The sequence below is a fragment of the Actinomadura litoris genome (genome assembly GCF_009733595.1).
Lineage (GTDB): Bacteria > Actinomycetota > Actinomycetes > Streptosporangiales > Streptosporangiaceae > Spirillospora > Spirillospora litoris.
The window spans coordinates 229,122-284,492 of record NZ_WOFH01000007.1; the positions used below are offsets into that span (position 1 = coordinate 229,122).

The window sequence follows — 55,371 nt, forward strand, 5'->3', positions numbered from 1 at the left end:
TGGGCGAGGCGGGGGCGCGGCTCTACGAGATCGTCCTGGACGAGTGCTGCGACTGCCTAGCACGCATTCTCATCCACCTGCCGCAGTTCGGGGCCCGCGCGTCGGTCGAGACCCTCGATCGCCTTACCGGGTTGTCCGACCAGATCAGTGCGGTGTTGTCGCGGCTGCCCGCCCGCTCCCTCACCGCCCCCGAGGGCGAGACGCACGACGAGGAGTTCACCCGCCGCTACCTCGCCTCCATCAGTGAGAACCTCGACACCCTGGAACTGTTCGGCGTCCGGTTCGAGCGGTTCACCCGTCCGCAGACCACGCTCAGCGTCGCCTACATCAGCCTGAACGTCTCCGACGACAGCGCCCCGCGCCGTCCGCACCGTCCGCACGCGGTGCCCGTCAGCGACTGGCGCGAGGACGACGACGTGGGCGGCGTCCGGGTCGAGCAGGCGCTCGGCAAGAACCGGCTGATGCTCGTGCGCGGCGAGGCGGGCGGGGGCAAGAGCACGCTGCTGCGCTGGCTCGCGATCACGGCCGCGCGCGGCGCGTTCACCGGGCCCCTCACCGGCTGGAACGGCTCGGTCCCGTTCGTCATCAAGCTCCGCAGCCACGCGGGCGGCCCGCTTCCCCGCCCCGAGGAGTTCCTCGACGACGTCGCGGGCAACCTCGTCGGGATCATGCCGCGCGGTTGGGCACACCGCCGCCTGCTGTCGGGCCGCGCCCTCCTCTTCGTGGACGGTGTGGACGAAGTCGCGGAAGCGCAGCGGCAGGCCGTCCGAGCGTGGCTCAGACAACTCATCGCGGAGTTCCCTCGCATCCAGGTCGTCGTAACGTCCCGTCCCGCCGCCGCCGGCTCCGACTGGCTGCGCGCGGAGGGCTTCGCGACCGCCTTCCTGGAGCAGCTCGGCCCGTCCGACGTGCGAGCCCTCGTCCACCACTGGCACAGCGCCGTCCGTGACTGCTCGGAACTTCCCTGCGCCCCTGACCGGCTCCCCGGCTATGAAGCCCGGTTGCTGGGACGGCTGGAGGCGGCCCCTCATCTGCGGACACTCGCGTCCAACCCGCTCCTCGCCGCGATGCTGTGCGCGCTGAACCTCGACCGCGACAGCCTCCCCCGCAACCGCATGGCCCTGTATGCCGCGACGCTCAACATGTTGCTGGACATCCGCGATGCGAAACGCGGAATTCCGAGCCCGCTTGAACGCGAGGAGAAGATCCGCGTACTTCAGGGCCTGGCCTGGCACCTGTCGACCAGCGGACGTGTGGAACTGCCCAAGACGACGGTCGAGGGTCTCGTCGCCGATCGGCTGGCGCAGATACCCCGGCTCCGCCTCCCGGCCCATGACGTCCTCGACTCACTGCTCCAGCGCAGCGGCGTGATCCGGGAACCGGTGCCGGGACGCATCGACTTCGTCCACCGGACCGTTCAGGAATACCTCGCCGCCAAACAGGCCGCCGACCTCGGCGACATGGACCTGCTCATCCGCAACGCCCATCTCGACGCCTGGCGGGAAACGGTCGTCATGGCCGCCGGCCACGCCAACGAGCCCCTCCGCCGCGAGTTGATCAGCGGCATCCTGGACCGTGCCGCGTCAGAACCTCGCCGGGCCCGTACTCTCCGGCTGGTGGCAGCGTCCTGCCTGGAGACCCTCCCGTCCGTGCCGGACGATCTGCGTGCCGACCTCGATCGCTGCCTGGACTCCCTGACGCCTCCCCGCAGCATCGCGGCGGCCCGCTCCCTCGCCGCCATCGGCGAACCCGCTCTGACCCGTCTCCCCCAAACCCTGGCCGGGGTATCCGAACCCGCCGCGAGGGCCGCTATTCATCTGGCACGCCTGGTGAACGGCCCTGCCGCGCTCGACGTCCTCTCGCGCTACGGCAGCGATCCACGATCTATGGTGCAGTACGAACTGGATCAGGCGTGGAAGTACTTCGACCCCGAGGAGTATGCCGTCAGGGTTCTGGCCGCCGCTCCCCCGAATGCGGCCCGCTGGGTCGATCTTTCACCTGCCATGGCCAAGGCCCTTCAACTACTCCCACCCCTCACATATTTGACCGTTCAAACGCATGAGCAAGCCGATTTCTCCTATCTCGGCCATCACGCGCAATCGGTCGAACATCTGACCCACTACGCCGGTGGCGTGGCGCCGACGCCGTTCCGCCTCGCCTATCTTCCCCGACTACGCGCGCTTACCCTCGAACAGCCCGGTCTTCCCACCCTTCGCTTCTTGGACGACCTTCCAGAGCTCGAACAGATCTGGATAACGGAATGTACCGACATCACCGATTTCAAGTCCCTGAAGCGTCATCAAAATCTGCACACCCTCATGCTCTTCGGAAGTCAGCACCTAACCGACGTAACGATGTTGCCCACTCTGGAGCGGCTGACCGCCCTGGCCCTGAGCGGATCCCGTCTCAGGTGCGACCTCGCCGACGTCGTGCCCCAGGCACCGGACTTGGAACACCTAATTCTGGAAGACTGTGAATGGGTGCGCGATCTGAGCCCGCTGGCACCCCTTCCCCTCGCACACCTCCGCCTCGCACTGGTGGAGCCGGTGTCGAACATCGACACCCTTGCCACCCTCTCCGCTCTAAGAACACTGCACCTCTCCGGTAATGCCGTTCGCGACCTCAGCCTTCTCACCGGCCTCAGACATTTGCGGACGCTCTACCTGAGAGAGTGCCCGAATGTGACAGACATAGCCTGCCTCAGCGAACTGCCGAGGCTAGAGAGGCTGCACATCGAGAAAATCGGTCCTGGTGTCGACCTGGAACCGCTCGCGACGAATCGGAAACTAGTCGTGACGATCTCCCCTAGGCAGAGCATGCGCGGTGGAGCGGCACTCGGGCGGCGGTTGAAGGTCCTCTCAGAATGAGGCCGCTACGTCAGCGTCTTCGTGAGGCGCTTGGGGGCTGAGAGGCGCCAGGCTTCGGTGACGAGTTCTTGCAGTTCATCCGGGTCCACTGTCGCCAGGTCGACCTCTAGCCAGGCGAAGCGGCCGCTTGCCCAGGACGGCGTGAAGGTCTCGGGGTCTTCGGCGACGAGGGCGGCCTGTTCTTCGCGGGTCGCCTTGAGGAGGACGGTCCCGTCGGGCTCGTTGAGGTAGCAGAAGCCCTTGCCCCGCACTCGGAAGCCCGTCATCCCTCCGAACGCGTCACGCTCGGTCACTTCCGGTAGCGCGAGCACGGCCTTCAGGAACTCCTCAACGTTCATGTGGGGAGGTCTACCAGGCAGGTCGGACGGTTTCGGGGGCTAGCCTGCCGAGTGTGGACGACGAGTACGCGAGAACGTGGGTCGAGTCGTTGGGCGGCCCGCTGGTGGTGTTGCCCCGATCCGTTCTGCCGCTGTGGCATACGGACCCGGCGGGGCAGGAGGTCAACGATCCGGCGGAGTGGGGCGACTACGGGCGGGCGTGCAAGATCGACGACTCCCTCGGCGTCCTGGAGGTCGGAGACGCGCAGGCGCTCGTCCTGGGCGACGTGCCGGATTCGACCACCTTCCTGCCGGAGCTGTCGGCGTTCGTCCGGTGGGAATGGGCGCCGTCCGAGGAGGCCCTGCTGGACGGCGTGGAGGCCGTGCTCGACACGGCGGAGTGGGAGACCGAGGTCCGCTGGACGGTGCCCGGCCCGGTCGTCCTGTTCGACTCGGTCTGGCCCGGTACCACACTGCTGGATCAGCAACCGGAGAACCACCTGCTCATCGATCTTGCTCCGGGCACATTTCGGGTCAGCTTCGCATCAATTGCGACAGGACCGGAAACCCGGGTCGGCATCGTCCGGCTACTCTCCGACAAGCCATGAAACCTGACTTGGCTCAAATTAGTGCGCGCCGCGGTCGTGGATGCGGGTGAGGGCATCGCGGAGGTCGTCGGGTAGCGGGTCGACGGCGGTGAGGGTGTGCTCGCCGGCCTGGATGTCAATGGTGCGGTCGCGGCGGGTGGTGCGCACGAACTTCTTGATCGACCAGCCGGTGCGTCGGGTATCCGCGCGCCGAGGATGAACGACAACCCCGCGGCCCCGATGGCCTGCTGGTTGGCCGCAGAGATCATGCCGGCGTCGGCCACGACCGTGACATCGGCCAGCTGGTGGGCATCCATGAACGCACGGATGGTCGGCAGCATCGTAGTGGTCTCGCCCCGGTTGCCCTCGAACGCGTTAGCCATCAACGGAAACCCGCTTGCGTCGGTGAGCAGCCGATCGTGGTCTGCGGCTCTAGGCGGCGGTCTTTGGAGAACCCGGGCTCACGGAACCCGTCCCCGGTATCGGTCTCGAAGTACAAGGTGGACACATCGTAGAGAACCAGTGACGCCGGCCCCAGATCAGCGGTGCGGGCGCACGCCGCGGCCAACTTCTGCCGCCAGGACTCTTTCGCGAAGGCGGGCAGACGCCGCTTGAGGGTCGCGTAGGCCGGCGGGTCGAAACCTGCCTCCTCGACCACCCGCAGACTGTCCAGCTTGCTGGTCGGCTCGACGATCCGTGCCAGCACCAGTAATCGGAACACCTCGTCACCACCAGCGGCCTCCTCGAACCCCAACAGCTGGTAGGCGTGGCCGAGCGCGTCCCACAGGTACCCCATCCGCGACGACGTGATCGCAAGCGGCCCACCACCAGCACCACTGCCGGCCTGCAACGCCGCGAAGTCCGGGCCAAAGTCGAGCTCGGGCTGCCCCACAGCCAGACGCCGCCTCGCCACCGCCTTGAGCGCCTCCAACGCCGCATCGTCATGCGCCGAGCCGATGTGCTCGATGTCCCGCGACCCGCGACCCGCGACCCGCGAGGAGTGCACGATCTGCACCGCCCTGGCCCCCGACGCCGTCTTCTCCGTGCGCACATACGCCACGAGAGACAGCCTAGAACCGGCCGCTTAGTGCGCAGATTTTCGCCGTTCACACGACGAAACCGCAGCTCAACAGCCAGTACCCTACCCAAGATCAGCGATCTTGAGCCGAAAGTCAGGTAAGGTGACGCAATGGTCATGCGGGTGGCGGTTCCCGTGCTGCCGTGCCGAGATGTGCAGGCAGCGCGGTCGTACTTCACGGACGTGCTCGGATTCGACACCATATTCACCTGGGAGACCCCACCTAGCTACGCGGCCGTGATCCGCGACACCGCCGAGTTCCACCTGTACGCCGAAAGCAGCGCCGGCCCGGCCAGGGTGACGGTTGTCGTCGACGACGTCGATTCCTGCCACGACGAGCTGCGCGCCCGCGGCGCCGACATCGTCGAGCCGCTGGCCGACCGGCCCTACGGGATGCGCGACTTCAACGTACGGACACCCGATGGGCACTTGTTGATCTTTAGCCAGCCGCTTACCGAGTACGGGTGACCATCAGCGGACCGGCCGGAAGAATGACCGGACCTCGTCGACGAACAACGCCGGCTGCTCGAACGCCGCGAAGTGGCCGCCCTTGCCGGGCTCGTTCCAGTACCGGATGTTCGGGAACCGGCGCTCCGCCCACCGCCGAGACGGGCGCTGCAGCTCCTTGGGGAAGACCGAACAGCCGGTGGGTACGGTCACCGGCGCGCCGGCCGACCCGGAGATCTGTTCGTTGACCTGCCGGAGGCTTTCCCAGTACAGCCGGGCGGATGAGGCACCGGTGCCGGGCAGCCAGTAGAGCATCAGGTTGTCGAGCAGCTCATCCCGGGTAATAACCCGATGCAGGTCGCCACCGGAGTCGGTCCACGACCAGAACTTCTCGACGATCCAGGCGCGGAGGGCGGCCGGCGAGTCGACCAGCCCGTAGCCGACCGTCTGCGGCCGGGTCGACTGCTGCGCCGAGTATCCGGAGCCCCATTCGTCCGCCTCCCGCAGTGTCGCGAGCGCCGCCCGCTCGGCACCGGTGAGGTCGTCCAACGTGGCCGGATCGGGCGGTGCGAGCGGCGGCATGAGATGGATGCCGGCGACCCGATCGGGTTGCCGTTGACCGATGCTCGTGGCGATGCTGGTGCCCCAGTCGCTGCCCTGGGCGCCGAACCGCCGGTAGCCGAGCCGGGCCATCAGCTCGCACCACGTGTCGGATATCCGCTCGATCCCCCACCCCGGCGCGGCCGGCTTGTCGCTGAAGCCGTAACCGGGAAGCGATGGGCAGACCCCTAGAACCGGCCGCTTAGTGCGCAGATTTTCGCCGTTCACACGACGAAACCGCAGCTCAACAGCCAGCACCCTACCCAAGATCAGCGATCTTGAGCCAAGTCAGGTCCGAGGAGGCCCTGCTGGACGGCGTGGAGGCCCTGCTCGACGCGGCGGAGTGGGAGACCGAGGTCCACTGGACGGTGCCCGGCCCGGTCGTCCTGTTCGACTCGGTCTGGCCCGGTACCACACTGCTGGATCAGCAGCCGGAGAACCACCTACTCATCGATCTCGCTCCGGGCACATTTCGGGTCAGCTTCGCATCAATTGCGACAGGACCGGAAACCCGGGTCGGTATCGTCCGGCTACTCTCCGACAAGCCATGAAAGCCCGGATGCGGCCAGTTCGGCTTGCAGATCACCGCGCGCGGACGTTGACCGTAAGATGGCGAGTCTCACTACTGTGTGACGCGTACCACCGCGAAGACTTATGGGAGTTGCCGTGCCGGATAGTCCAGACGACGGCCCGTCCTCGGTCGACCTCAGGACCGATGTGGCGCACTCGGCCCGGGTCTATGACTATCTGCTAGGCGGCAAGGACAACTACAAAGCCGACCGCAAGGCCGCCGAGGACGTCGTCAAGGTCGCCCCCTACATGCGCACCTCCGTTCGGGCGAACCGCAATTTCATGGTGCGGGTGGCTCGCTATCTGGCGGCCGAGCGGGGTATCCGGCAGTTCCTCGACATCGGGACGGGGCTTCCGACCTCGCCGAACCTCCACGAGGTCGTGCAGAAGGTCGATCCGTCCTGCCGGGTGGTCTACGTCGACAACGATCCCATCGTGCTCGTGCACGCCCGCGCGCTGCTCACCAGCACGCCCGAGGGGCGGTCCCGCTACATCGACGCCGACGTGAGCGACCCGGAGAGCATCCTCGCCGCCCCGGAAGTGCGGGAGACGCTCGACCTGAGCCGGCCGGTGGGGCTGTGCCTCATCGCCGTCCTGCATTTCCTCCACGACGAGGCGAAGGCGCACGGCATCGTCGAGAGCCTGCTGGAGCCGCTGGCGTCCGGCAGTTTCCTCGCGCTCTCCACGATCGCCATCGACAGCGCCCCCAAGCAGGTCGGCACCGCCATCAAGGAGTACAACGCGCGCGGCATCCACTCCAAGGCGCGCACGAAGGCCGATATCGAAGGCTTCTTCAAGGGCCTGGAACTGATCGAGCCCGGCGTCACGCCCGTCCACCACTGGCGTCCGGACGACGAGGCCCGCAAGATCGACGACTCCCAGGTCTCCATGTACGGCGGCCTCGCCATCAAACGCTGACACGCGTCCGAGGCGAGGGGCCGCCGTCACTTCGTCCGCTCAGCCGGCGGCGCCTAGGTCGTGCACGCCGCCCTTGATGTCGGCCAGGAGGGACGTCCACGCGCCCGGCGCGATGGACAGCATCGGCCCGTCCGGATCCTTGGAGTCCCGCATCGCCACCAGCCGATCGACCAGCGGCGCCACCTCGACACACTGGCCCTCGCCGCCGCTGCTGTGGCTGCTCGTCCGCCATGCGGCGGCCACTTCAACGCACTCTTGCCCTTCGCCGCCGCTGCGACGACTCTTGCGCCATGGGGAGAAGATGAGCTGCTGAGGGGTCATGACTCTGAGATTAGCCGTTCGATGAATGAACGGGAATCGTCTGGCGAGAGCGCAGCGCTTCTCAGATGATCGAAGACGACATCGTGTCGGCGGATGTCGTCCGGGTTCTCCAAATACCAGCCGCTGGTCAGGTTCTCAACCAGGACGACCGACAGCTCGTCGGACCTCAGGGTGGTGAAGGAGCCGTTGTGACCAGGATGGGCCCCTGCGGAGTATGGAAGCACCTGGAGGGTGACGTTCGGCAGCTTCGAGAGCTCTACCAGGTTCCTGAGCTGCCCCTTCAACACTCCGGGTCCGCCGAACTCCTGGCGGAGGGCAGCTTCGCATACGATCGCCCAGAGGCCGGGGCCGCCTTCTTTGAAAAGAATTTTCTGTCGCCGCATGCGGATCTCAGTGAGGCCGTCTATGTCGGGCTCCATGCCTTGGGAGATGCCGGAGGCGATGACCGCACGCGCGTAGTTGACTGTCTGGAGGAGGCCGGGGATCAAGTGGAGCTGGAAACTCCTGATCGACCTGGCCTCAGCTTCCAGGGAGATGTAATCCAGCATCGAGGGAGAGAGTTTCCCTTCATAGCGGTACCACCAGCCTTTGGCGGTGGTATGACGGGCGAGGTCGAATAGGGCCGCGCGCTGAACCGGGTCGGCGTACCCGTAGCGGTCGAGCATGTTCTCCAGGGCGGGGCGGCGGATGCCGCGTTTGCCGGTTTCGAGCTTGCTCAGGGAGGACGGGGTGCGGTTCAGCACCCGGGCGGCCTGCTGGAGGGTGAGGCCGCGCTCCTCGCGGATGGCGCGAAGGCGCTGGCCGAGCTTGCGGCTTCGCATGGTCGGGCGCTGCGCGTTCTCCATGGAGTAATCATGCACGGACAATACGTGACCGGTGGCGATATCGGCCAGGTCGGCAAAAGTGCCTCAGTCAAAAGTGCCTCGGGCAAGCGGGCCGAAGGATCTGGGGCCGAGGGCGGCGAACCTCTCCCGTGGCATTGCGGGGTCGGCTCATTCTTTCGGCGACGGCGACTGGAAGGAGTGAGGCGATGACGCTGCCGGCTCTGAGGTTCGACACGCTCATCCTGCCCGGCGCGGATCGGGCGGCGGGGCGCGCGCGACAGTGGCTGAGGGGGCTGCTGGGAGAGCATCCCGCACTCGGCGACGCGGCGCTGTGCATGAGCGAGTTGGTGACGAACGCCGTGCGCTATACCGAGTCCGGTCGCAAGGGGCATGTCCGGGTGGAGGTGAGCCATTCCGAGCGGATCGTGTGCATGGAGGTCGTCGACGACGGCGGTTCGGAGACCGTCCCCCACCTGGCGGTCGTGGACGGGATGGGGACGTGCGGGCGCGGTCTGATCATCGTCGCCTACATGGCCGACCGGTGGGGGGTCGGGCGGCGGGGAGGGGGCCACGCGGTGTGGTTCGAGATGTCCCGGGATGGTTGACAGGAAATGACGTCCGGTCCCGGCCAGCAGGAACGTCCGAGCGTCAAACGCCGCCGTCAATGCAGGGATAACCCCCTATTCGCGGCCGAATGTGGTAAATCCACTTCTGTCGGGATGAGCGCGGAAAAGCTAGGCTTCAACTGCTTCCCGCCATTACCTTCGGGACGGTCCATGCGCACTTCCTCGCGACTGCTGGCGGTTTCGGCCACGTCCGGCCAAACGGCGCCCGTGCCGGACGAGGCGGTGACAGAACTGGATCCGTCTGGAGCCACTGTCCTCGTCCTGCGGCCACACGACCACGCGTTCGCCGTCCAGGACGCATCGACGCTGCGCAAGCGCATCCTCAGCGGACAGGGATTGGCGGACCTGGCCGCGCCTTTCGCCGGTGCCGCCGCGGAGAACGGCACGGTGCGGGTGGCGTCCGACTGGCTCGGTATGCGGCAGCTCTACGGAGTCCGGGGCGACAGGTGGGCCGCCACGGGGACGTCCGCGCGGGAACTGGCCAGGCTCGCGGGGCGCGGCCCGGATCTTGAGGCCCTCGGCGTCTACCGCCTCGTCGGCCATTTCCTCGACGAGGACACCGCGTTCGACGGCGTGCACACGCTCCGCGCCGGGCACGGCTGGACGCTCGCGAAGGGGCGGCTGATCGAGAGCGAGATCGACCCGGGTGACTTCCGTACCGGACACGCGCCGCGTGTCGAGGAGGCGGTGCGGGAGTTGGCGGCGCTGTTGCGCACGACCATGCAGCAGTGCCTGGACGAGCACCCGGACGCGATCCTGCAACTGTCCGGCGGATTGGACACGCGTCTCGTCCTGGCGGCGATTCCGCCGTCCCGCCGCGCCGGGCTGGAGACGCTCACGCTGAGCGCCGACGACAGCGGCGACGCCGCCACGGCCGCGATGCTCGCGGAGCGGTACCGCATGCGGTACAAGGTGATCGACCTGGCGGGGCTCCAGCGGCTGGAGCCGGCCGAGGTGCACCGCCTGGTGCTGGACGCCTCGCGCCGTCGCGAGCAGGTCCTCAACCCGCTGCACCTGAGCCTGCTGGAGTGGGTCGAGGAGCAGACGGGGGAGGCGCCGCGCATCAGCGGCCTCGGCGGCGAGCTGGCGCGCGGCATGTACTACGCGATGCAGCGCGGGCGCCCCAGCGTCACGCCCAAGCTGGTCGACCGGCTGGCGAGGTGGCGCATCTTCAGCCTGGACCCGGTCGACTCCGCGTGCCTGGACCCGGACTTCGCGCGCGAATCCGAGGCCGCCGCCAAGGCCCGCCTGCGCGAGATCTTCACCGGCATAGGCGGGGACTGGCTCTCCGCCACGGACGCCTACTACTACCGGCAGCGGTACCACCGCTCGGTCGGCGCGGTCATCACCAGCTCGTGCACGGAGCACACCTGCCTCAACCCGCTGCTGCACCCGCGTTTCGTCGCGCTCGCCGAGGCGCTGCCGCCGGAGGTGAAGCGCGGCTCGCGGTTCAACGCGCGGCTGGTGGCGGCGCTCGACCCCGAGCTGGCCGCGCTCCCGATGGACACGGGGGTCCGCCCGGCCGCGCTCATGGCGCCGCGCCCGCTGACGCTGGTGCGGACGGCCCGGGACCAGGGGACGAAGGTCGTCCACAAGACACGTCAGAGGTTGTCGCGGCGCGGCGACTCCGCCACGGCCACCTCCGCGCTGGCGCGCGCGCTCGTGACGCACTGGCGGGCCGAGCCGAGCCTGCTGGAGCCGGTCGCCGCGACCGGCCTGGTCGACCGCCGATGGCTCGACCGGCTCCTCTCGGGCACCGAGGTCCCGGCCCCGGCGACGACCGGCTTCCTCGCCCTCCTGGAAGCCGCGTTCACCCCCTGACCTGCGGCGGCGTTGTCAGGCGCGTCACATCCGGTTGACCTCGACCTTGGTTGAGGATTGATCCTGGTGGCCGGGGCGAGGACAAAATGTCAGACCCCGACGGAATACTCCGGCAGACGGCACGGTTTAATCGTTCGCGAAAGTGTCAGTCTCTGCAGTATTTTGCTGCGGCATCCCCCGACAACGACCCCCGGCCCCGGCATGCCCTGCCCGGGACCTCGACGATTGGAAGTGAGTTGACCGCTCCCGCGTCCCCCAAGGCGGCGGACGGCCAGGTGGAGGCCCCGGCCTCCGGCGGAGGTCTCGACCGCGGCGTCCTCGCGGCGGCCATGGTCGTCGTCCTCGGCGCGATCATGTCCATCCTCGACGTGACCGTCGTCAACGTCGCCATCAACGATCTCGCCCGGGAGTTCGAGACTCCCCTGTCCACGATCCAGTGGGTCGCGACCGGCTACACCCTCGCGCTGGCGACCGTGATCCCGATCACCGGCTGGGCGTCCGCCCGGTTCGGCACCAAGCGCCTCTACATGATCTCGATCGCGCTGTTCGTCGTCGGCTCGATGCTGGCGGGCTCGGCGTGGTCGGCGGAGTCGCTGATCGCCTTCCGCGTCCTGCAGGGCCTCGGCGGCGGCATGATCATGCCCGCGGGCATGACGATCCTCGCCCAGGCGGCCGGGCCGCAGCGCATCGGCCAGGTGATGAGCGTCGTCGGCATCCCGATGCTGCTCGGCCCGATCCTCGGCCCGATCCTCGGCGGCTATCTCGTCGACGACGTGTCCTGGCGCTGGATCTTCTTCATCAACCTGCCGATCGGCATCGTGGCGCTGCTGATGGCCGCCAAGATCCTCAAGCGTGACAAGCCGCAGCGGACCGAGCGGCTGGACGTCATCGGACTCGTCCTGCTCTCCCCCGGCCTCGCCTCGCTGATCTACGGCCTGGCCAAGGGCGCCGAGCTGAAGGACTTCCTGAAGCCCGAGTCGGCGATCTACACCGCGGTCGGCGCGGCGCTGGTCCTCGGGTTCGTCGCCCGCGCGCTGACCGCCCGCAGCCCGCTGATCGACCTGCGGCTGCTCAAGCGCCCCTCGGTCGCCGCCGCGTCCGGCACGATGGTGCTGTTCATGGCCGCGTTCATGGGCGCGATGCTGCTGCTGCCGCTGTACTACCAGACCGTCCGCCAGCAGGGCGCGCTGCACTCGGGCCTGCTGATGGCCCCGCAGGGCCTCGGCGCGATGATCACGATGCCGATCGGCGGCAAGCTGACCGACCGCATCGGCCCCGGACGCGTCGTGCTCGTCGGCATGGTCGTCGTGGTGGCGTCGATGGCGGGCTTCGCCTCCGTCCTGGAGGCCGACACGTCCTACTGGGTGCTCGGCTCGGTCCTGTTCGTCACCGGCCTCGGCATGGGCATGACGATGATGCCCACCATGGCCGCCGCGATCCAGACCCTCGCCCACGACGAGGTCCCGCGGGCCAGCACGATGCTGAACATCATCCAGCAGGTGTCGGCCTCGCTCGGCACCGCGATGATCTCGGTGCTGCTGGCCAACCGCCTCGCCTCCAACCTCGGCGGCTCCGGCGGGGGCGAGATCGGCTCCGCGGAGAAGATCCCGGACGCGGTCATGGACAAGATCGCCAAGCCGATGGCGGACGCGTTCCAGCACACCTACTGGTACGCGGCGGGCCTGCTGATCTTCGCCTTCCTGCCGGCCCTGCTGCTGCCGCGCAAGAAGCCGGAGACCCCGGCCGCCGACGCGCCCATGCCCATGCACTGACCGAAACCCAGCCGCGCAAGAACCGGATCACGACGGCCCTGTGACTCCCCGGAGTCGCAGGGCCGTGGCGTTCCCCCAGCCCACCGAATCGCCACGAGGGCGCCGTCCCCCTGCGACCGCCCGGCGCGAACCGCGGCACCGCGCCGGCCAAGCCCACGACGCACATCGAAGCGGCAGGACGCGGAACGCTCCGCGATGCCGGCTCGCCCGCGCTACGCGGCCCGGCGCGAGACGTCTCCCACCCCGCCTCGGCAACGCCAGGTCCACGCGGCATGGGACGGCACCGTCCGGGCCCGCCGCCAGATCACCGCCGACCCCGTCAGTGGCGACCGGTGTCGATGACGCAGAAGCGATTGCCTTCCGGATCGGCGAGCACGACGAAGTCGGCGTCGTCCGGATAGTCGTCCCAGTCGACGCGCCGGGCGCCCAGGGACACCAGCCGCTCGACCTCGGCGGCCTGATCGGCCGCGTCCCCCGCGTACAGGTCCAGGTGGACCCGCGGGTGCTCCTGGACCGGCGTCTCACTGAGACCGAGCGACACCTGCACCCCGGTCCCCTCCGCCGGGACCAGAACCACCCAGTCGTCTTCCATCTCCTCACGTGGAACGTACCCGAGGGCCTGGGTCCAGAAGGCGGCCGCACGCGGCACATCCGAGACGCCCAGTACGACGGAACCGATACTCAGCATCCGCCGATTCTCGCGGACGGCGGCGGGCCCGCCCCCACGGGGCGGACCCCGGAGGTCGGGGCACCGGATGATCGTGCGCATTGCGGTGAGTCGATCCGATACGTTCCTGGCCGTGGACGGGATCGTGGGCACCATCGCGACGGCGGCGGGCATGTTCGCCGGGACGAACGTGGACGACATCATCGTGCTGACCGTGCTGTTCCTGTCCTCGCGCGCCACCGGCCGCCCCCGCCCGTGGCAGATCTGGGGCGGTCAGTACGCGGGGATCGCGGCCCTCGTGCTCGTCTCCGTCGTCGCCGCGCTCGGTCTGACGATCGTGCCCGACGACCGGGTGGGCCTGCTCGGCCTCGTCCCGCTCGCGCTCGGCGTCAAGGGGCTGGTCGCCGCCGTCCGCACGCGCGACGGCGAAGACGGCACGTCGCCCGCCGTCGCGACCGGCCTGCTGCCGGTCGCCGGTGTGACCATCGCCAACGGGGCCGACAACATCTCGGTCTACACACCCGTCTTCCGGACCACCGGCACGGCCCCGACGCTCGTCACCATCGGCGTCTTCGCCGTCGGAGTCGCCCTGTGGTGCCTCGCCGCCTCCTGGCTCGGCTCGCACAAGAAGGTCATCGAGATCGTCGAGCGCTACGGCCGGTGGCTCGTCCCCGCCGTCTTCGTCGCCATCGGCGGCCTCATCATCATCGAGTCCGGCGTACTCGCCGAAATAGCCTGAGCCGCGAACTTCTTCTCAACCGGTCGCAGAGGGGCACGAGGTGACTCAGCGCCACTTTCCCACTACTCCGGCGGCATAGATTTGTCACGGTGTGGTGCCGTCCGGGCATGGCGTGGAGGCTGCGGTGTCGTGACGCCGCGCACCGGTGTTGTGGCGCGGAGGTCGGTGGCGGCGTGGCCGGATCCGGCAGCTTCAGCGAGGCGCTGGCGCGTTCCAAAACCCGGCTCGGGACCCGCGTGGGTCCCGAGCCGGGTTGCGCCGTCCTGGGCTCGGTGAGGCCCGCCGAGGCTCATACCACGCCCCGAGGGCGCCCGCGACGCACCCGTCGCGTCCCCGGCGCCAGGTGTCGGAGCCCGTCCGGTTCATGCGCCCGGGATGAACGTCCCAGGTGTTCCCCAGAGCGACCCGGCCCTCCGCGCAAGCGCACTACCAGGCACCATGCGGCGCCGCCGGAAGCGACCCCACCAGCGAAGCGGTACCCCGCACTGCCCGCTGGAGCACGCCCAGACGCGGCAAGGCGCGCCTGGAAGCACACCGCGGTGCTCGCGAAGCCACGACCACGGCCCGAATCACCAGGCGAGGGCGCGGGTCGAGACTTCGAGTCCACCACCTGACCCACGAGGGCACCGCCCGAACCGGAGGGCGGAACCCGCAGGCCAACACCATCGCGCTCGCCAAGACCTCGCGATCCGCGCCGGAAGGCGAAGGCCGCGGGCCAGGGCCTAGGGAGCACCAGCGCACCCGCCAAGGCTCGGACCAGGACCCGAACCGCCAGGCGAAGGCCGTGGCGCGGGGCTTCGAGAACGCCGACACGCTCACGAGGGCGCCGCCACGGGCCGTACCGTCGAGTGAGAGCCGCGGGCCGGGACTTCGGGAGCACCGCGGCGCCCACCAGGCGACCGCCACGGCCGGATGGCCAGGTCAGGGCTGTCGGGTGATGCTCTGAAGGCCCGTCCTAGACGAGCATGTGGTCGAAGTCGCCGTCCTTGGCTCCGCCCACGAAGGCCTCCACCTCCTCGCGCGTGTAGACGAGGATCGCACCCTCGGGGTCACGGGAGTTGCGCACGGCGATCTCCCCTGTGGGGAGTTCGGCCATCTCGACGCAGTTACCGCTCGGGTTGCTCCGCCGGCTCTTCTGCCAGACGAGCGCGCTGCGTCGGACGTCCGGCAACTGGTGGCCGTCCATCTTTGCCCCCTCAAAGGCGTCTCGGCCTCCCGCCGGGAGGCCGCGCTCTCGCCCCACCCCACACAATGGTACGAGATGCACGTGCATTCGTTCTTGCATACGTTCATGCAGACGGTCTTGCATCTGCACGACTTGGGGAGCAAGATAGCGAACCATCGCCGGTGACCCATCCGCTCGCCTCTGAGGTTTGACAATGACCGTTGACCAGGCAGACGACGTCGCAGCTCCCGCCGCCATGGGAGGCAGGCGGGCGCGGCACGCCGCGGCCGTCCACACGCCCTGGCCGGACGTTCCCGCGCACGCGCCCACGCGCCAGCACACGGTCCCGGCCGCGACGGCCAGACCCGTGCCCGCGCCGGGGCTCGCGGGGCTCTGGCCCACACCCCACTCGGGCGCGCCGCGCACGGCGCGCCGCGTCCTGCCCGCGGAGATGAGCGCGCCCAAGGCGGCGCGCGACTTCGCCCAGGCCACGCTGCGCGAATGGGACGTCGCCGGAAACCGCGAGGACGTCGTCGTCGCGGTCTCCGAACTCGTCACCAACGCGCTGCGGCACGGCATGGAGGGGCTCCCCCAGCCGCTGCCCCTGTGTCCGATCCAGGTCGTCCTGCTCGGCCACGCGCGGCGCCTGGTCGTCGTGGTGACCGACCCGGGGCGCCGCATCCCCGAGGCCGTCGCGTACGACCCGGACTGGTTCGGTGACGGCGGCCGCGGGCTGCTCGTCGTCGGCGCGGTCAGCGACTCGTGGGGCTGGGCGCGGCTCGCCACCGGCGGGAAGGCCGTCTGGGCGGCCTTCGACCTGTAGGTCAGGCGTCCGGCGCCTGCGGCACCGCTTCCGGGCGCGCCGGGTTCTCCAGTTCGCTGAGGAACTCCCGGGCCCAGCGGTCGACGTCGTGCTCGATGACGCGCCTGCGCATCGAGCGCATCCGGCGTGCCTGCTCGGCGGGCTCGGCGTCCAGCGCGGCCAGCAGCGTCCCCTTGAGCCCGTCGATGTCGTAGGGGTTGACCTGGAAGGCGCCCCGCTTCAGCTCGGCGGCGGCACCGGCGAACTCGCTCAGCACGAGCGCCCCGCGCATGTCGCGGCGGCAGGCGACGTACTCCTTGGCGACCAGGTTCATGCCGTCCCGCAGCGGTGTGACGACCATCACGTCCGCGGCGAGGTAGAGGGCGGTCAGCTCGGCGCGGTCGTAGGAGCTGTGCAGGTAGTGGACGACCGGGAAGCCGATCTCGCCGTACTCCCCGTTGATCCGTCCGACCTGCTGCTCGATCTCCTCCCGGAGCAGTTGGTACTGCTCGACGCGCTCGCGGCTCGGCGTGGCGATCTGCACCATCACGGCCTGGCCCGGCTTGAGGTCGCCGTCCTCGAACAGCTCCCCGAACGCCTGGAGCCGCTGGGTGATCCCCTTGGTGTAGTCGAGGCGGTCGACGCCGAGCAGGACGGTCGCGTCGCCGAGGTCGGCGCGGATCTCCTGGGCGCGCTCCACCACGTCCTCGCGTGAGACGAGGTCGTTCAGCTCGCCCACGTCCACCGAGATGGGGAAGGCGCGGGCGCGGACGACGCGGTCGTCCCAGTACACGTCCTGCTTGACGTAGCGCGCGTCCAGCAGCCGCCTGCACAGGCGGACGAAGTTGGCCGCCGCGCCCGGAAGCTGGAAGCCGACCAGGTCGGCCCCGAGCAGCCCTTCGAGGATCTGGCGGCGCCACGGCATCTGCCAGAACAGCTCCAGCGGCGGGAACGGGATGTGCAGGAAGAACCCGATGCGCAGGTCGGGGCGCAGTTTGCGCAGCATGGACGGGACGAGCTGAAGCTGGTAGTCCTGCACCCAGACGATCGCGCCCTCACTCGCGACGCGCGCGGCGGCCTCGGCGAACCGCTCGTTGACCCGGACGTAGGCGTCCCACATCGCCCGGTCGTAGACGGGCGGCGCGACGACGTCGTGGTACAGCGGCCAGAGCGTCGCGTTGGAGAACCCCTCGTAGTAGAGCTCGACCTCGCGCGCCGACTGCTCGATGGGGACGAGCGACATGCCGTCCTCCTCGAACGGGTCCAGCCGCTCGTCGGGGGCGCCGGTCCAGCCGATCCACGTGCCGTGCCTGCGCCGCATCACCGGCGCGATGGCGCTGACCAGCCCTCCGGGGCTGCGCCGCCACGCGGGCTCCCCGTTCGGTCCGACGATCCGATCCACCGGCAGCCTGTTGGCCACCACCACGAACTCACTACCGCGCGACACCGCGACCCGCCTCTCCAGGAACACTTGCCGATCACCATGCCCAGAAACGGTCATCGAGAACATCTTGTCACTTCGACGTAAAGACCAGATGGCGGAAAGGCCGGATGTCAGGAAGTCGGGGTGTCCGTGGATGGGGATTGGAGCGGGCCATATCCCTTTCGCGGCAGGTGACCGTTGTTCACCTACTCGTCACCTTTGATGCGATCTGACGGAAAAGTTACTTTCGTCACACTTGTCATCGCGGGCGTGGCGCGCTTCCCGGGGGGTGTTCCAGCGGGCCGATCCTACGCCCGTGAACAGGAAAAACGGCCCCCGGCGCGCGGGGTGGACCGCGCCGGAGGCCGAGCGGGGCTGAGGGGGGTCAGGCGTTCACCGGCTCCCTGGCGGGGGCGTCCTCGTCGCGGCGGCGGCCCCAGAGCAGCGCGTCGACCGAGAAGCGGCCCGCGCCGGTCAGGGCGAGGAGGAGCGCGAGGGCGCCGAGGATCAGGACGAGCTCGTAGCCGCCCTTGTCGGCGAACAGGCCGTTGTCCTTGTGGACGTACCAGAAGGCGCCCGCCATGTCGGCCGCGAGCAGCAGGCCCACCAGCGGGAGCAGGGCCCCGACGATCAAGGCGACGCCTCCGGCGAGCTCGACCCAGGTGGCGAACGCGGCGGCCGCGCCGGGCATCGGGATGCCGAGGCCGTCGAACATCTTCGTCACCCCGGAGTGCCCGAGGTCGTTCAGCTTCTGCCAGCCGTGCGCGACGAACACGATGCCGAGCGCCAGCCTGCCGATGAGCAGGCCCGTGTCGGCCAGCTGCGGGTACCGGCGGGCGGGGAGCATAGGTCTCTCCTCTGGTTGAAGGTTCAGTTCAAATATGAACTAACTCTACGTTAGCAGAGTGACGCGGATCCAGACCATCGTGAAAGTTCAACCTGTGTACCGGCCAACTAGAATTCACGTCATGACCGATGCCGGAGGGCCACTCGACCCCCGCGAGCTGCGCGCCTGGATGGCCTTCCTGGCCGCCGGCCACCTGATCGACCACGAGATCGAGCGGCAGCTCAAGCGGGAGGCCGACCTCTCCCACCCCGAGTTCGAGGTGCTCGTGCGGCTGCGGATGGCCGAGGGCAACCGGTTGCGCATGTCCCACCTGGCGCGCGAGGCGATGGTCTCCAAGAGCCGCCTGACCTACCAGGTCACGCAGCTGGAGCGTGCCGGTCTGGTCAAGCGCACGGGCTGCGAGTCCGACCGCCGCTCGGTGTGGGCCGAACTGACCCCCGAGGGCATCGAGCGGCTGGACCGGGTGCGCCCGGGGCACCGGCAACTCGTCCGCGAGACGCTGATCGAGGTGCTGTCGCCGGAGGAGATCGACCTCCTCGGGGACGCGCTCACCCGCGTCGCCGACCGGCTGCGGGCCCGCTAGGCGTGCGCGACTTCGGCGGCGTCGTCGAACGGACGCCGGCGCGGGTCGTCCGCCCGGGGTCGGCGGAGGAGGTCGCCGCCGCCGTGCGCGAGGCCGCCGCGACGGGCCTGGAGATCGTGCCGCGCGGGGCGGGGCACTCGACCTACGGCCAGTCACTCACCGGCGGCGTCTGCCTCGACATGCGCGGGCTCGCGGGCGTCCGCGAGGTCGGCCCGGACCGTGCCGTCGTCGGCGCGGGGACCACCTGGCGCGAGGTGCTCGACGCCACGCTCCCGCATGGGCTCACCCCGCCCGTCCTGACCGACTTCCTTGACGTGACCGTCGGCGGGACGCTCTCCTCGGGCGGCGTCGGCGGCGCCTCGCACCTGCACGGCACGCAGGCGGCGAACGTCCTGGCGCTGGACGTGGTGGTGGACGGGCGGCCGGTGAGCTGCTCCCCCACCGTCCGTCCCGAGGTGTTCGAAGCCGTCCGGGCGGGGCTCGGCGCGCACGGCGTCATCACCGGGGCCACGCTGCGCCTCGTGCCCGCGCCGGACCGCGTGCTGTCCTGCACGATCCCGTGCCGCGACACGGCCGACCTGCTGCGCGTCCAGCGCGAGGTACGGGCCGACCACCTCTCCGGCCAGGCCAAACCGTCCGCCGAGGGCTGGAGGTACGAAGCGAAGGCCGTCCTACACCTAGGCACGACCCCGCCGCACACGACCACCGTCCGGCCTCCCAGGACTGCCGCTCAGACCACCCCCACACACACGGACACCTCACACCTGGGCGCCACCCAGGCTCCAGGCACCGCCCCGCCGCCTACGGGCACCGTCCAACCTCCCGGAACTGCCGCTCAGATCGCCACCGCACACGCGGACACCTCGCACATGGGCGCCGTCCAGGCTCCGGGTGCCGCTCCGCCGCCTATGGGCGCCGTCCGGGGTCTGGGGGCTGCTGCTCAGACGGTCGGCGTGCAGGCGGGCGCCGGCTCGTGCGTGGGTGGTGTTCCGCATGCGGGTGAGGTGCCGTCGGGGACCAGCGAGGTCGAGGAGCTGTCCTTCCTGGACTTCGCGGATCGGCTCCGTCCCGATGTTGCGGAGTTGACCGTGCTCGGCGAGTGGGCGCGGCCGCATCCGTGGGGGATGGTGTTCCTGCCGGGCGCCCGCGCCGCCGAGGTGATCGAGGAGACGCTCGCGTCGATGACCGCCGCCGGCCTCGGCCTCAGCGGGGTCGTCCTGGTCAAGGCGCTGCGGATCGGGGACGTCCCGATGCTCGCCGCGCCCGCCGATCCCGTCCTGTTCAGCCTGCTGCGCACCGCGTCGCCGGGCTGCGCGGGGGTGGCGGAGATGCTGGCCGGGAACCGCGCGCTGCTCGCCCGCGCCGAGGCGGTCGGGGGCACCCGCTACGCGGTCGACTCGGTCCCCGGCCGGCGGCTGGACGGCGCCGCGTCACTGGGCCAGGGCTAGGACCTGCGCGGCGGGCAGGGACACGAGCGCCTTGCCGGGCACCAGCAGCTTGGACCGGCGCAGGCCGCTGCCGATGACGACCTGCGGCGCGGCGGCGACCGCCTCGTCCACCAGGACCGGCCAGCCGTCCGGGAGGCCGACGGGCGTGATGCCGCCGTACTCCATGCCGGTGAGCGCCGTCGCGTCCGCCATCGGCGCGAACGACACCTTGCGCGCGCCCAGATGCTTGCGGACGACGCCGTTCACGTCCGCGCGGTCGGTGGCGAGGACCATGCAGGCCGCGTAGGTGACCTCGCCGCCGCGTTTGGCCGCGACGACCACGCAGTTCGCGCTGACCTCCAGCGGGACCTCGTAGCGCTCGCAGAACGCCGCCGTGTCGGCCAGCTCGGGGTCGATCTCGGCGACCTCGCCCTCCGGGACGGCGCCGACCGCGGCGGCCACCGCGTCCGCGAGCAGGTCCGGACGCGCGGCGGCGGGCGTCCATTCGAGTGTGCCGACCATGGTGCTCCCCTCGTTGTCCCGCCCCACCCTGCCACGCCGAGCCGTGGTCACGAGCCCAGGTAGCGCAGGACGGCGAGGACGCGGCGGCTGCGGCCGACGGCCTGGGACAGGTCCAGCTTGTCGAAGATCGCGTTGACGTGCTTCTCCACGGCGCTCTGGGAGATGTGCAGGTGCGTCGCGATGGAGGCGTTGATGTGGCCCTGGGCCATGAGGTCGAGGACGTCCCGCTCGCGCGGCGACAGGCGGCTCAGGGGGTCGACGTGCGCGCTGCGGACGAGGAGCTGGCGCACCACCTCCGGGTCGAACGCCGCACCTCCGCCACCGACCCGCTCCAGCGCGTCCAGGAACTCGTCGACCTGCGCGACGCGGTCCTTCAGGAGGTAGCCGACGCCGGTGGTGTCGGCGGTGATCAGCTCGGTGGCGTAGCGCTTCTCCACGTACTGCGACAGGACGAGGACGCCGACGCCCGGCCAGCGGCGGCGGATCTCCAGGGCGGCGCGCAGGCCCTCGTCGGTGTGCGTCGGCGGCATCCGGACGTCCACGACGACGACGTCGGGCGGCGCCGCGGCGACCGCCGCGACGAGGGCGTCGCCGTCGCCGACGGCGGCGGCCACCTCATGGCCCTCCTCGGCGAGCAGGCGCGAGAGGCCCTCGCGCAGCAGGGTGGAGTCCTCAGCGAGCATCACCCGCATGGCAGGTCCGCGCTGATCACGGTGGGCCCGCCGGCGGGGCTGTCCACGCCGAAGGTGCCGTCCAGCGCGGCGACCCGGCGGGCGAGCCCGGCCAGCCCGCCGCCCGCGGGGTCGGCCCCGCCGGTGCCGTCGTCCTCGATGCGCACGGCGATCATTGTGCCGCGCGCCGCGACCCGCACCCGCACGTGCCGCGCCCCCGAGTGCTTGGCGGCGTTCGTGACGGCCTCGCAGATCACGAAGTAGGCGGCGGTCTCCACCGCGTGGGGCGGCCGGTCCGGGACGTCGTAGCCGATCGTCACCGGCACCGCGGACCGCTCGGCGACCGTCTCCAGCGCCGCCCGCAGGCCCTCGCCGTCCAGCGCGGCGGGGTAGACGCGCCAGGTGACCTCCCGCAGGTCCTCCAGCGCGCGGCGGGACTCCTCGTGCGCCTGCCGCAGCAGTTCGGACGAGCGGCCGGAGTCCCCCGCGCGGCGAGCCCGGCCGATCAGCATTCCGAGGGCGACGAGCCGCTGCTGGACGCCGTCGTGCAGGTCGCGCTCGATGCGGCGGCGCTCGTCGTCGACCGCGTCCACCACCTGCGCGCGGGTGACCGACAGCTGGGCGATGCGGCGCTGGTACTCCTCCAGCGGGCTCGGACCGAGGCAGCGCCGCGCCACCGCGCGCTCCAGCGCCACGACCCCGACCAGGCCCTGCACGGCGACGAACAGCAGCACCGCGCCGAACACGGCCGTGTAGACGACGATCAGCGGGCTCGGCGGGATACCGTCCATGTAGTCGCCGGTCACCCACCAGCTCCACAGCAGCCCGATCGCGCTGGCGCCGCCGTAGAGGATCAGCAGCAGGATGATGCCGCCGAGCAGCCCGACCGGCACCCGCAGCAGGAGGTAGGACAGCGCCCGCAGCGGGCCGAACTCGACCGCCCGGTCCTCGGCGAAGAACGTCGCGAGGCGGCGCCGCTCCAGCTCGGTGAGCCGGTTCGCGCCCCGGGCGACGACCCCCGGCACCGTTCGCGGGCCACGCGAGAAGGCCAGCGCGGGCGCCATGACCAGCACGGCGACGGCGAGCAGGATCATCTCGATGCCCGCGCTGAACAGGCCCAGGGTGAGGCCCGCCAGGGCGCGGGCGGCGCGCGGGCCGCGCCCTTGCCTCGGGGGAGGCGCGGCCACACCCTCAGAAAATGCGATCACGTTCGAAGTCTCTTGTCTCGGCGCGGTGCGTCCCGGGCTCGCGGCCCGTCCGCCTGGACTTCACGATACGGAGGCCGAGGAACACGAGCACACCGAGCACCGCCAGCACCAGGACGATCTTGGAGTAGACCCCGACGTACTCCTCCACCGTCCGCCAGTTGTCGCCGAGCTCGTATCCGGCCATCACGAACGCCGTGTTCCACAGCAGGCTGCCGAGGGTCGTGTAGACCAGGAACGTCGTCATCCGCATGCGCTCCACCCCGGCGGGGACCGAGATCAGGCTGCGGAAGATGGGGATCATGCGGCCGAAGAACACGGCCTTGCCGCCGTGCCGCGCGAACCACGCCTCCGTCCGGTCGAGGTCGGAGAGCTTCACCAGGGGCAGCCGGTCGACCAGGCGGCGGATCCGGTCCCGGCCGATCAGCGCGCCGATCCCGTACAGGGCGAGCGCGCCGACGACCGACCCGACCGTCGTCCACACCAGCGCCGCGACCAGGCTCATCCGCCCCTGCGCGGCGGTGAACCCCGCCAGCGGGAGGATCACCTCGCTCGGCAGCGGCGGGAACAGGTTCTCCAGCGCGATCGCCAACCCGGCGCCGGGCGCGCCCAGCCGGTCCATCAGGTCGGTGGCCCAGCCCGTGATGCCCCCGGTGGGCTCGTTCTCGGCCGCCCGGGAGGCCAGCGCGTACGTCATCTCGATCATGTGTACGACGCTAGGAAGCCGCGGCTCCCGCCGCCATGGAGTGCACCGCCGACCTGACCGGCCGCGCGCCGCACCCCGGCCCTGCGGAAAACCACACCCCCATCCCTGACGTCCACCGCAAACCCCAGCCTGTGACGGGTGCCGCGGGCGCGGCCTGGGTCGCGGGAGCGCAGGGCGCGGGAGCGCAGGGCGCGGGAGCGCAGGGCGCGGGAGCGCAGGGCGCGGGAGCGCAGGGCGCGGGAGCGCAGGGCGCGGGAGCGCAGGGCGCGGGAGCGCAGGCACTGGGGGGTGCTGCGCGGGAGCGGCGGCGGGGCGGTCAGTGGGCGGGGGTGGGGTGTGCGCGTGGGAGCGGGGGGCGCGGGCCCGGGACGGGGCGTCCGCGGCCGGCCAGGTAGGAGGCGCGTTCCAGCTCGTCCTCGAAGGCGAGCACGAGCATGTCGGGCGCCTCGGGGCCGGGGCGCACCAGCAGGTACGGGACCCCGGCGCGTTCGGCGAGGTAGGCGAGCCCGTCCTCGCCGCGCTCGTACAGCCGGGCGCCGGTGAACCGGGCGAGCACCTCGTCGTGCGGGGCGATCTCCTCGCGCATGCGGACATTCCCCCACCCCCGCGTGTCGGCGTCGTGGCGGCGGGGTGAAGCGGCGCCCAACTCCGGTCGAGCATCCGCCGTGCCCGTCCGCGACACGCAGGCGATTCAGCGGTGAGTGAAATCGGAGCCAGCCGCCGTTTCGGGGTCGCGGGGCGGTGGAATGCGAAACCGCCCTGGCAGTAGGGGGTATGGGACCATGGTGCGGTAGGGTTTCGGACACCGGCCCAGCCATGATCAAGGCAAAGAATCTTTTCTGATCGACTTTTCCGTTAAGAGCCTTTCTTGTAGCGTTCGCAGCGTTTTGTGAAGTGAATTCATGATCGGACATTCCCGCCACAAGATCATGTAAGGACGCCGCGATGCCCCTGGCGACTGGCCTGGTCGCGGCCGCGCTCCTCGGCCTGCTGACGCTGCTGGCCTCGGCGCGGCGCGGTCGCCGCCGACACCGCTCCTCCGACGAGCATCCCGAGTCGCTGACGGCCGTCCTGGATCCCGGCGACGAGGAGTACCTCGCCTGGCTCGCCGACCACCACTGGCCCACCGACGAGTACCTCGACATGGAGCACGAGTGGCTCGGTGAGCTGGAGTCGGCCGAGCCGGCCGAGCGCTACGAGTCGCCGATGTGCCCCCAGTGCAACCTCCGCCGCGAGGACGTGTGGCCGTGTCCGCGATGCGGAAGGCTCCTGCACTCCTCCTGCGGGCACGGGATGCGGCGCAGGCGCGTCGAGCGCCCGTACCGCACCCACGCGGCCAACCCGGAGGCGGTCATCGCGGAGTGGATCTGCACGGGCTGCACATCGGTCGTCGGGCTGGACGTCGACCACGGTGACGAACCGGACGGCGGCCTTCTGCACTGAACGTCCCGCGATGCCCGATCTTGAACCTATTTACACGGGACCGAAGGTAAAGAATTTGCCATCTACTTGCATATTTCGGACGAGCGGCGGCAGGCTTCAACTATGTCCTTAATCACTGAGGACACGTGGAGGAAGCCGTGACCGTCCGAAGCAGTCCCGACTGCACGCACCAGCCGCCCTGCCCGACGCCGGACGCGCTGGACCGCGAGGCCGCCCGCATCGTCGCCAACCACCCCGAGCAGGGGTGGAGCCTGCTGTGCAACGGCATCGTGGTCTTCGAGGACACGGGCGAGCTCCTCCCGGACGGCCGCGTGATCGCGCCGCACCGTCCGACCACCGCCGCCTAGGCGCCGCCGGCGGCCGTCCGCGCCTCTCCTCCCGGGGCCGGGTCGATCCGTATCGGCACTCCGTTCAGCCATGCCATCCCCGCCAGCCGTTCCAGGTCCGCGGGATCCGGCGAGGCGAGCAGGTTCACGTTCGCGCCACCGGCCGCGTTGGCCGTGCGCCACCCGCCCCGATGCCCCCATCCGTGCGGGACGGCGACCACTCCCGCCGCCATCTCCTCGGTGACCCGCGCGGGGATCTCGATCGACCCGTGCGGCGAGGAGATCCGGCAGAGCATCCCGTCCTGGACGCCGTACCGCGCGGCGTCCTGAGGGCTGATGCGGGCCGTATGCGCGCGTCCTCCTCGCATGAGCGTGGGCGCGTTGTGCATCCAGGAGTTGTGCGAGCGGATCTCGCGCAGGCCGATCAGCCGGAGGGGGTAGCCGTCGGGCGGCCCGGGGGCGGCCTTCAGCCGCGCCACCTCCTCGACGATCTCCGGCGGAGCGAGGTGCACCCGCTTGTCCTTGTGCAGGACGCGGCGCCGCAACGTCCCCGTCCGGTGGTGCTCCCGGAGCACGACCCCATGCGGGGCGCTCCTCAGCCCGCGCAGGCTCAGCCCGCCGCGCCGCAGCCCGTACCAGTCGCCGAGCGGCCCGGTGCGGAGCAGCATGTCCGCCAGGAAGCGGGGCGAGGGGCGGAGCCCGAAACGGTGCGCGAGCCGCTGCGCGCGGAACGAGCCGACGCCGAGGCGCATCCGCCGGGCGAGCCCCTCGATGATCTCCCATTCCTGGCGGGCCTCGCCGCGCGGCGCGACGACCCGCTCCGTCCATGTCACATACGGGGTGAGGTGGTTCTGCAGGAACGGCAGGGGGAAGTCCTCGCGTTCCAGGAACGTGGTGGCGGGCAGGATGTAGTCGGCCTTGCGGCCGGTGTCGCTGACGTAGAGGTCGATGCAGACCAGCAGGTCCAGATCGTCCAGGGCGGCGTCGAGCGCGGCCGCGCCCGGGACGCTCAGCAGCGGGTTGCCCGCCGAGACGAGCAGGGCCCGCAGCCGTCCGGGGCCCGGCGTGGTGATCTCCTCGGCCATCACCCCGGCGGGGAACGTGCCGAGCACGTCCGGATAGCCGCCCACCCGCGACCGGCTCCTCCCGTAGGAGGCGAGGCCCGACAGCCGCAGGATCTCCTCCGTCCGCAGCGGGGACGCGCCGAACACCGCGCCGCCCGGCCGGTCGAGGTTGCCCGTGACCAGCGTGACCGCGTCGATCAGGAACGCGGTGAGGGTGCCGTGGCGGCCGAGGCAGGTGCCCGTCCGACCGTAGACGACGGCGCTTCCGGCGGTGGCGAGGTCCCGCGCGAGGTCCCGGACGACGGTGGCCGGGACGCCGCTGCGTTCCGCCGTGTCCTCGGGCGGGAAGCCCTCCGCCAGCCTCCGCAGTTCGCCGACGCCCTGGGCCTGCCGGGAGCAGGACGCGGCGTCCTCCAACCTCTCGGCGAAGATGACATGCAGGAGCGACATCAGCAGCCACGCGTCGCCGTCCGGCAGGAGCGGGAGGTGCTCGTAGGCACGCGCGGTCTCAGTACGGCGCGGATCGGCGACCACCACGCGCCCGCCCCTCCGGACGATCGCCGACAGGTCGTCGCGTATGCGCGGCGCGGTGATGATGCTGCCGTGCGACACCAGCGGGTTCGCGCCCAGCATCAGCAGCAGTTCCGTGCGTTTGAGGTCGGGGATGGGCACCAGCACCGGCGCCCCGTACAGCAGCGCGCTCGCGGCGAACCGGTTGTTCACGTCCTGCGACCCGGCCGAGTACAGGTGCGGTGACCCCAGCGCGGACATGAACCCGTGCATCCACACCGGATGGCTGTAGGAGAACGTCGCCGGATTGCCGAAGTACCAGCCGATGGACTTCCCGCCGTGCCTCGCGCGGAGGGCGTTCAACCTCCGCGCTATGTCGGTGAGCGCCTCGTCCCAGCCGACGCGCTCGAACCCGCCGTCCGCGCGCCGCCGCAGCGGATACAGGACGCGGTCGGGGTCGTTCTGCACCTCCGCCATGGCGATGCCCTTGGGACAGGCGAACCCTCGGGACAGCGGATGCGCCCCGTCCGGGCGGATCCGGGCGACCGCGCCGTCCTCGACGGTGACCTCCAGCCCGCACAGCGGCTCGCAGATCCGGCAGTAAGTGAACGCTTGCGCCATGGGGCCGATTATGCCGTACCCGCGTGTCGTGGCCCCCAGGCGACGGGATCACGTTCAGCCTTGGAGAGGGCCACGGCGCCCGGGGGGCCGAGGGGCCGATCGACCCCGACCGGGTCTGCATGTCGGGCTCCCCAACGGCAGATCACCCGGGTAGCGTTCAACTGTTTTGCTACTTACGCAAGAATCGTGTGGAACTCGACCGCGAAAGGACGGGGTGGTGTGATCACAGTCCTGGTCCTCGTATCACTGGTCGCCCTGTTCGGCCTGTGCCTGCCCAACCTGTTCCGCCCGATGGCGCCCTCCGCGTCCGACCCGTGCTCCGCGCCCGACCCGTACGGGATGCCCGACCCCTACCCGGCGTCCGAGCCGTACGTTTCGCCTGACCCCGGAAGCGTGTCCGATTCCGGCCCCGCGCCCGAACTCGTCCCCGGGCCCGTGTCCACCGACCTTCCCGCCGTCCATCCCGAGTCGATGACCGCCGAACTCGACCCCGGCGACGAGGAGTACCTCGCCTGCCTCGCCGACGAGCTGTGGCCCGACGACGAGTACCTCGCACCGGAGCCCTCCAACGACGGCGAGGAGGAGTCGGGCGGGAGCGACGCGCGCCTGTGACCCGCCCGCGACTCGCCGTCCACCCCGCGTAAACCTCCGGTTCACGCGAGCCGTCCTAGGCACGTCGGGTGCTCCCCTCGACACGCACGGTTCGACACGCACAGTCGGCCGCGGAACGGAGCCCCCGGCACGCCGGACGCAGGATCCGCTCCGCCTGGGACGCAGCGAGGAACGATGACCCTGCAGAACACGCCGCACCCGGAGTACGTCGGGGCCGAGGTGGACCCGGGAGACTCCGCGCGGATCCTGCGCCTGACGAGACTCTTCCTCAAGGGCGGGGAGACGGTCCTGGCGTTGGCGACGACGGTCAAGGCCCTTCCGACCCTCACCCACGTCGCCGTCACCGACCGGAGGATCCTCGGCTTCGCGGCCGCGGAACTCGCAAAAGAAGGCCCCCGGCAGGAGATCCTCCTGACGGACGTCGCATCCGTGGACACCCGCAAGTCCTACAAGGAGCGCTGGTTCCTCGTCGTCCAGGACGGGACGGGGGCGGAGACCGACTTCGGCGACCTGCACGACCGGGACGCGCCGGTCATCCGGCGCCTCATCGAGCGCCAGGCCCGTCCCACACCGCCCGCCCCGAACCAGCCCGCACCCGCACCCGCGCCCGCGCCCGCGCCCAGCCGGCCCCTCCGGGACCAGCCCGCGCCCAGCCGACCTGAGCCGCCCCGGCAGGCGCCCGGCCTCCCCGCGCCCGCACCGGCGCCCCCGCAGCCCTTCACGTGGGCTCCGGAGCCGTCCGGCTGGCGCTACAACCCGCCGCCCACGTGGCCGCCGCCCCCGGCGGGCTGGACGCCCCAGCCGGGGTGGCAGCCGGACGCGAGCTGGCCGCCCGCGCCGCCCGGCTGGCGGTTCTGGGTGCCGGAGGTCCCCCTGGCCCGCCCGCCCGCCGCCGGGGGCCGCACCGTCCCCGCGTTCGGCCGGAAGCAGCGCATCGAGGAGCTGGAGGCCGAGAACGCGAGCCTGCGCGACTGGCTCGAACGCCTCGGCGCCCTGGAGGCGCCCCGGTTGGCCGAGGAGATCGAACGGCTCCGCTCCGAGACGGAGGAGGCGCGCCGCGAGCGGGACGAGACGCGCGCCGAACTCGAACGGCTGCGGCAGGGCATCGTCGAGACGCGGGATCTGGAGCTCCTCCAGGAGGCCGGCGTCTACGAGTACCAGCACCCGCTCGCGGACGTCGTCGCGTACAAGGCCGAACTGGCGCGGGTGAAGGACGGCATCAAGGCCATGGCCCGCAACGGGACGGCGGTCATCGGTGCCACGAACTGGACCGTGAACGGCTCGGCCGCTCAGGGCGGGAAGATGGTCCGCGACTTCTCCCGCCTGATGCTGCGCGCCTACAACGCCGAGGCCGACAACCTCGTCCGGACGATGCGCCCGTACAAGCTCGCGTCGGCGATCGAGAGGCTGGACAAGAGCGCGCAGACGATCGAGCGGCTGGGCAAGACGATGGACATCCGCGTGAGCCCGAAGTACCGGGAGATCCGCTTCAAGGAACTGCGCCTCACCGCCGACCATCTGGCCAAGGCCGAGGAGGAGAAGGAGCGGATCCGGGCCGAACGCGAACGCCAGCGGGAGGAGGAGAAGGTCCGCAAGGAGATCGAGCGGGAGAAGTCACGGCTGCTCAAGGAGCGCTCGCACGTGGAGTCGGCCCTGGCCCGCCTGGAGGCGAAGGGGGACGCGGCCGGTGCGGCGGACCTGCGCTCCAAGCTGGCCGACGTGGAGTCGGCCATCAGCGACGTCGACGGCCGCGCCGCCAACGTCCGCGCGGGGTACGTCTACGTCATCTCCAACATCGGCGCGTTCGGCGAGCGCATGGTGAAGATCGGCATGACGCGGCGGCTGGAGCCGATGGACCGGGTCCGCGAACTCGGCGACGCCTCCGTCCCGTTCCGGTTCGACGTGCACGCACTCATCTTCAGCGACGACGCGGTCGGCCTGGAGAACAGCCTCCACCAGGCGTTCGCCGAGCAGCGCGTCAACCAGGTGAACCCGCGGCGGGAGTTCTTCTACGCCACACCCGCCGAGGTGCGGCGGGCGCTGGAGCGCATCTCGGGCAACCACCTCCTGGAGTACACCGAGGTCCCGGAGGCGATCGAGTTCAGGACGAGCCGCGGCGCTCGGACGTGAGGCCCGCCGCGCCGAGGAACTCCGTGACCGCCGAGGCCACCCCCGCGACGTCGTCGTCGTGGATCCAGTGGCCGCGGCCCGGGAACTCCACGTAGGACGTGCCGGGACGGCGCTCGGCCATCTCGCGGGCGAGCGCCGTCGGCAGCACGAAGCTCCCGGTGCCGTGCATGAGGAGCGCCGGGCAGCGGACGGCGAGCCACTCCGTCCAGTACTCGCCCAGGAGCAGTTCCTCCGACCGGAACACGCCCTCGTGGTCGAACGGCAGCCCCCAGCCGTCGGGATACCGGATCGCGCCTTCGAGGAAGTAGGCCGGGTCGGGGATGCCCTCGCCGATGACGGCGGCGCCGAGGTCCATGAGGGTGGCGGTCCGCCGCGTCCAGGGCCGGGTGTCCAGGACGGGGGGCTCCACCACGACGGGCGCGTCCTCCAGCACCAGGGCCCGCACCAAATCGGGATGCCTGGCGGCGAGGTGGAAGGCGACCACACCGCCCATGGAGTGGCCGTAGAGGACGACGGGCGCCATGTCCCGGTCGCGGACGAACGCGGCGAGGTCGGCGACGTAGGCGTCGACGCCGTAGTCGTCGCGGTGTGCCGCGTGGCCGTGGCCGCGCTGGTCGACGGCGGTGACCCGCACGCGCCCGGCGAGCGCGTGGGCGAGGGACGCGAACGTGCGAGAGCTGCCGAAGTGGCCGTGCACCGCGAGCATCTCGACGCCGTCCCCGCCGAAGTCGGTGAACGGGGTGGGATTGCGGGACACGCGGCCTCCTCTATCCGGGGTGACGGCCGTTCACCCTAGCCGGGCGCCCCCATTAGGGTCAGCCCGTTTTCGGCCGCGTGCGGCGGCACGCGGAACTGGCGCCGAAGCACCGGCGCCGTGGGGCGCGGAGTCGTAGCATCCAGGGTGGAGCGGCGGCGTCCGGACGAAGCCGAACGGGACGGATCACGGCGGAAAACTGTTCCCGGCTAGCGTCCGCGGAGACCGTCCTCCGGCGACACCGCGCGCAGAGAGCAGACATGGGCACAGCCGCAGCCGAGCACGCCGACCGTGGCCACCCCGAGCCCCCGGAGGCCGGGCCGACGGTGCCCCGCATGGTGCTCGGCGCGCAGCTGCGGCGGCTGCGCGAGGCCGACGGCTACAGCCTGGAGGAGGCGAGCGCGGCCGTCAGCCGGCCCGAGGAGTGGATCAGCGGCCTGGAGCTCGGGCGGATCCGGCTCAAGCTCCGCGAGGTCGCCGACCTGTGCGCCGCCTACGGCGTCACCGACCGCGCCGCGTGCGCGACGCTGCTCGGGCTCGCCCGCCAGGCGAACGTGCCGGGCTGGTGGGCGGCCTACCAGGACGTGATCCCGCCGTGGCAGGAGCCCTACATCGGCCTGGAGCAGTCCGCCAGCGTGATCCGGATGTATGAGACGCAGACCGTCCCGGAGCTCCTCCAGACCCCCGCCTACGCGCGGGCCCTGCTGGCCGGGCGGCGGCCCCCGGCGGCGACCGAGCGGCTCGTCCGGCTGCGGACGCGGCGCCAGGCGATCCTGCACCGCTCCCGGCCCGCGCGGCTCTGGGTCGTGATCGACGAGGCGGCGCTCCGCCGCACGTTCGGTGGCGGTCCTGTGGCCTTCGCGCAACTGGAACATCTCCTCGACGTCTGCGACCTGCCGCACGTGACGATCCAGGTGGTGCCGCTCGAACTCGCGTCCCCGCCCGTGCCGGGCGGGTCGTTCACGCTGCTGCGGCCGCCCGAGCCGGAACTGCCCGACGTCGTGTACCTGGAGCGGCTCAACGGCGCGGTCTACCCGGCGGAGGAGGACGCGGTGATCTCCTACTGGCACGTCATGAACTGGCTCGTGGTGAAGGCGGCGCCCGCGCGGGCCACACCGTCGATCCTGCTGGGCCTGCTCCGCGACCTGTGATGCTCACTCCGCGACCTGTAATGCTTACAATGCCCAACAAAGCACTGATGTGGACCGCGGTTCGGGATCACGGCCTACGGTGTCCGCCCTTCAGAACGAGACAGGACGGCTCTGCGGACCGCCCCTCCCCGTTCGCCCGGTCCGGCTGGCAGCATGACTGACGGAGACCAGAGGTCCGGACCCACGGACGACGAGGGCGACCCAGACATGAGCGACACCGGTTCACGGCCCGCGGGGCCGGACGACTTCATCGCCGAGCTCAACGCGTTCTACGAATCCTGCAACCGGCCTCCCTACCGCAAGCTCGCGGAGATCTCCGAGCACCTGGGCGAGCTGTACGGGCGGCGCGGACTGCCCGTCCTGTCGGCGACCGCCGTGTTCGAGGTCCTCGCGGGCCGCCGCAAACGCGCGCCGACCTCCGCCTGGGTGGCCAGCTTCATCCTGTGCTGCCAGCGGCGGGCCTGGGAGACGGGCGTCCGCTCGTCCGACCCCGGCATCGGCACGCTCCCGCACTGGCAGTCGCGGCTCCGAGCCGCGCAGGGTGCCCCGCCCGAACGCGCGGCCCCGGCGGCCGAGGGCTCCGCGCCCGCGCCGCGGACGGCCCCCGAGGCGCGCTCCCCCGTCCCGCTCCGGCTGACGGCGCCGCAGCGGGTGACGATCGCCGACTACAAGGAGCACGGCCGCGAGCTGCTCGACCGGGCGCAGGAGGGCGACGCCGACGCCGTCTACCGGATCGCGGTGCTGCTCGGCACCGACCCCACCCGCGGCGCCGAGGCGGTCGCGCTGCTGATCGACGCGGCGGCGGGCGGCCATCCGCAGGCGCTCGACCTACTGGACGCCAGCCCGAACGGGCTCGACCCGCGCCAGGCGGCCGAGCACGCCCACCGGCTGGGCGAGTCGGCGCCGACGCGGGACGCGGCGCTCGCCTACTACCAGGCGGCGGTCGGCGGCGGCCGGTTCGAGACCGCCTTCAAGATCACCGAGATCCTCCAGGAGGCGGGCGACGGCCCCCGGCGCTGAGGGCCGCCCGGCAGCGGGCGAGCGCAGGGTCAGGGCTTGCGGCCCATGCCGCAGAACGCGTCGACCTCCTCGGGCGGCTCGCCGACGGTCACCTCGGGCCGCCAGCGCGTCACCGAGACCACCCCGGGCTCCAGCAGTTCGAGGCCGTCGAAGAAGCGGCGGATCCGCTCGGGCGAGCGCAGCACGAGCCCCGCGTTGCCCTCCGCGTTCCACAGCTCCACGATCCGGTCGGACGCGGCGCCGTGGATGACGTTCGTCCCGTCGTACATGGCGAAGTGGCTGCCGGACGGGAGCGCCGCCAGCAGCCGCCGGACGATCGACTGGGCCTCGTCGTCGTCGGTGATGAACTCCAGGATGCCCATCAGCGTGAGCCCGATCGGCCGCGTGAAGTCCAGCGTCGCGGCGGCGCCCGACAGGATCAGCTCGGGCTCGCGCAGGTCGGCGTCGATGTAGGCGGTCGCGCCCTCGGGCGTGCTGGTCAGCAGCGCCTGCGCGTGCGCGAGGACGAGCGGGTCGTTGTCGACGTAGACGATCCGCGACTCGGGCGCCGCCCGCTGCGCGACCTCGTGGGTGTTGTCGACCGTGGGCAGTCCCGTGCCGATGTCGATGAACTGGCGGATCCCGACCTCGCGGGCCATGTGCCAGACCGCCCGGTTGAGGAACAGCCGGGACGCGCGGGCCAGGCGCGCCACGTCCGGGAGCAGTTCGAGGATCTGGTCGCCGACCTCGCGGTCCACGGGGTAGTTGTCCTTGCCGCCCAGCCAGTAGTTCCAGATCCGCGCCACATGCGAGACGCTGGTGTCGATCTCTGGCCCGTGGTCGCTCATGCGCGCTCCCTTGTCCGCCGAGGCTCCCCCATCCTGACCCGGAAGCGGCCATGGCGACAGGAGTTTCGGGTCCTGTCGCCGCAGTCGGTCAACCTCCATGAACTGCCGGAGCATCAGCGCCGCCACCACCGCCGCGATCGGGACGTTGATCCAGAACACCCGGCGCCGGCCCGCGGCATCGACCGCCGCGCCGCCGAGCAGCGGACCGGCCGCCCCCGCCACGCCGCTCATGCTCGACCAGGCGCCGACCGATCGGCCCGATCTGGGTGACCGCGCGCGCGAACCCCCGCGTTCGCGCCCTCGCCGACACCGCCGCGGACCTCGCGGCAGAATCCGGCCGCCCGGATTCGCGAGGCGGACGGCTCGGGGCGACGGCCGCCGGAATTCGTCTCCCGGTCGGGGAGCGCCGCAGCCGAGATCCCCTGTCGGCAATCGCCTGCCCGCCCCGAACCTGTCACCGGCCGATCGCTTCCCCTCGCAGGGCGCGCGGTTACTTGAGGAGCTGGCGCGCGATGACCATTCGCTGGATCTGGTTGGTCCCCTCGTAGATCTGCGTGATCTTCGCGTCGCGCATCATCCGCTCGACCGGGAACTCCCGCGTGTATCCGTAGCCGCCGAGCAACTGCACCGCGTCGGTCGTCACGTCCATCGCGACGTCCGAGGCCAGTGCCTTGCACGCCGACGACACCAGCGTGAGGTCGGGAATGCGCTCTCCCCGCATGGCGCGCTCGGATTTCACCGCCGCGTGATAGGTCAGCTGGCGCGCGCCCTCCAGCCGCATGGCCATGTCCGCCAGCATGAACTGCACGCCCTGGAAGTCGGATACCGGCTTGCCGAACTGGCGGCGTTCCTTGACATATCCGATCGCGAAGTCCAGCGCGCCCTGAGCGATTCCGAGCGCCTGCGCGGCGATCGTCACGCGCGTGTGGTCAAGGGTGGCCAGCGCCGTTTTGAAACCCGTGCCCTCGGCGCCGATCCGCCGCCATTCGGGAACGCGCACGCGCTCAAGGATCACCTGCCGCGTCGGCGACCCCTTGATGCCGAGCTTGCGCTCCTTCGGGCCGAACGAGACGCCCTCGTCGTCGCGGTCGACGACGAATGCGGAAATGCCCCGGGCGCCCGCGCCGGGGTCCGTCACCGCCATCACGGTGTAGAAGCGCGACTCCCCCGCGTTCGTGATCCAGGTCTTCACGCCGTCGAGCACATAGGCGTCGCCGTCGCGCACCGCGCGCGTGCGCATTCCCGCCGCGTCCGACCCGGCCTCCGCCTCCGACAGCGCGTAGGAGAACATCGCCTCGCCCGCCGCGAGCGAGGGCAGGCACCACCGCTTCAGCTCCTCCGAGCCCGCCAGCAGCACCGGGACCGACCCCAGCTTGTTCACGGCCGGGATCAGCGACGAGGACGCGCAGACGCGCGCCACCTCCTCGATCACCAGCACCGCCGACAGCGCGTCCGCGCCCGCGCCGCCGTAGGGCTCGGGCACGTGGACGGCGTGCATCCCGTTGTCGACCAGCGCGTCGAGCGCCTCCCTCGGGAACCGCGACTCCTCGTCCACGTCGGCCGCGAACGGCGCGATCTTGGCCTCGGCCAGCTCCCGGACCGTCGCCCGCAGCAGCTCCTGCTCCTCCGACAGCGCGTACGTGGGAAGGTCGCTCATCGTTCCTCCGCGTGGCCGTACGATCACCGGCCGCGTTACTTTGACGGCAAATATTTGGACGCCAAAGTATGCGGAGCGGCGGCACCCCGTCAAGACCGCCGCCGCCCCGCCGCCGGGACCCGGCACGCCACCGGGCCCCGCCGCTGCCGGGGCAGGATTCGAACCCGCATGACGTGATCCAGAATCACGCATCCTGCCCTTGGATGACCCGGCATGGCGTGCCGCCCAGAGGAGTCGAACCTCTATAACCGGGGTAAGAGCCCGGTGTCCTCCCGGTTGAACGAGAGCGGCGTCGTGCCCCGGCGGACGGTGGCGTCCGTTCCGCCTGGGCACAGGCGGACCAGCCGGGGGTCGTTACTCCCGCCGGTCCAGTCCAGAGCCGCACCCGGGAATCGAACCCGGTACTCCTGGTTGGAAGCCAGGTGCCTCACCATTTCGGCTTGTGCGACAAATGCCGGGCGCCATCGCCCCGCGTCGAAGACGGCATGAGAAAGGCCGCCGGGATATCTCCCTGGCGGCCTCCGGTGGAGCCTGGTGGCCCTATCCAGAGACGCCTCGGAGGGCGAAACGACCGCCCTGGGAACGAGACCCGAAGGTCTGCGCCTGCCTGCTCTTCACTTCGGCTCCCTTCCGCTCGGTTCGACACTCTTATGGTGCGCCCTGTCGCCCGATGGGGCAACGGGTTTTTCCTCTCCCTAGGACGCGGCGGCGCCGCGACCGGTTCCACGCGAAGGGGGAGGGGCCGAAGCCCCTCCCCCGTCGCGAACCGGCAAACGGTACGCCGGCGGCCGATACGCGACTTCCGAGCCGGGCGGCCGCGCGAGGGGGTCAGCAGCCGACCGAGGACTCGGAAAGGCAGCGTGACGACACTGATGATCGTGCCGATGATCGCATTGAGCGCTGCGGTGATGCGGCGCATGAGACATTCACTCCTTCGCTCGTCCGTCACCCGGCCTTTTACCCTCACATCACGTTCTAACCGGGGTGCGTGCCGATGATGGCGGTGGCGTACGCCTCGTCCGGGCGCGCGACCTCGGCGACCAGCCCGCCCTCGGACACGACCGCGACCGCCTCGGGAACCTGCCGCTCGCCGGTCTCGAACAGCAGGATCCCGCCGGGCGCGAGCCATGCGCGCGCCTCGGCGGCGACCCGGCGCAGGACGTGGAGACCGTCCGCGCCGCCGTCCAGCGCCACGTTGGGCTCGTGGACCCGGGCCTCGGCGGGCAGCAGGCCGACCTCGTCCGTCGGGACGTAGGGCACGTTGGCGAGCAGGACGTCGACGCGGCCCTTCAGCCCGCCCGGGAGCGGCTCGTACAGGTCGCCCTCGTAGACGTGGCCGGACGCGCCGACGTTGCGGCGGGCACACCGCACGGCCGCCGCGTCGATGTCGGCGGCGTGCAGGTCGCACGCGCCCAGGGATGCCGCGAGCGCCAGCCCGAGCGCGCCGGAGCCGCAGCACAGGTCGACCACGACGGGGCGGCGCGTCCCGCCGCGAAGGACCCGCGGGGCACGCGACGCGGCCTGCTCCACGAGGAACTCGGTGCGGCGCCGGGGGACGAAGACGCCGGGGTCCACGGCCACGCGCAGGCCGCGGAACTCGGCCCAGCCGAGGACGTGTTCGAGGGGCAGGCCGCCGGCCCGCCGCTCGACCATGGCGGCCAGCTCGTCCGGGGTGCGGGCGGCGTCGAGGATCAGCCGCGCCTCGTCCTCGGCGAAGACGCAGCCCGCCGCGCGGAGCCTGGCGGCGACGGACACGGAGAGGGGTGATGACATGGGTGCCTTCCGGAACGCACGTGGGTGCTCCCCGGGCGGCTAGGCCCTGCGGTGCGGAGGCGGGAGCACCCGGCCTGGTCGGGCAGAGACGGGTCTCACCTCCTCGGCGGGTCCGGCAACGACATCGGGAACTTTATCGCGGCGGGCGCAACGCCGACGAGTCCGGCGGTGTTGGAGGGACATGAGCATCTACGCGGACAGGGTCGCGCGGGGCGACTGGGAGGCGCTCGGCCGGGAGGTGGACGCCTACGGCTGCGCACTGACGCCACCGCTCCTCGACAAGGACGAATGCGCCGGTATCGCGGCCCTGTACGACGAGGTGGGACGCTTCAGATCGACCATCGACATGGAGCGCTACCGGTTCGGCGCCGGGCAGTACCGGTACTTCGCCGAGCCGTTCCCCGAGGCGGTCGCGGAGCTGCGGGCGGCGCTGTATCCGCGGCTGCTGCCCATCGCGCGCGAGTGGGCCGGGCGGCTCGGACGTCCCGCGCCCTGGCCCGGCACGCTGGAGGAGTGGCTCGGGATGTGCCACGCGGCGGGCCAGGCCAAGCCCACCCCGATCCTGCTGCGGTACGGCCCGGACGACTGGAACGCGCTGCACCGCGACCTCTACGGCGACCTGGTGTTCCCGCTCCAGGTCGTGATCGGCCTGGACGAGGCGGGCGCCGACTACACCGGCGGAGAGTTCCTGCTGGTGGAGCAGCGGGCGCGGGCCCAGTCGCGCGGGACGGTGACATCGCTGCCCCAGGGGCGCGGGCTGATCTTCACGACGCGGGACCGGCCCGTCCGGACGAAGCGGGGCTGGTCGGCCTCGCCGGTCCGGCACGGGGTCAGCGTGGTGCGCTCCGGCCACCGGCGGACGCTGGGCCTGGTCTTCCACGACGCGGCCTGAACCGGCGGTCCGAACTGTCGGCGCGCCCGCCTAAGGTGTGTTCCGATCCGGCCTCACTCGCCAAGGCACGGCCTGCGTCCCGAGCCGCCAGGCGAGGGAGGTGGGCCGGGACGTCATGGACACGCCGGGCTTCATGGACACGACGGGGGCGGGACGGATGTCGGGGCTGAAGGCCGACTGCGCGCGTTGTTTCGGGTTGTGCTGCGTGGCGCTGCCGTTCGCGCGGTCCGCCGACTTCGCGGTCGCCAAGGACGCGGGAGAACCCTGCCACAACCTGCTGGCGGACTTCCGCTGCGGCGTGCACGGCAAGCTGCGGGAGCTGGGCTTTCCGGGGTGCACGGCCTTCGACTGCTTCGGAGCGGGCCAGAAGGTGTCGCAGGAGACGTTCGGCGGCCGCGACTGGCGTCGGGGCGGCGGCCGGGAGATGTTCGCGGTGTTCCCCGTCATGCGGGGGCTGCACGAGCTGCTGTGGTACCTGACGGAGGCGCTCGGGCTGCCTGCGGCGCGTCCCGTCCACGGGGAGCTGCGGCGGGCGGTGGAGCGCGTCGAGCTGATCACGCGGGGCACGCCCGGTGAGCTGGTCGCGGTGGACGTGGCGGAGCTGCGCGAGCGGCTCAACCCCCTGCTGCTGCGGGCGAGCGAGCTGGCGCGCGGGCCGGGCGGCGCGAACCTGCGCGGCGCCGACCTGGCCGGGGAGCCGCTGCGGGGCGCCGGTGAGCTGCGCGCGGCGTGCCTGCGCGGCGCCCGCCTGATCGGGGCCGACCTGCGCGGCGCCGACCTGCGGACGGCCGACCTCACCGGCGCCGACCTGCGGGGCGCCGACCTGCGCGGGGCCGACCTGCGGGGCGCCCTGTTCCTCACGCAGGCGCAGGTCGACGCGGCGGTGGGCGACGCCGCCACACGGCTGCCGGACGCCCTGCGCCGCCCCCGCCACTGGGGGTGATGTCGTTTAGGCCCTGGTCCTGGGGGCATGTCCCGAACCCATGTCATTCGGGGGGGTCACGTGGGGCGGGTCAGATGGTGGGGCACCGGTCTCGTGGCGCTCGTGTTACTCGTCCTCGGGGCGGGGCTTCCGCTGCTGGACGCCGCGCTGGGCGACGGGAAACGGCCGATCAGGCCGGGGACGGTGCTGTCGGTCGGGACGGCGCGCGACGGCGTGCGCCCGGTGTCGTTCGCGGTGCCCGCGGCGGGGTGGGCGCTGGACGAGGAGCGCTCGGCGCTCGGCAGCGGCGCCGAGCTGACCAGTGACGAGGTCGTCTTCAACGTCAGCGTGGTCGTGCCGCTGGCGCCGCTGGACGCCCGCGCGCTCTGGGACGGGCTGGGGCGGATCGTGTCGGTGCGCGGGACGACGCGGCTGGGCGCCGGGCCGTCCGCGATCACGACCCCACACGGCCTGCGCGGGCTGACCGGCCGCCTCGCCGGGGCCGGTCGCGCCGGGACCGCCACGGTGTTCGCCCGCGCCACGCGCGGCGCGACCGTGACCGCGTGGGGCCCGCCCGAGGCGTACCTGCGGGCGGCGGCGCAGGTCGAGGCGATGGTACGGACGATCCGGATAGCGCCGTGACCGATCGCGCCGCGATCCAGCGCGGCGTGACGACCCGTCCGGCGTTCTGGCTGTGGGCCGCCGCGTGCCTCGCGGGCGCGTGGGTGGCCCTCGACCTCCTCGGGCCGCGGGTCAGGGCGTTCCCGGTGGGCGCGGTCGCGGGGCTGGTGCTGCTGGCGCCCGCGCTCGCGGCGGGGGTCTGGCTGCTGCGGCGGCTGCATCCGGTGCGGTCGCGGCCGCTCGGCTACGCGCTGATCGCGGTCGGCTGGGGCGGCCTCGCGGCGTTCGGCCCGGCGCTGCCCGCGAACGCCGCTTTCCAGGCGGTGCTCGGCGGGACGGCGGGCGCGGAGTTCACCGCGACCTGGGGCGCGGCGATCACGGCGCCGGTCAACGAGGAGATCCTGAAGCTGCTCGGCGTGGCGGTGCTGGCGCTGATCGTCCCGCACGCGGTGCGCGGCGCGCTGGACGGCTTCGGCTTCGGCGCGCTGGTGGGCCTCGGGTTCCAGATCTCGGAGAACTTCCTGTACGTGCTGAACACGATCGTGCTGACCGGGGCGACCCAGGACGCGAGGGCGGCGTTCTTCTCGTTCGGGAGCCGGATGATCGGCGGGGCGTGGTGGAGCCACTGGGCGATGACGGCGATCGCCGGGGCGGGCCTCGGCCGCCTGCTGGGCCGCCCGTCCCGGACGGGTGTGGCGGTCGCGTGCGGCGCGCTCGTGGTGGCGATGGCGCTGCACTCGTGGTGGGACGCGCCGGTGCTGGCGGGCGTGGCGCTGCTGCCGGTGAAGGGGGCGCCCATCCTGGTGGCGGCGATCGTGGCCTACCGGATCGCCCGGTACCGGTATCTGACCGGGTTCCGGCGGGCGGCGCGGGAGGAGACGGAGCGGGGCGTGCTCGTGCCGGGCGAGGGGCACGTCCTCACCTACCGCAAGTGGCGGCGGAAGGAGCGGTGGGACGTGCCCGCGGGCGAACCCCGGCGGCTGCTCGCCAGGCTCCGCGCCGCCCAGCTGGAGCTGCTGGACGACCGGCTCGGCGGCCTGGAGCCGGACCCGGGCGCCGCCGACCGGCTGCGCGGCGACATCCGGGACCTGCGGCGCCGCCTCAACGCGTCCCAGCGGCCCGCGCCGGCCTGAGCGCGGCCAGGGCGAGCGCGGCGGCGCAGGCGGCGGACGCGGCGAACAGCGCGGATCCGAACCCGCCGGAGCCGTCGGGGACGAACGCCCCCATGATCGCGACGCCGAGGGTCGCGCCGGACTGCCGGACGGCGTTGAGCAGCCCCCCGGCGGCCCCGGCGGTGCCCTCGGGCGCGGCGGCGACGACGGCCGTCGCGAGGGCGGGCAGCGCGAACGACACCCCGAACCCCGTGCCGAGCAGGCCCGCGACGAGCACCGGGTAGGGCGCGGAGGCGAGCAGCGCGGCGCCGAGCGCCGCCCCGCCGGCGGTGAGCAGGGCCAGCCCCGCGAGGACGGGCGGGCGTGGCCCGGTCCTCGCGACGATCCGCCCGGTGACCAGGGGGTTGAACGCGAACGGCAGCGTCATCGGCAGGAACGCCAGCCCGGTCTCGAACGCGCTCAGCCCGAGGTCGCGCTGGAACGCCAGCGGCAGGACGAACAGGACCCCGGTCATCGCGAAGTTGACCGCCGCGCCCGCCAGCAGCGCGGCGGGCATCCCGGGCGTCCGCAGCACGGCGGGCACGAGGACGGGCGCGGCGCTGCGGCGCTCGGCCGCCGCGAACGCGGCGGCGGCGAGGGCGGCGCCCGCCGCCGACCAGGACGCGTGGACGGCGGCGCCGGAGCCGAGCGCGATCAGCGCGTCGGTGAGCAGGCCGAGCGCCGCGCAGGCGAGCACCTGGGCGACCGGGTCGATCGCCCGCGTCCCGCGCGGGCAGCGGACCTCCCGCCCGGCGACCAGCACGAGGACGGCGGCGGCGACCGGCACGTTGATCAGGAAGATGGCGCGCCAGCCCGCGAGGCCGACCAGCGCGCCGCCCGCGAGGGGCCCGGCGGCGAGCGCCGCGCCGCTGGTCGCCGCCCACGTCGCCACGGCCCTCGCCCGGTCGGCGGGCGCCGGGTAGAGCCGGGTGATCATGGCCATCGACGCGGGGACGCAGGCCGCGGCGGCGGCCCCGAGCAGGGCCCGGAGCGCGACGAGCGTCCCGAGGCCGGGGGCGAGCGCGGCGGCCAGCGAGCCGAGGCCGAAGGCGGCGGCGCCCACCCGGAACACGCGGTCGGCGCCGAGCCGGTCGGCCACGGCGCCCGCCGACAGCAGCAGCGCGCCGAAGACGACGGTGTAGCCGGTGACGGCCCATTGCAGCCCGGCGGTCGAGGCGTGCAGGGAGCGCCCCAGGTCGGGCTCGGCGACCGACAGGACGGTCGTGTCGAGCAGCACCATGAAGTAGCCGAGCGAGATGCCGAGGAGCGCCCGCCGGCGGCGCGCGGTGGCGGCGGGCGGGAGCGGAGACTGGAGGACGGAACCCATGGCCGCCAGTCTCGGAACCCGGCACGTCCCGCTCCACCGGCGTCCCCGCATGCGGCGTTCGGAATATCCGAACGCCGCGCGGAGGTTGCGCCCGGCATGGAGTTGCGCCAGCTACGCACGTTCGAGGCCGTCGTCGCGCACCGGACGGTCACCGAGGCCGCCAACGCGCTCGGTCTCGCGCCGTCGTCGGTGTCGGAGCAGGTCAGGGCGCTGGAGCGGTCGCTCGACGTGCCGCTGTTCGAGCGCGGTCCGAAGGGCATGCGGCTGACGCCCGCGGGCGAGCGCCTGCGGGAGTGGGCGGGACGGCTGCTGCGGCAGGCGGAGGAGGCCCGGCTGGACGTCGCCGGGACGCGTCCGCCGCTGCGGCTCGGGGCGCTGGAGACGATCGCCGCGACGCACGTGCCGGGCGTGCTGGCCCGGCTGGCCGAGCGGCGGCCCGGCCTGCGGGTGGAGGTGCGCGCGGACGCCGCCCGCGACCAGCTCCTGGACGCCGTCGCCGCGGGCGACCTGGAGGCGGCGCTGCTGCTGGACTCCGGCCCGGGTCTCGGCGGCCTCGGCTTCGCGACCCCGCCCGCGCCGCTGGACTTCCTCGACCTGGAACCGGTCCCGCTCGCGCTCGTCGCCGCGCCCGGCCACCGGCTCGCGGACGCGGCGCGCGTCGGCCGCGCCGACCTGCGCGGCGAGCGGCTGCTGGTCAACGTGCCCGCCTGCTCGTTCTGGCTGGCCGGTGAGCGGCTGTTCGGCGACGGCGTCGAGCGGGTGCGGGCGGGCAGCGTGACCGTGATGAGCTCCTGGGCCGAGCGGGGACTGGGCGTCGCGCTCGTCCCGGAGTTCGCCGTCCGGGACCGGATCGCCGCCGGGGCCCTGGCCCGGCTCGCGGTGGACGCGCCCGACCTCAGCCTCCGCCTGGTGTGGCGCGCCGACCGGGAGTCGCGGCCCGACCTGCGCGCGATGCTCTACGCGGCGGGCTCTCCCGATCCGGAGGTCGCGTCGCGAGCGTGACGGCGTTCGCGGTGACGATCGCGAGGATGCCGAGCCACTGCGTCCAGCCGAGGGTCTCGCCGAGGACGAGCAGGCCCGCCGCGGCGGCCAGCACGGGGTTGACGCTCATGAAGACGCCGAAGAGGCGGGCCGGGACGCGGCGCAGCGCGAGCAGGTCGGCCAGGAACGGGACCGCCGACGACAGCACGCCCGCCGCGCCCGCGCAGGCCAGCGCCCGCGCCGTCGGCGGGTCGTGGACGAGCGCCACGGCCCCGATCGGGACGAACAGCAGCCCCGACAGCCCGGCCGCCGCCGCCGAGCCCTCGACGCCCGGCAGCGAGCGCCCGATGGACCGGTTGAGCAGGATGTAGGAGGCCCAGCAGCACGCCGCGAGGAGCGCGAGCCCGAGGCCGAGGAAGTCGGAGGCGGGCTGCGGCCGGGTCAGCGTGACCACCCCGGCCGCCGCCCCGAGCGCGCAGCCGAGGTCGACGCGGCGCCGCGTCCCGGCGAGCGCGACAGCGAGCGGGCCGAGGAACTCCAGCGTGACGGCGAGGCCGAGGCCGACGCGGTCGACGGCGGTGTAGAGGGACAGGTTCATCGTCGCGAACACCGCCGCGAGCGCCAGCACGGGCCGCCACCGGCCGCCGGCGAACGTCCGGGGGCGCGGGCGTCCGACGGCCAGCAGCACGGCGGCGGCGACCCACTGGCGGACCGCGACCACCCCGGCCGGGCCGATCACCGGGAACGCCAGGGCGCCGACCGCCGCCCCGGTCTGGTTGGACGCGGCGCTCGCGAGCATCGTCGCCACCCCGGCCCAGCGGGCGCCCTCGGGAGGAGCGGTGCCGTTCGTCATGCCCCGAGCATGCGTCCGCCCCTCACATGCACAAAATGCATACATAACAGGATCTATACGCTGTACGTATGGAACTGGAACTGCGGCAGCTCCGCGTGCTCGTCGCGATCGTCGACACGGGCACGTTCACCGACGCCGCGATCGAGCTGGGCGTCTCCCAGGCGGCGGTGTCGCGGACCCTCGCAGCGCTGGAGCGGACCCTGGACGCGCGGCTGCTGCGGCGCACCAGCCGCAGCGTGACGCCGACCGCCACCGGCGCGCGGGTGCTCGCGCGGGCGCGGCGGCTCCTCGCCGACGCCGACGACCTCGTCCGGGACGCGGCGACCGGGCGCACCGGCCTGCGGATCGGCTACGCCTGGGCCGCGATGGGGCGGCACACCGTCGCCTTCCAGCGGCAGTGGCCGCGCCGGTGGCCGCACATCGACCTCCAGCTCGTCCGGACGAACTCGGCCACCGGCGGCCTCGCGGAGGGCGCCTGCGACATCGCGGTCGTCCGCACGGCCCCCGACCCGCGCCGGTTCGAGGACGCCGTCGTCGGGCTGGAGCGGCGGTACTGCGCGATGGCCTCCGACGACCCGTGGGCGCGCCGCAGGTCCGTCCGGCTGGCCGACATCGCCGGTCGGACGCTGCTCATCGACCCGAGGACCGGCACGACCACGCTCGACCTGTGGCCGCCCGGCGCCGGGCCCGCCACCGAGCGCACGACCGACATCGACGACTGGCTCACCTCCGTCGCGTCCGGCCGCCGCGTGGGCGTCACCGCGCGGAGCACCGTCGAGCAGTACCGGCGGCGCGGCGTGGTCTACCGGCCGGTACGGGACGCCGCGCCCATCGCCGTCCGCCTCGCGTGGTGGCGGGACGACCCGCATCCCGCCGTCCCGCACGCCGTCGAACTGCTCACCGGGCTGTACCGGGACACCTGACCCGGTCCGCTGTTTGCCCTCCCCCGCCACGGGTACCGCACGCTGCGGAAACTCGGCTCGGCCAGGGGGAACGAGATGGCGGGACGGAACGGCGGGTCGACCACCTGGAGGCTGACCGAGGACCTCGCGCGCTGGACGGACGACCGGCTCGGCGGAGCGGAGTTCCTGCGCAGGAACCTCCGGAAGGCGTTCCCCGGCCACTGGGCGTTCCTGCTGGGCGAGATCGCGCTGTACTCCTTCACCGTCCTGTTGATCACCGGCGTCTTCCTGACGCTGTTCTTCGAGCCGGTCTCCTCGGAGATCATCTACAACGGCTCGTACGCGCCGCTGCGCGGGGTGCGGATGAGCGAGGCGTACGCGTCCACGCTGCGCATCTCGTTCGACATCCGGGGCGGGCTGCTGATCCGGCAGATCCACCACTGGGCCGCCAACGTCTTCCTCGCCGCGATCAGCGTGCACCTGCTGCGGATCTTCTTCACCGGCGCGTTCCGCAAGCCCCGCGAGATCAACTGGCTGATCGGGGTCACGCTGTTCACGCTCGCGCTGGCCGAGGGCTTCGCGGGCTACTCGCTGCCCGACGACCTGCTGTCGGGCACCGGCCTGCGGATCGCGCAGGGAATCATGCTCTCGATTCCCGTCATCGGCACCTATGTCAGCATGTGGGTGTTCGGCGGCGAGTTCCCCGGCCAGGACTTCATCCCGCGCCTGTTCACCGTCCACATCCTGCTGATCCCCGGGATCCTGCTCGGCCTGATCACCGCGCACCTGATGATCCTCTGGCACCAGACGCACACCCAGTTCCCGGCCCGGGGACGCCGCGAGCTGACCGTCGCGGGGCACAAGACGTGGCCGCACTTCGCCGCGCAGAGCACCGCCTACTTCCTGTACACCTTCGGCGTCCTCGCGCTCATGGCGACGGTCCTCCAGGTCAACCCGGTCTGGCTGTACGGCCCCTACGACCCGGCGCAGGTGTCGATCGGCTCGCAGCCCGACTGGTACGTCGGGTTCCTGGAGGGCGCCCTGCGGATCACGCCCCCGATCTCGACGACCGTCGCCGGGCACACCGTGCCCTGGAACGTGCTCCTCCCGACCGTCGTCCTGCCGGGGGTGTTCTTCACCTGCATCGCGCTGTATCCGTTCCTGGAACGCTGGGCCACCGGGGACGACCGGGTCCACCACCTGCTCGACCGCCCGCGCAACGCCGCCACCCGCACCGCGATCGGCGCGGCGGTCATCGCCTGGTACGGCGACCTGTGGGCGGCGGGCGGCAACGACGTCCTGGCCCACACCTTCGGGTTCAACCTGTACGGGACGACGTGGTTCTTCCGCGTCGGCTTCTTCGCGTTCCCGCTGCTCGCCTTCGCGATCACCCGCCGCGCCTGCCTGAGCCTGCAACGCCGCGACCTGCGCGTCCGGGAGGAGGGCGTGGAGAGCGGGCTGATCTCGCTGACCCCGGGCGGCGCGTTCACCGAGCGGCACGAGCAGCCCTCGGACGACCGGGAGGCCGTCCTGCTGGCCCGGCGCCCCGAGGAGCTGGTGGCGTCCTACCCGAGGCACATCATCCCGCTGCCGACCCCGTCGCGGGCGCGCGCGCAGATCCACACCCGGCTCAACCGGTTCTACTTCAACTACCAGAGCGAGTCCTACGGCGGCGGGCAGGGCGACCTCAGCGGCGACGGCTCCCCCGCCGAATGGGACGGCGAGGCCAAGGCGAAGAAGCGGGAGAAGCGGCGGTAGGGCGCGCGTGCTCGACCGGGGGCAGCGCGGGCTCGGCCTCCCGCGGCGGGAGCTTCGGCGGATAGTGCAGGTCGAACGCGGGCCGCATCGACCTGATCCGCGGCATCGCCGTGAAGTTGTGGCGGGGCGGCGGGCACGAGGTCGCCCACTCCAGCGACCCGCCGAACCCCCACGGGTCGTCGACGCCGACGTGCTCGCCGTGCCGGTGCGTCCGCCAGATGTTCCACAGGAACGCGAAGGTGGAGGCGCCGAGCACGAACGACCCGATCGAGGAGACCAGGTTCAGCGTGCCGAACCCGTCGGCGTAGTCGGCGACGCGCCGCGGCATGCCCTCCGCCCCCAGCCAGTGCTGGACGAGGAACGTCGTGTGGAACCCGGCGAACAGCGACCAGAAGTGGATCCTCCCCCAGGTCTCGTCCAGCCGCTTGCCGGTCATCTTCGGCCACCAGAAGTAGAAGCCGCCGAACATCGCGAACACGACGGTGCCGAACAGGACGTAGTGGAAGTGGGCGACGACGAAGTAGGAGTCGGTGAGGTGGAAGTCCATCGGCGGGGAGGCGAGGATCACCCCGGTCAGCCCGCCGAACAGGAACGTCACGAGGAACCCGAGCGCCCACAGCATCGGCGTCTCGAAGCTGAGCTGGCCCTTCCAGACCGTCCCGACCCAGTTGAAGAACTTGATGCCGGTCGGCACCGCGATCATGAAGGACATGAAGGAGAAGAACGGGAGCAGCACCTGCCCGGTCGCGAACATGTGGTGCGCCCACACGGTCATGGACAGGCCCGTGATCGCGATGGTCGCCGCGACCAGCGCGAGGTAGCCGAAGATCGGCTTGCGGGAGAACACCGGCAGGATCTCGGTGACGATCCCGAAGAACGGCAGCGCCACGATGTAGACCTCGGGATGGCCGAAGAACCAGAACAGGTGCTGCCACAGCAGCGCTCCCCCGTGCTGGGCGTCGTAGACGTGGGCGCCGAGCCTGCGGTCGGCCTCCAGGGCCAGCAGCGCGGCGGCGAGCACCGGGAACGCGACCAGCACCATCACGCTGGTCAGCAGCACGTTCCAGGTGAAGATCGGCATCCGGAACATCACCATGCCGGGGGCGCGCATCGCGATGATCGTGGCGACCATGTTCACCGCGGTGAAGATCGTCCCGAACCCGGACAGCACCAGCCCCATCACCCACAGGTCGCCGCCGTGGCCGGGCGAGTAGGTGCCGGAGGTCAGCGGCGAGTAGGCGAACCAGCCGAACGCCGCCGCGCCGCCCGGCACGAGGAACCCGAACAGCACCATCGCCGCGCCGAGCACGAACAGGTAGTAGCTGAGCGTGTTCAGCCGGGGGAACGCCACGTCCGGCGCGCCAATCTGGAGCGGGACGATCACGTTCGCGAAACCGGCGAACAGCGGCGTCGCGAACAGCAGCAGCATGATCGTGCCGTGGATCGTGAACAGCTCGTTGTAGCGCTGGTCGCCCACCACCTGGAGCCCCGGCCCGGCCAGCTCGGCGCGCATCACCATGGCCATCAGCCCGGCGACGAGGAACAGCGTGAACGAGGTGGCGAGGTAGAGGTGGCCGACGACCTTGTGGTCGGTCGTGGCGAGCACGTCGGCGAAGCGCGTGCCCTTGCGGTGCCGCTCCAGCACCTCGGCGACGCCGGTGTCCCGCCCGCCCTGAACGACCGTCATCCGGCCTCCCCCGCTCGTCCGTCCCCTGACTGGGGGCTAACCGGGAGGCCCCGCTTCAAACGCTTCGTGACGACCGAGCGTGTCGGAGCGGTTACCTTTCGGAGGCGAGGGACGCGGTGCGGCGGGCGGACGGCAGGAACGCCGCCAGCAGGACGCCGAGCGCGACCGTGCCCGTCGCGATGAGGAACGAGATGCGGAAACCGGTCATGTTCGGGACGTCGGTCCCGCCGAAGGAGACCGTGTTGCGGGCGAGGACGGTGCCGAGCACGGCGCTGGACACCGAGGTGCCGATCGAGCGCATGAGCGTGTTGAGGCCGTTGGCGGCGCCGGTCTCCGACACCTCCACCGCCCCCATGATCAGCGTGGGCAGCGCCGAGTAGGCGAGCCCGATCCCCGCGCCGACCATCGTGGTGATCAGCGCGACCTGCCAGACGGCGTTCATCAGGCCCTGCGCCGCGACGTAGGCGCCGCCGATCACCGCCAGCCCGAGGATCAGCGAGGTCTTCGGGCCGCGCGCGGCCGAGATCCGCGCCGACAGCGGGGAGACGAGCATCATCGACACCCCCATCGGCGCCACCGCGAGCCCGGCGACCAGCAGCGACTGCCCGAGCCCGTAGCCGGTGGAGGTCGGCAGCTCCAGCAACTGCGGCAGGACGAGCGACATCGCGTAGAACGACACGCCGACCGTGATCGCGGTCAGGTGGGTGAGGAGCACCTGGCGGCGGACGGTCGTGCGCAGGTCCACCAGCGGGTCGCGGACCCGCAGCTCCAGCACGCCCCACAGCACCAGGATCGCCAGCCCCGCGACGACGAGGCCGAGCGTGAGCGGGCTCGTCCAGCCCCAGTCGCCGCCCTTGGTGATCGGCAGCAGCAGGGCCAGCAGGCCGGCGGACAGGCCGACCGTCCCCGCGTGGTCGAAGCGCCCCTCGGCGCGGACGTCCGACTCGGGCACCGCGACCAGCACGAGCACGAACGACACGACGCCGAGCGCGGCGGCGCCGTAGAAGAGCGTGTGCCAGGAGTAGTGCTGGGCGACGTAGGCGGCGAGCGGCAGGCCGAGCGCGCCGCCGACGCCGAGCGAGGAGCTCATCAGCGCGAGCGCGGAGCCGAGCCGCTCGCGGGGCAGCACGTCCCGCATCAGGCTGATGCCGAGCGGGATCGCGCCCATCGCGAAGCCCTGGATCGCGCGGCCGATGACGACGAGCGCGAGGTCGGAGCCGACCGCGGCGACCAGCGACCCCACGACGACCGCGCCGACGCTGACGAGGATCAGCCGCCGCTTGCCGTACAGGTCGCCGAGCCGTCCCATGATCGGGGTCGCGACCGCGCCCGACAGCAGGGTCGCGGTCATCGCCCAGGTGGCGTTCGAGAGCGAGGTGTGCAGCAGCTCGGGAAGCTGCCCGATCACGGGGATCAGCAGTGTCTGCATGAGCGCGACGACGATGCCGGTGAACGCCAGCACCGCGATCAGCCTGCCGCCCCCGCCGTCCCGCCCCGGGTCCGGAAGGCCGACACCGGACGGGGTCGCCGCCGGTGAGTCCGTCACCGGCGGCGCTGACGCCGGCCGGGAGCCGGCGGGCTGGGCTGACATGCGGAGGTCCCTCCGGGGGGTCGGGGAGCGCCCGGCGGTGATCACACGGGCCGTTGAACCTAAGGTCTTTCGGGCCCGTTCCATTCCCGGCGGGACGGCGGCGAGACCGAGATCACGACGGCGCACCTCCCGACCGGGCCCGCCCGCACCGGGCCGGATGGGAGGTGCGCCGCGCGACGTCCTCAGGCGGGGACGTGGTCCTTGTCGCGGGTCCAGTGCCGGTGCGCGGCGATCGCCTCGATCAGTCGCGAGGTGAAGCCGGAGGCGTCGCCCTCGGCGGTGACCACGCCCGCGTCCGACACCGTGTCGCCGTCGGCGAACCGGACGCCGGTGATCCCCGCGCGCTCCAGCAGGCCGATGCCCGCGCCGAGCGCGCCGATCGCCTTGCAGTGCACGAACGCCTCCGCGACGAAGTGCACGGCGTCGCCGTCCTGCGCGAGGGCGCGGACGCCCACCTCGCCGCCCGGGACGAGGACCGCGTCGTACAGGACGGACGCCACCGTCGGCATCGCGCGGGTCACCTCCACCTGCGCGCCGTTGGCGGCCTGCACGAACCCGTCCTCGGCGGCGAGGATCTCGCACACCGCCCCCGCCTCGGTCAGCGCCTCGCCGACGGCGGCGATCGCGGCCGAGTCGACCCCGTCGGCGGCGAGGACCGCGACCTTGCGGCCCCGCACGGAGTCCGCCGGCGCCCGGTCCTGGCTCAGCGCGGGCGAGGTGCGCCCGTGCCCCTCGGCGATGCCGGGCGTCGGCGGCTCGACCCCGACGCCCTTCGCGACCTGGACGGCGAGGTCGTGGTCGACGTGGTTGAGCTGGGCGACCACGCCCTCGCGGACCTGCTTGCGCTCGCACTTGCCGAGCTCGAACCGGAACGCGCCGACGATATGCTCGCGCTCCCAGCCGGACATGCTGTTCCAGAACAGCCGCGCCTGGGAGTAGTGGTCGGCGAAGCTCGCGCTCCGCTTGCGGATCTTGTTGCCGTCCACCCGCTCCTGGAAGTGCGTGTAGGAGCCCTCGCCGCCGACGGCCGGGCAGCCGCCCGACAGCGTGTTCTTGTGGTAGCTCGCCTGCCCCTGCTGGAGGGTCATCTGGTGGTAGCCGTCGCGATGGTGGTTGCGCACCTTCGCGACAGGCTGGTTGACGGGGATCTGCGGGAAGTTCGGCCCCCCGAGCCGGATCAGCTGGGTGTCGAGGTAGGAGAACAGCCGCGCCTGGAGCAGCGGGTCGTTGGTGAAGTCGATGCCGGGCACGACGTTGGCGATGTGGAAGGCGACCTGCTCGGTCTCGGCGAAGAAGTTGTCGGGGTTGCGGTCCAGCACCAGCCGCCCGACCGTCCGCACCGGCACCTCCTCCTCCGGAATGATCTTCGTGGCGTCGAGCAGGTCGAAGTCGAACCGGTGCTCGTCCTCGGCCGGGACGAGCTGCACGCCGAACTCGAACTCGGGGTGGTCGCCGGCCTCGATCCGGTCCCACAGGTCGCGGCGGTTGAAGTCGGGGTCCTTCCCGGCGATCTTCTGCGTCTCGTCCCAGGCCAGCGAGTGGGTGCCGAGCACCGGCCGCCAGTGGAACTTCACGAACGTCGCGCGCCCCTCCGCGTTGACGAGCCGGAAGGTGTGCACGCCGAAGCCCTGCATCATGGCGTAGCTGCGCGGCAGCGCCCGGTCGGACATGAGCCACATCATCATGTGCATGGTCTCGGGCTGGAGCTGCACGAAGTCCCAGAGCGTGTCGTGCGCCGAGGACGCCTGCGGGATCTCGTTCGGCGGCTCGGGCTTCACCGCGTGGACGAAGTCGGGGAACTTGATCCCGTCCTGGATGAAGAAGACCGGCATGTTGTTGCCGACGAGGTCGAAGTTGCCCTGCCGGGTGTAGAACTTCGTCGCGAAGCCGCGGACGTCGCGGACGGTGTCGGCCGAGCCGCGCGACCCGGCGACGGTGGAGAAGCGCACGAACACCGGCGTCGTCAGCGAGGTGTCGCACAGGAACTCGGCGGTCGTGTACTCCGCGAGCGACTCGTGCAGCCGGAAGTGCCCGTAGGCGCCGGAGCCGCGCGCGTGGACGACGCGCTCGGGGATCCGCTCGTGGTCGAAATGGGTGATCTTCTCCCGCAGATGGAAGTCGTCCATCAGCGTCGGGCCGCGCTCGCCCGCGGCGAGCGAGTTGTCGGTGTCGTCGACCTGGATGCCCTGGTCGGTGGTGAGCCGGGTGTCCTCCGGGGCCACCCGCCACCGCTCCAGTTGCTCCTGCTTCGGGTCGTCGTGGCCGGCGGGGTCCGCCATGTCCAGCTCCCTTGGTAACGGTTCGGCTTCGCGGCTCGGCTACCCAGCGATCTCCGCGGTATGCGCGGTTTGACCGGACCTTGGGGGCCCGCAGACGCGGTCCCGGGGCGCGCGGCCGCCGCGTCCGCGGGGTTCGCGCCGGGTGGCGCGGGCGGTGCCTTTCCGGTGCCGTCTCCGTGTCGCCGGGGTCCATGCCGTCCTGCCCGCACCCGAAATCCGCTACGGTCAAGGTCGCCGCGTAGGCAAGGGGAAGGAAGACAGGGCACACATGGCCGAGAAGGTCATTCGCGTGGACGACATCGACGGATCCGAAGGGGACGATGTCGCAAAGCGAGACTTCGAACTCTTGGGTCGGACGTTCACGATCGACTTGAGCGATGACAACGACAAGCGCCTGCACGAGATGCTGGACGCCCTGGCGCCCTTCATCGACAACGCCGTGGAGGTGAAGCCCGCCGGTAAGGGCCGCAAGACCGCCCGCGCCGCGAAGATCAAGGGCTACACGAACGGCGATGTCCGCGCCTGGGCATTGCGGGAGGACATCGAAGTGTCCGAACGTGGCAAGATATCCGATGAGGTCTATGCTGCATTCATCGAGACCCATCCGGACGCGAAGCCGGACGCATAGCTAGTAGGGAGTCCCCGCATGGCACAGAAGGTCGAAGTCCTTCTCGTGGACGACATCGACGGCGGCGAGGCTGACGAGACCGTCAGCTTTTCGCTCGATGGCACCACTTACGAGATCGACCTGAGCAAGAAGAACGCCGCCAAGCTGCGCGACGGCCTCGGGCCGTTCGTCGCCAGCGCCCGCAAGGCCCGCAAGACGACGGGCCGGGCGGGCCGCGCCCGCACGACCAACAGCCGCGAGCGGTCCGCCGAGATTCGCGAGTGGGCCAAGAGCAGCGGCATCAAGGTCAATGAGCGGGGCCGTATCCCCGCCAATGTGATCGAGAAGTACGAGGCGGCGCACTAGCACCGGCTCACGCGGCCGGCGGCGTTCCGGCGACGGCGCCGGGGGCCGGGGTGGAATCTCACCCCGGCCCCCTTGCGTATGTCCGTCCGGATCTTCGCGCGGGCCAATCGAACCGGCGAATCGGACCACCGAATCAGGACGGCCGAATTTCGCATGGCGGAGATCAACCGTATGGCCCGCCCTTAGCGGGCGAAATTGGGCGAAGGGGGCAGGGACGGTTGGGACGCGCGACACGGCGGGACAGGCTCCGCTACTGGTTCGACACCACGATGTCGAAGGGGACCCCCGCCCTCATCGGCTGGCTCGCCCTCGCCTCCGGCGCGCTCGTCCTCGTGGTCGCCACCGCCGCCGTCGTCCTCGCGCCGGCCGACAGCGGCAGGAACGGGCACTGGCCCGGGATGGTGTGGCGGAGCCTGCTGCGCACGCTCGACCCCGGCACGATGGGCGGCGACTCCGGCGGCGTCGCGTTCCTCTCGCTGATGCTGCTGTCCACGATCGGCGGGATCTTCATCGTCAGCTCGCTGATCGGCGTGATCACCACCGGTCTGGAGGCGAAGATCGGTGAGCTGCGCAAGGGCCGCTCGCGGATCGTCGAGCACGACCACACCGTCCTGCTCGGCTGGTCGGAGCAGGTGTTCACGGTCGTCGCCGAGCTGGTGGAGGCCAACCAGAGCGAGCGCCGCTCCTGCGTCGCGATCCTCGCCGACCGCGACAAGGTCGAGATGGAGGACGCGCTGCGCGCCCGCGTCGGCGAGTTCGGCCGCACCCGGATCGTGTGCCGGACGGGCAACCCGCTGAAGGTCGCCGACCTGGAGCTGGTCAGCCCCGGCACGGCGCGCTCGATCATGGTGCTGTCGCCGGAGGTCCCCGACTCCGACACCCACGTCATCAAGGTGCTGCTCTCGCTCGGCACCCGCGCCTTCGAGGACCCCAGCCCGCACGTCGTGGCGGCCGTGCACGACTCGGCGAACCTGCCCGCCGCGCGGCTGGCGGGCGGCGAGCGGACCCGCGTGATCGACGCCGACGACATCGCGATCCGGCTGATCGTCCAGTCGCACCGGCAGTCGGGCCTCTCGCAGGTCTGCACCGAGCTGCTCGACTTCGCCGGCCACGAGTTCTACATGCGCCGCGAGCCGGCGCTCGCGGGCATGCCGTTCGGCGCCGCGCTGTCGGCCTACGACCTCGGCGTCCCGGCGGGGCTGCGGCGCGGCGACGGGACCGTGCTGCTCAACCCCCCGGGCGGCACGGTGATCCGCGCCGACGACGAGGTCATCGTGCTCGCCGAGGACGACCTGCTGATCCGGCTCGGCGGCGGCACCCCGCCGCCCGTCCGGGAGCAGGCGATCACCACCGCGACCCCGCGCGAGCCGGAGCCGGGCCGGACGCTGCTGCTCGGCTGGAACCACCGCGCCCCGAAGATCATCGAGCTGCTGGACGACTTCGTCGCCCCCGGCTCGGAGCTGATCGTGGCGGCGCCGCGCGACGACCCGACCGGCGTCCTGCCCCCGTTCGCCAACCTCAAGGTCGGCTTCAGCCGCGCCGAGCCCACCGACCGCCCCTCGCTGGAGGCGCTCGACGTCGGCACCTACCAGCACGTCGTCGTGCTGTCGGACGAGGGCTTCGACCGCGAGCACGCCGACGCCCGCACGCTGGTCACACTCCTGCACCTGCGCGACATGGAGGACGCGCTCGGCGACCCGTTCTCGATCGTCAGCGAGATCAACGACGACGCCAACCGGGAGGTCGCGCAGGTCACCAAGGCCGACGACTTCGTCGTCAGCGACAAGCTGATCAGCCTGATGCTGACCCAGCTGAGCGAGAACCGGCACCTGTACGACGTGTTCGCCGACCTGCTCGACTCCGCGGGCTCGGAGATCTACCTCAAGCCCGCCGGGGACTACCTGGTGCCGGGCGCCGCCGCCGACTTCGCGACGCTGATCGAGTCGGCGCGGCGGCGCGGCGAGGTCGCGCTCGGCTACCGGCTGCACGCCCGCTTCCACGAGCCGCCCGGGTACGGCGTCGTCCTCAACCCGGACAAGAC

Annotated in this window: 53 protein-coding genes, 3 tRNA genes and 1 pseudogene (2 of these 57 running past the window's edge); 28 read left to right on the forward strand and 29 right to left on the reverse strand. The window is 71.7% G+C overall.

The window, feature by feature from the left end; genetic code table 11:
• Nucleotides 1-2,867, forward strand: partial view of an NACHT N-terminal Helical domain 1-containing protein gene (locus tag GNZ18_RS21425; RefSeq protein ID WP_156218307.1) — the 3' portion only. It extends 394 nt beyond the left edge of the window; the window shows 2,867 of its 3,261 coding nt (coding positions 395-3,261); its start codon lies beyond the left edge, outside the window; it ends in the stop codon at nt 2,865-2,867.
• A gap of 5 nt (nt 2,868-2,872) precedes the next feature.
• On the opposite strand, the gene GNZ18_RS21430 is transcribed toward GNZ18_RS21425, so the two are convergent.
• Nucleotides 2,873-3,205, reverse strand: a complete 333-nt coding sequence (locus GNZ18_RS21430; protein WP_156218308.1) for an MmcQ/YjbR family DNA-binding protein — start codon at nt 3,203-3,205, stop codon at nt 2,873-2,875.
• Between the two features lie 53 nt (nt 3,206-3,258).
• Between GNZ18_RS21430 and GNZ18_RS21435 the strand changes: the two genes are divergently transcribed.
• Nucleotides 3,259-3,792: an Imm21 family immunity protein gene (locus tag GNZ18_RS21435; RefSeq protein WP_216651395.1), complete on the forward strand. Its 534-nt coding sequence runs from the start codon at nt 3,259-3,261 to the stop codon at nt 3,790-3,792.
• Nucleotides 3,793-3,810: 18 nt separating this feature from the next.
• Here GNZ18_RS21435 and GNZ18_RS43230 read toward each other — a convergent pair whose 3' ends face one another.
• A complete protein-coding gene (locus tag GNZ18_RS43230; protein ID WP_281378076.1) occupies nt 3,811-3,939 on the reverse strand; it encodes a hypothetical protein in 129 nt (42 codons plus the stop codon).
• Between the two features lie 20 nt (nt 3,940-3,959).
• Nucleotides 3,960-4,831, reverse strand: a pseudogene (locus GNZ18_RS21440) (IS1634 family transposase); the annotation flags it as partial.
• A gap of 129 nt (nt 4,832-4,960) precedes the next feature.
• Between GNZ18_RS21440 and GNZ18_RS21445 the strand changes: the two are divergent.
• Nucleotides 4,961-5,317, forward strand: coding sequence for a VOC family protein (locus GNZ18_RS21445; protein WP_156218310.1), 357 nt, complete (start codon nt 4,961-4,963; stop codon nt 5,315-5,317).
• 3 nt (nt 5,318-5,320) lie between these two features.
• Here GNZ18_RS21445 and GNZ18_RS21450 read toward each other — a convergent pair whose 3' ends face one another.
• Complete coding sequence (locus tag GNZ18_RS21450; protein ID WP_216651397.1) at nt 5,321-6,154, reverse strand: alpha/beta fold hydrolase; 834 nt, start codon at nt 6,152-6,154, stop codon at nt 5,321-5,323.
• 20 nt (nt 6,155-6,174) lie between these two features.
• Here GNZ18_RS21450 and GNZ18_RS21455 point away from each other — a divergent pair, with 20 nt between their 5' ends.
• Entirely contained in the window at nt 6,175-6,447 is a 273-nt protein-coding gene (locus tag GNZ18_RS21455; protein WP_156218311.1) for an Imm21 family immunity protein, read from the forward strand.
• 115 nt (nt 6,448-6,562) lie between these two features.
• The gene (locus GNZ18_RS21460) at nt 6,563-7,384 is read left to right on the forward strand and encodes an SAM-dependent methyltransferase (RefSeq protein ID WP_308166060.1); all 822 of its coding nucleotides are present in this window, start codon (nt 6,563-6,565) and stop codon (nt 7,382-7,384) included.
• A gap of 39 nt (nt 7,385-7,423) precedes the next feature.
• Here GNZ18_RS21460 and GNZ18_RS21465 read toward each other — a convergent pair whose 3' ends face one another.
• Both GNZ18_RS21465 and GNZ18_RS21470 read right to left on the reverse strand, forming a co-directional pair.
• Complete coding sequence (locus GNZ18_RS21465; protein ID WP_156218313.1) at nt 7,424-7,705, reverse strand: DUF397 domain-containing protein; 282 nt, start codon at nt 7,703-7,705, stop codon at nt 7,424-7,426.
• Nucleotides 7,702-8,550, reverse strand: coding sequence for a helix-turn-helix domain-containing protein (locus GNZ18_RS21470; protein ID WP_156218314.1), 849 nt, complete (start codon nt 8,548-8,550; stop codon nt 7,702-7,704). Before GNZ18_RS21470 ends, GNZ18_RS21465 begins: the two co-directional genes overlap by 4 nt.
• A 185-nt stretch (nt 8,551-8,735) precedes the next feature.
• Here GNZ18_RS21470 and GNZ18_RS21475 point away from each other — a divergent pair, with 185 nt between their 5' ends.
• The 3 genes from GNZ18_RS21475 (at nt 8,736) to GNZ18_RS21485 (ending at nt 12,748) form a co-directional block, all read left to right on the forward strand.
• On the forward strand, nt 8,736-9,134 hold the full coding sequence (locus GNZ18_RS21475) for an ATP-binding protein (RefSeq protein ID WP_156218315.1): 399 nt from the start codon (nt 8,736-8,738) through the stop codon (nt 9,132-9,134).
• 243 nt (nt 9,135-9,377) lie between these two features.
• Nucleotides 9,378-10,976, forward strand: a complete 1,599-nt coding sequence (locus GNZ18_RS21480; protein WP_156218316.1) for a hypothetical protein — start codon at nt 9,378-9,380, stop codon at nt 10,974-10,976.
• Nucleotides 10,977-11,212: 236 nt separating this feature from the next.
• Nucleotides 11,213-12,748 carry a DHA2 family efflux MFS transporter permease subunit gene (locus tag GNZ18_RS21485; RefSeq protein WP_246250112.1) on the forward strand — a complete coding sequence of 512 codons (1,536 nt, stop codon included), beginning with the start codon at nt 11,213-11,215 and terminating at the stop codon, nt 12,746-12,748.
• A 319-nt stretch (nt 12,749-13,067) separates the two neighbouring features.
• Here GNZ18_RS21485 and GNZ18_RS21490 read toward each other — a convergent pair whose 3' ends face one another.
• Complete coding sequence (locus tag GNZ18_RS21490; RefSeq protein ID WP_246250113.1) at nt 13,068-13,517, reverse strand: VOC family protein; 450 nt, start codon at nt 13,515-13,517, stop codon at nt 13,068-13,070.
• A gap of 31 nt (nt 13,518-13,548) precedes the next feature.
• On the opposite strand from GNZ18_RS21490, the gene GNZ18_RS21495 reads away from it, so the two are divergent.
• Complete coding sequence (locus tag GNZ18_RS21495; RefSeq protein WP_312874655.1) at nt 13,549-14,154, forward strand: cadmium resistance transporter; 606 nt, start codon at nt 13,549-13,551, stop codon at nt 14,152-14,154.
• A 955-nt stretch (nt 14,155-15,109) separates the two neighbouring features.
• Here GNZ18_RS21495 and GNZ18_RS21500 read toward each other — a convergent pair.
• Nucleotides 15,110-15,340 (reverse strand): DUF397 domain-containing protein, encoded by a 231-nt coding sequence (locus GNZ18_RS21500; RefSeq protein WP_156218320.1) that lies wholly within the window; start codon nt 15,338-15,340, stop codon nt 15,110-15,112.
• 193 nt (nt 15,341-15,533) lie between these two features.
• On the opposite strand from GNZ18_RS21500, the gene GNZ18_RS21505 reads away from it, so the two are divergent.
• On the forward strand, nt 15,534-16,142 hold the full coding sequence (locus GNZ18_RS21505) for an ATP-binding protein (RefSeq protein WP_156218321.1): 609 nt from the start codon (nt 15,534-15,536) through the stop codon (nt 16,140-16,142).
• Nucleotide 16,143: 1 nt separating this feature from the next.
• Here GNZ18_RS21505 and GNZ18_RS21510 read toward each other — a convergent pair whose 3' ends face one another.
• Complete coding sequence (locus tag GNZ18_RS21510) at nt 16,144-17,592, reverse strand: alpha,alpha-trehalose-phosphate synthase (UDP-forming) (protein WP_374225453.1); 1,449 nt, start codon at nt 17,590-17,592, stop codon at nt 16,144-16,146.
• Between the two features lie 337 nt (nt 17,593-17,929).
• The gene (locus tag GNZ18_RS21515) at nt 17,930-18,391 is read right to left on the reverse strand and encodes a DoxX family protein (RefSeq protein WP_156218323.1); all 462 of its coding nucleotides are present in this window, start codon (nt 18,389-18,391) and stop codon (nt 17,930-17,932) included.
• 121 nt (nt 18,392-18,512) lie between these two features.
• Here GNZ18_RS21515 and GNZ18_RS21520 point away from each other — a divergent pair, with 121 nt between their 5' ends.
• Together GNZ18_RS21520 and GNZ18_RS43730 are read left to right on the forward strand one after the other, a co-directional pair.
• Nucleotides 18,513-18,974, forward strand: coding sequence for a MarR family winged helix-turn-helix transcriptional regulator (locus GNZ18_RS21520; protein ID WP_156218324.1), 462 nt, complete (start codon nt 18,513-18,515; stop codon nt 18,972-18,974).
• Nucleotides 18,975-18,976: 2 nt separating this feature from the next.
• Complete coding sequence (locus GNZ18_RS43730) at nt 18,977-20,422, forward strand: FAD-binding protein (RefSeq protein ID WP_156218325.1); 1,446 nt, start codon at nt 18,977-18,979, stop codon at nt 20,420-20,422.
• Here GNZ18_RS43730 and GNZ18_RS21530 read toward each other — a convergent pair.
• The 5 genes from GNZ18_RS21530 to GNZ18_RS21550 form a co-directional block, all read right to left on the reverse strand.
• Nucleotides 20,405-20,923 (reverse strand): YbaK/EbsC family protein, encoded by a 519-nt coding sequence (locus GNZ18_RS21530; protein WP_156218326.1) that lies wholly within the window; start codon nt 20,921-20,923, stop codon nt 20,405-20,407. The genes GNZ18_RS43730 and GNZ18_RS21530 overlap by 18 nt on opposite strands.
• 47 nt (nt 20,924-20,970) lie before the next feature.
• A complete protein-coding gene (locus GNZ18_RS21535) occupies nt 20,971-21,615 on the reverse strand; it encodes a response regulator (protein WP_156218327.1) in 645 nt (214 codons plus the stop codon).
• The gene (locus tag GNZ18_RS21540; RefSeq protein ID WP_312874656.1) at nt 21,606-22,802 is read right to left on the reverse strand and encodes a sensor histidine kinase; all 1,197 of its coding nucleotides are present in this window, start codon (nt 22,800-22,802) and stop codon (nt 21,606-21,608) included. The genes GNZ18_RS21535 and GNZ18_RS21540 overlap by 10 nt, the downstream gene beginning before the upstream one ends.
• A complete protein-coding gene (locus GNZ18_RS21545; RefSeq protein WP_246250167.1) occupies nt 22,786-23,496 on the reverse strand; it encodes a DedA family protein in 711 nt (236 codons plus the stop codon). The genes GNZ18_RS21540 and GNZ18_RS21545 overlap by 17 nt, the downstream gene beginning before the upstream one ends.
• 325 nt (nt 23,497-23,821) lie before the next feature.
• Entirely contained in the window at nt 23,822-24,091 is a 270-nt protein-coding gene (locus GNZ18_RS21550; RefSeq protein ID WP_156218329.1) for a hypothetical protein, read from the reverse strand.
• A gap of 359 nt (nt 24,092-24,450) precedes the next feature.
• Here GNZ18_RS21550 and GNZ18_RS21555 point away from each other — a divergent pair, with 359 nt between their 5' ends.
• Entirely contained in the window at nt 24,451-24,948 is a 498-nt protein-coding gene (locus GNZ18_RS21555; protein ID WP_246250114.1) for a hypothetical protein, read from the forward strand.
• 137 nt (nt 24,949-25,085) lie between these two features.
• A complete protein-coding gene (locus GNZ18_RS21560; RefSeq protein ID WP_156218330.1) occupies nt 25,086-25,295 on the forward strand; it encodes a DUF5999 family protein in 210 nt (69 codons plus the stop codon).
• Here the strand turns inward: GNZ18_RS21560 and GNZ18_RS21565 are convergent.
• Nucleotides 25,292-27,469, reverse strand: coding sequence for a molybdopterin-containing oxidoreductase family protein (locus tag GNZ18_RS21565; RefSeq protein WP_156218331.1), 2,178 nt, complete (start codon nt 27,467-27,469; stop codon nt 25,292-25,294). The genes GNZ18_RS21560 and GNZ18_RS21565 overlap by 4 nt on opposite strands.
• 219 nt (nt 27,470-27,688) lie before the next feature.
• Between GNZ18_RS21565 and GNZ18_RS21570 the strand changes: the two genes are divergently transcribed.
• Both GNZ18_RS21570 and GNZ18_RS21575 read left to right on the forward strand, forming a co-directional pair.
• Nucleotides 27,689-28,081, forward strand: a complete 393-nt coding sequence (locus tag GNZ18_RS21570; RefSeq protein ID WP_156218332.1) for a hypothetical protein — start codon at nt 27,689-27,691, stop codon at nt 28,079-28,081.
• Nucleotides 28,082-28,255: 174 nt separating this feature from the next.
• Nucleotides 28,256-30,211: an SNIPE associated domain-containing protein gene (locus GNZ18_RS21575; RefSeq protein WP_156218333.1), complete on the forward strand. Its 1,956-nt coding sequence runs from the start codon at nt 28,256-28,258 to the stop codon at nt 30,209-30,211.
• Here the strand turns inward: GNZ18_RS21575 and GNZ18_RS21580 are convergent.
• Nucleotides 30,183-30,968, reverse strand: coding sequence for an alpha/beta fold hydrolase (locus tag GNZ18_RS21580; RefSeq protein ID WP_216651398.1), 786 nt, complete (start codon nt 30,966-30,968; stop codon nt 30,183-30,185). The genes GNZ18_RS21575 and GNZ18_RS21580 overlap by 29 nt on opposite strands.
• 257 nt (nt 30,969-31,225) lie before the next feature.
• Here GNZ18_RS21580 and GNZ18_RS21585 point away from each other — a divergent pair, with 257 nt between their 5' ends.
• On the forward strand, nt 31,226-32,116 hold the full coding sequence (locus tag GNZ18_RS21585; RefSeq protein WP_156218334.1) for a helix-turn-helix domain-containing protein: 891 nt from the start codon (nt 31,226-31,228) through the stop codon (nt 32,114-32,116).
• A gap of 207 nt (nt 32,117-32,323) precedes the next feature.
• Entirely contained in the window at nt 32,324-33,136 is an 813-nt protein-coding gene (locus tag GNZ18_RS21590; RefSeq protein WP_156218335.1) for a hypothetical protein, read from the forward strand.
• Nucleotides 33,137-33,165: 29 nt separating this feature from the next.
• Here the strand turns inward: GNZ18_RS21590 and GNZ18_RS21595 are convergent, their stop codons facing one another.
• The 7 genes from GNZ18_RS21595 to GNZ18_RS21620 form a co-directional block, all read right to left on the reverse strand.
• Nucleotides 33,166-33,963 (reverse strand): SAM-dependent methyltransferase, encoded by a 798-nt coding sequence (locus tag GNZ18_RS21595; RefSeq protein WP_156218336.1) that lies wholly within the window; start codon nt 33,961-33,963, stop codon nt 33,166-33,168.
• 490 nt (nt 33,964-34,453) lie between these two features.
• Nucleotides 34,454-35,620, reverse strand: a complete 1,167-nt coding sequence (locus GNZ18_RS21600) for an acyl-CoA dehydrogenase family protein (RefSeq protein ID WP_156218337.1) — start codon at nt 35,618-35,620, stop codon at nt 34,454-34,456.
• 143 nt (nt 35,621-35,763) lie between these two features.
• Nucleotides 35,764-35,834: transfer RNA gene (locus tag GNZ18_RS21605), tRNA-Gln, on the reverse strand.
• A gap of 5 nt (nt 35,835-35,839) precedes the next feature.
• Nucleotides 35,840-35,911 (reverse strand) — tRNA-Lys (locus GNZ18_RS21610).
• Nucleotides 35,912-35,997: 86 nt separating this feature from the next.
• A tRNA-Gly gene (locus GNZ18_RS21615) sits at nt 35,998-36,069 on the reverse strand.
• Complete coding sequence (locus GNZ18_RS44055; protein WP_376766278.1) at nt 36,048-36,539, reverse strand: LPFR motif small protein; 492 nt, start codon at nt 36,537-36,539, stop codon at nt 36,048-36,050. Before GNZ18_RS44055 ends, GNZ18_RS21615 begins: the two co-directional genes overlap by 22 nt.
• Before the next feature lie 56 nt (nt 36,540-36,595).
• Nucleotides 36,596-37,393 carry a putative protein N(5)-glutamine methyltransferase gene (locus GNZ18_RS21620; protein ID WP_156218338.1) on the reverse strand — a complete coding sequence of 266 codons (798 nt, stop codon included), beginning with the start codon at nt 37,391-37,393 and terminating at the stop codon, nt 36,596-36,598.
• A 181-nt stretch (nt 37,394-37,574) separates the two neighbouring features.
• On the opposite strand from GNZ18_RS21620, the gene GNZ18_RS21625 reads away from it, so the two are divergent.
• From GNZ18_RS21625 to GNZ18_RS43235, 4 genes are all read left to right on the forward strand, one after another.
• Nucleotides 37,575-38,285 (forward strand): 2OG-Fe(II) oxygenase, encoded by a 711-nt coding sequence (locus tag GNZ18_RS21625; protein ID WP_156218339.1) that lies wholly within the window; start codon nt 37,575-37,577, stop codon nt 38,283-38,285.
• Nucleotides 38,286-38,400: 115 nt separating this feature from the next.
• Nucleotides 38,401-39,228: a pentapeptide repeat-containing protein gene (locus GNZ18_RS21630; protein ID WP_246250116.1), complete on the forward strand. Its 828-nt coding sequence runs from the start codon at nt 38,401-38,403 to the stop codon at nt 39,226-39,228.
• Nucleotides 39,229-39,288: 60 nt separating this feature from the next.
• Complete coding sequence (locus GNZ18_RS40875) at nt 39,289-39,849, forward strand: hypothetical protein (protein WP_173390846.1); 561 nt, start codon at nt 39,289-39,291, stop codon at nt 39,847-39,849.
• Nucleotides 39,846-40,961, forward strand: coding sequence for a PrsW family intramembrane metalloprotease (locus GNZ18_RS43235; RefSeq protein ID WP_173390847.1), 1,116 nt, complete (start codon nt 39,846-39,848; stop codon nt 40,959-40,961). Before GNZ18_RS40875 ends, GNZ18_RS43235 begins: the two co-directional genes overlap by 4 nt.
• Here the strand turns inward: GNZ18_RS43235 and GNZ18_RS21640 are convergent.
• Nucleotides 40,930-42,306, reverse strand: a complete 1,377-nt coding sequence (locus GNZ18_RS21640; protein WP_156218341.1) for an MFS transporter — start codon at nt 42,304-42,306, stop codon at nt 40,930-40,932. The two genes, GNZ18_RS43235 and GNZ18_RS21640, sit on opposite strands and share 32 nt — an antisense overlap.
• A gap of 96 nt (nt 42,307-42,402) precedes the next feature.
• On the opposite strand from GNZ18_RS21640, the gene GNZ18_RS21645 reads away from it, so the two are divergent.
• On the forward strand, nt 42,403-43,308 hold the full coding sequence (locus GNZ18_RS21645) for a LysR family transcriptional regulator (RefSeq protein WP_156218342.1): 906 nt from the start codon (nt 42,403-42,405) through the stop codon (nt 43,306-43,308).
• Here GNZ18_RS21645 and GNZ18_RS21650 read toward each other — a convergent pair.
• Entirely contained in the window at nt 43,202-44,140 is a 939-nt protein-coding gene (locus GNZ18_RS21650; RefSeq protein WP_216651399.1) for an EamA family transporter, read from the reverse strand. The two genes, GNZ18_RS21645 and GNZ18_RS21650, sit on opposite strands and share 107 nt — an antisense overlap.
• Nucleotides 44,141-44,208: 68 nt before the next feature.
• On the opposite strand from GNZ18_RS21650, the gene GNZ18_RS21655 reads away from it, so the two are divergent.
• Complete coding sequence (locus tag GNZ18_RS21655) at nt 44,209-45,063, forward strand: LysR family transcriptional regulator (protein WP_156218343.1); 855 nt, start codon at nt 44,209-44,211, stop codon at nt 45,061-45,063.
• Between the two features lie 75 nt (nt 45,064-45,138).
• Nucleotides 45,139-46,800 carry a cytochrome bc1 complex cytochrome b subunit gene (gene qcrB, locus GNZ18_RS21660; protein WP_156218344.1) on the forward strand — a complete coding sequence of 554 codons (1,662 nt, stop codon included), beginning with the start codon at nt 45,139-45,141 and terminating at the stop codon, nt 46,798-46,800.
• Here qcrB and ctaD read toward each other — a convergent pair.
• The 3 genes from ctaD to GNZ18_RS21675 form a co-directional block, all read right to left on the reverse strand.
• A complete protein-coding gene (gene ctaD, locus GNZ18_RS21665; protein WP_156218345.1) occupies nt 46,730-48,487 on the reverse strand; it encodes an aa3-type cytochrome oxidase subunit I in 1,758 nt (585 codons plus the stop codon). The genes qcrB and ctaD overlap by 71 nt on opposite strands.
• 91 nt (nt 48,488-48,578) lie before the next feature.
• On the reverse strand, nt 48,579-50,033 hold the full coding sequence (locus GNZ18_RS21670) for an MFS transporter (protein ID WP_312874657.1): 1,455 nt from the start codon (nt 50,031-50,033) through the stop codon (nt 48,579-48,581).
• Between the two features lie 227 nt (nt 50,034-50,260).
• Entirely contained in the window at nt 50,261-52,357 is a 2,097-nt protein-coding gene (locus GNZ18_RS21675) for a catalase (protein ID WP_156218347.1), read from the reverse strand.
• Between the two features lie 268 nt (nt 52,358-52,625).
• On the opposite strand from GNZ18_RS21675, the gene GNZ18_RS21680 reads away from it, so the two are divergent.
• From GNZ18_RS21680 to GNZ18_RS21690, 3 genes are all read left to right on the forward strand, one after another.
• Complete coding sequence (locus GNZ18_RS21680) at nt 52,626-52,985, forward strand: histone-like nucleoid-structuring protein Lsr2 (protein ID WP_156218348.1); 360 nt, start codon at nt 52,626-52,628, stop codon at nt 52,983-52,985.
• Nucleotides 52,986-53,003: 18 nt separating this feature from the next.
• Complete coding sequence (locus tag GNZ18_RS21685) at nt 53,004-53,330, forward strand: histone-like nucleoid-structuring protein Lsr2 (protein WP_156218349.1); 327 nt, start codon at nt 53,004-53,006, stop codon at nt 53,328-53,330.
• A gap of 218 nt (nt 53,331-53,548) precedes the next feature.
• Nucleotides 53,549-55,371, forward strand: partial view of a CASTOR/POLLUX-related putative ion channel gene (locus tag GNZ18_RS21690; protein WP_308166056.1) — the 5' portion only. 55 nt of this gene lie beyond the right edge of the window; the window shows 1,823 of its 1,878 coding nt (coding positions 1-1,823); the start codon lies at nt 53,549-53,551; its stop codon lies beyond the right edge, outside the window.

Coding starts and splice junctions, on each gene's coding strand:
- GNZ18_RS21430 (WP_156218308.1), bottom strand. CDS start 3,205: ATGAACGTTGAGGAGTTCCTGAAGGCCGTGCTCGCGCTACCGGAAGTG.
- GNZ18_RS21445 (WP_156218310.1), top strand. CDS start 4,961: ATGGTCATGCGGGTGGCGGTTCCCGTGCTGCCGTGCCGAGATGTGCAG.
- GNZ18_RS21465 (WP_156218313.1), bottom strand. CDS start 7,705: ATGACCCCTCAGCAGCTCATCTTCTCCCCATGGCGCAAGAGTCGTCGC.
- GNZ18_RS21470 (WP_156218314.1), bottom strand. CDS start 8,550: ATGGAGAACGCGCAGCGCCCGACCATGCGAAGCCGCAAGCTCGGCCAG.
- GNZ18_RS21475 (WP_156218315.1), top strand. CDS start 8,736: ATGACGCTGCCGGCTCTGAGGTTCGACACGCTCATCCTGCCCGGCGCG.
- GNZ18_RS21490 (WP_246250113.1), bottom strand. CDS start 13,517: ATGCGCACGATCATCCGGTGCCCCGACCTCCGGGGTCCGCCCCGTGGG.
- GNZ18_RS21500 (WP_156218320.1), bottom strand. CDS start 15,340: ATGGACGGCCACCAGTTGCCGGACGTCCGACGCAGCGCGCTCGTCTGG.
- GNZ18_RS21505 (WP_156218321.1), top strand. CDS start 15,534: ATGACCGTTGACCAGGCAGACGACGTCGCAGCTCCCGCCGCCATGGGA.
- GNZ18_RS21515 (WP_156218323.1), bottom strand. CDS start 18,391: ATGCTCCCCGCCCGCCGGTACCCGCAGCTGGCCGACACGGGCCTGCTC.
- GNZ18_RS21520 (WP_156218324.1), top strand. CDS start 18,513: ATGACCGATGCCGGAGGGCCACTCGACCCCCGCGAGCTGCGCGCCTGG.
- GNZ18_RS21530 (WP_156218326.1), bottom strand. CDS start 20,923: ATGGTCGGCACACTCGAATGGACGCCCGCCGCCGCGCGTCCGGACCTG.
- GNZ18_RS21535 (WP_156218327.1), bottom strand. CDS start 21,615: ATGCGGGTGATGCTCGCTGAGGACTCCACCCTGCTGCGCGAGGGCCTC.
- GNZ18_RS21545 (WP_246250167.1), bottom strand. CDS start 23,496: ATGACGTACGCGCTGGCCTCCCGGGCGGCCGAGAACGAGCCCACCGGG.
- GNZ18_RS21550 (WP_156218329.1), bottom strand. CDS start 24,091: ATGCGCGAGGAGATCGCCCCGCACGACGAGGTGCTCGCCCGGTTCACC.
- GNZ18_RS21555 (WP_246250114.1), top strand. CDS start 24,451: ATGCCCCTGGCGACTGGCCTGGTCGCGGCCGCGCTCCTCGGCCTGCTG.
- GNZ18_RS21565 (WP_156218331.1), bottom strand. CDS start 27,469: ATGGCGCAAGCGTTCACTTACTGCCGGATCTGCGAGCCGCTGTGCGGG.
- GNZ18_RS21575 (WP_156218333.1), top strand. CDS start 28,256: ATGACCCTGCAGAACACGCCGCACCCGGAGTACGTCGGGGCCGAGGTG.
- GNZ18_RS21585 (WP_156218334.1), top strand. CDS start 31,226: ATGGGCACAGCCGCAGCCGAGCACGCCGACCGTGGCCACCCCGAGCCC.
- GNZ18_RS21590 (WP_156218335.1), top strand. CDS start 32,324: ATGAGCGACACCGGTTCACGGCCCGCGGGGCCGGACGACTTCATCGCC.
- GNZ18_RS21595 (WP_156218336.1), bottom strand. CDS start 33,963: ATGAGCGACCACGGGCCAGAGATCGACACCAGCGTCTCGCATGTGGCG.
- GNZ18_RS21600 (WP_156218337.1), bottom strand. CDS start 35,620: ATGAGCGACCTTCCCACGTACGCGCTGTCGGAGGAGCAGGAGCTGCTG.
- GNZ18_RS44055 (WP_376766278.1), bottom strand. CDS start 36,539: ATGCGCCGCATCACCGCAGCGCTCAATGCGATCATCGGCACGATCATC.
- GNZ18_RS21620 (WP_156218338.1), bottom strand. CDS start 37,393: ATGTCATCACCCCTCTCCGTGTCCGTCGCCGCCAGGCTCCGCGCGGCG.
- GNZ18_RS21625 (WP_156218339.1), top strand. CDS start 37,575: ATGAGCATCTACGCGGACAGGGTCGCGCGGGGCGACTGGGAGGCGCTC.
- GNZ18_RS21630 (WP_246250116.1), top strand. CDS start 38,401: ATGGACACGCCGGGCTTCATGGACACGACGGGGGCGGGACGGATGTCG.
- GNZ18_RS21640 (WP_156218341.1), bottom strand. CDS start 42,306: ATGGGTTCCGTCCTCCAGTCTCCGCTCCCGCCCGCCGCCACCGCGCGC.
- GNZ18_RS21645 (WP_156218342.1), top strand. CDS start 42,403: ATGGAGTTGCGCCAGCTACGCACGTTCGAGGCCGTCGTCGCGCACCGG.
- GNZ18_RS21650 (WP_216651399.1), bottom strand. CDS start 44,140: ATGACGAACGGCACCGCTCCTCCCGAGGGCGCCCGCTGGGCCGGGGTG.
- GNZ18_RS21655 (WP_156218343.1), top strand. CDS start 44,209: ATGGAACTGGAACTGCGGCAGCTCCGCGTGCTCGTCGCGATCGTCGAC.
- qcrB (WP_156218344.1), top strand. CDS start 45,139: ATGGCGGGACGGAACGGCGGGTCGACCACCTGGAGGCTGACCGAGGAC.
- ctaD (WP_156218345.1), bottom strand. CDS start 48,487: ATGACGGTCGTTCAGGGCGGGCGGGACACCGGCGTCGCCGAGGTGCTG.
- GNZ18_RS21675 (WP_156218347.1), bottom strand. CDS start 52,357: ATGGCGGACCCCGCCGGCCACGACGACCCGAAGCAGGAGCAACTGGAG.
- GNZ18_RS21680 (WP_156218348.1), top strand. CDS start 52,626: ATGGCCGAGAAGGTCATTCGCGTGGACGACATCGACGGATCCGAAGGG.
- GNZ18_RS21685 (WP_156218349.1), top strand. CDS start 53,004: ATGGCACAGAAGGTCGAAGTCCTTCTCGTGGACGACATCGACGGCGGC.